We start from the raw sequence: 56,877 nt of genomic DNA on the forward strand, positions 1-56,877 counted from the left end.
CGCGGGGTGGAGCAGCCCGGTAGCTCGTCAGGCTCATAACCTGAAGGTCACAGGTTCAAATCCTGTCCCCGCAACCAGCGTTACTTGCAGCCCGCCGTCACCCACGGCGGGCTGCTTGCGTTCGGCGCCCAGCGCGAGAATCCCCGCTAGATCCCCGACAACCTCGATCTCCAGCCGACCGTTCTCCGGAACCAGACGGATCTCCTCGATCAGCGAGCGGAGGATCTCCGTCGCTTGCGCGCGGACCTCCGGCCGGTTCAGTTCAGCGTGCAGTTGTTCGACCCGCTCCCGGTAGACCTCGGCCATCGCCGGGTGGAGCGCCGGGGCGGTCGCCGGCGCCTCCGACAGCGTCTTCTCCAGACCGGCCTTACGGTTCTCCAGCTCCAGCAGCTCTTCCTTCATGCCGGGAGTCCGGATGCCCTCCTTGATCGCCTCGATGATGGCGCGGACCTGCCGCGTCACCTTGGCGAGGTCGGCCTCTGCCTTCGCCCGGCCTGCATCGCGGTCCCGATTGAGCCGGTTCAGTTCCGCCACGTACTCGCGCGTGAACTCCTCCAGCAGTTCCGGCGCCAGGAGGTGGCTTCGCAGGCCCGACAGCACGCTCTCCTCCAGCACGTCGCGCCGGATGGTCAGCATGTTCTCGCAGGTACCCCGGTTGCGCGCGTTCGAGCACCCGTAGTGGTCGCGGCTGATCTTCGAGAAGCCGCCCCCGCAGCACCCACACCGGACGAGGTGGGAGAGCAGGTAGGTCGGGCGCCGGGCGCGCTCGCTGCGGATGCCGCCCTCAGCGTCCTCCGTGACGGCGCCGCGGATGTGGCCCTGCCGGGCCTTCACCCGTTGCCACAGGTCCTCGTCGATGATCCGCAACTCCGGCACTTCCCTGCGCACCCACTCTTCCGGCGGGTTCAGGCGCGCCTGCCGCTTGCCCGTCGTCGGGTCCTTCACGAAGCGCTGGCGGTTCCACACCAATTGGCCGACGTAGAGTTCGTTGTTCAGGATCCCCGTGCCGCGTCGCCAGTTCCCGTAGATCGTGGAGGGGCCCCATGTCCGGCCATCAGGGCCGGGGACGCCTTCTCGGTTCAGGCCGACGGCGATGTCGCGGGGCGACTTCCCCAGAGCAAACTCGTCGAAGATCCGGCGGACGATGGCGGCTTGCTCCTCGTCGATCTCCCGGCCGCCGCGGATCACCTCGCCGCGGGCGTCGTGCTCCTTGCGGACGCGGTAGCCGTAGCTGATCCCTCCCGCAGCGCGTCCTTCCTCCACGCGGCCGTGCAGTCCGCGATGGGTCTTTGCCGCGAGGTCCTTCAGGAACAGCGCGTTCATCGTGCCCTTCAGGCCGACATGCAGTTCGCTGATCTCGCCCTCCGCGAGCGTCACCAGCCGAACGCCCGCGAAGCGCAGGTGCTTGTACAGCGCGGCCACGTCCTCCTGGTCGCGCGATAACCGATCCAACGCCTCCGCCACCACGACGTCGAAGCGGCGTGCGCGCGCGTCCTCCAGCAGCTTCTGGTACCCCGGCCGCATGCGGATCTGCCCGCTCACCGCGTGATCCGTATACGTCGCCACGAGGTCGGCGCCCTCGCGCTCGACCCACGCCCGGCATGTGCGCACCTGGTCCTCGATCGACGCCTCACGTTGGCGGTCACTGCTGTACCTCGCGTAGATCACGGCGCGCATCGCGGTACTCCTTCCATCGAACAGGATATCGCGTGGACAGCCCTGCTCGGAAGGGGTCCACACCCTTGTGGATGTGGACCGCGGCGCGCACGACCATCGCCGACAAGCCCGGGTAGACGGCGGAATTGGCCGCAGGTCCTCGTCGAGACGCCCGTTCGCGGCTATTCCCCTCAGCACCGGCCGTGCGTCTCAAGCTCGCCCGCGCCCAGCGACAGGGCTCTTCGGCGGCCTAGCGGTGCTATCGCTCGGCCTCGCGCCCTAAGCCGCCCGACGGACAACGTCGGACCTCGTTCCGATGAAGAGCGTGGTCCTCGCGCGGGGGCGGCGGAGGGCGTTAAGGCAAATGGATGATCCTTGCCCACTTCGTCGCTCTGGATGAAGGTGAAGGGAGAGCGCGAGGTGCGCTCCTGCGGATGGTCCCGTTCGCAGGCGGGTTCCCGGCACGAGGGTCGAACCCCGCTACTAGCCCGGCGGCTCGTGAACGAGCGGCTGGGCTTTTCTTTTCCGCCGAGCGAGATCGGAACCAATCCAGTCCTGCGCTGATGCAGGTCGGTGGTCCGCCAGATCACAAGCTCCCCGCTTCGCCCGGCCGCATGCAGCCCCTGCGGTCGGGCTTTCTTGCGGGTCGGCACGTTCTCCATGCAACCAATATGAAATTCGAACGTTTGCATGGTTTGGGGGCGAAGTGCCGGCTTTTCAATTCCTTCCCGTCGAGGAGGCGACTACGGGCGACCTCGTGCGCCTCGTCGATCCCGTGACCAGGCTTGACGTGACGCTTCGCGTGACCCGGCCGGACTCAGGCCACGGCGTGTTCGTTCTGATGCCGAACCCTCACACCAGCTCGGCAACCGAGATCCGTATTCCGTTCGAGAAGATCAAGGCCGCGATGCGCCCGATCATGCCCTGATGTCCGGGGCTAAACGGCCGACAGGAACCGCGCGACCGCGGCCAATGCGAGGGCGCCAACCGTCAGGGATAAGAACCAGATGAACGGAACGGGTTCGTCGGGCACGGTGACAGCCTGCCTCAGGCAAAAGTGCACTCTTCCAACGATAGGCGAACTGTCGTTGCCAATCTGTCAGTAAGCGGAGGCTTGGCCTTTTGAATAGGCAATGCCGAAGCGAGACGATAACAAGCGCGGAAAAACGAACCAAGCGCCCAAAAGGACGGGGTCAACTTCACTCTTCAAGGTGTATCGGGGGATTACGAGCGTTGCGTTCTGCGCCCGGCTATAGATGGCAACCGGGAACTCACGAAAGGGCGGCAAAACATGAGAACCGCTCGCTTAGACGTCACGAAAGCCCCGTTACCTCCGGCTGGCGTCCAGTTCCCCGTTGCGCGGCGAGAATCTACGATCGTCGGGCAGTCGGCCTTAATTTGTGGAACACACGGGCGACACGTCCGAAATGATGACGTTGTTGGCGGTGGCATAGGCGTTCCAAGTCTTCAGAAGACGACGCCGGACGCCGGGCTCCCTTGCGCTGAGGTCGCGCGTTTCGCCTGGGTCGCGAGCGAGATCGAAGAGTTGCCAGTCGCCGGTACCGGCGGGGCGGCACGTCCAGAGCAGCTTCCAGTCCCCCTGCCGGACGAAGCGGTTGCCGAAGAGTTCGCCGGCGATCCATGAGTCCCTGTCCCGGACCGACCTGCGGCTGTCAGCGAGCACGGGGCTCAGGGAGAGGCCCTGGAGCGGCAGAACCGGTTGCCCTTCGAAGGTATTCGGATGCGCGACATTTGCCGCCTGCAGGATGGTCGCCGGCACGTCGGTGACGTGTGCGAGGGCATTCGAGACACGACCGCCCGCAGCCACGCCGTGCCCCGCGACGATCATCGGGACGCGGATCCCGCCCTCCGACTCGTAGCCCTTGAACATGCGGAAGGGACCGGCGCTGACCTGCGCCCAGGCGGCGCCGTACTGGATGAAGGTGCCCTTCTTGCCCCACTCCTCGAAGCGGCTGTTGTCCCACGGTGCGCCGACCTTGAAGGAGGTGCCCTCGGGGCCGTTGTCGGACAGCACGATGAAGAGCGTGTCGTTGTAGAGATTGCGGTCCTGCAGGTAGCGCACGAGTCGGCCGACGTTCCAGTCGAGGTGCTCCAGCATTGCGGCATAAAGCTCCATCCGCCGCGCCGACTGCCTCCTCTCGTCCGGCGAGAGGGCTGTCCATGGCGGGATGGAGGGCAGGCGCGGGAAGACGGTCGCGTCCTTTCCCAAGAGCGACAGCCGCTTCATCCGTTCGATGCGCGCAGCCCTGGTCGCGTCATAGCCGGCGTCATAGCGGCCGCGGTACCTGTCCAGCCAGTCGGGCGGCAACTGTAAGGGATCGTGAGGCGCCTGGAAGGCGAGATAGGCGAAGAACGGCTTCCCGTCGGCGCGCTGCTCCTCGATGTTGGCGATGATGGCGTCGGTGTAGTCGATGCTGGAGTGGAAGCCCGGCCGCAGCTCGGTCAGGACCTTGCCGTTGCGCGTGTAGAGCTGCTTCTCGCCCTTGGCGCCCCACATGTCGTCGAAGTGGCTGCCGCCGCCGGGGATCAGCGTGAGGTCCCGCTCGAACCCTCGCGCTGCCGGAAACTGGTCTGGCTCCTCGCCCATGTGCCACTTGCCGGCCATGTAGGTGTGGTAGCCGGCCTGCCTCAACAGGGCGGCGACCGGTGCCACCCGCCGGTTCAGGTGACCTTCGTAGCCGGGCCGTCCCTTCTGGTTGGGCGCCATGAACTCCGCCATGTTGCCGAGGCCGGCAAGATGGTTGTCGACCCCGGTCAGCAGCATCGACCGCGTCGGCGAGCAGGTCGGCCCGACGTAGAAGTTCGAGAAGCGGACGCCCACCGCAGCGAGCGCATCGATGCTGGGCGTGGCGATCTCGCCGCCGAAGGACCCGAAGTCCGCATAGCCTGCATCGTCGGCGACGATGAGCACGATGTTGGGGGACTTCGCTTGTACCGGCACGGAGAACGCGAGGCAGGCGGCAGCGAGCGTGACGAAGCAGGCGGCGCGTTGAGCAAGTTGCGCGCCAGCACCGAGAGCCCGAAGCCTGTTCACGCCCTCGACCAAGTCTCGCCTCCACCCTGCATGCGACGGTCGGATCCTGGACTTCACAGTCCCGGACATGTGCCGGCCAGTAAATGAGTGGTGGTACGTATGTCGCGCACCGGCTGTCTCCTCGTACACTGCGCTTGGAGCGCACGGCAGGCTCTTCGCACATTCGAACGGTCCTGTTGCGCGGCGAACACAAACAGCGCGGCAAATTCGGCGTAGTTATTAAGGGAGAGGTGCGTCTTGATCAGCCCGACGTCGCAGTGCTTGAGCAGCAACGGGCAAACATTCGGCTTTGGCGTACCGGTGATACCATTTGCCGAGGTTCGGTCTTGACGAATTTTCAGTTCGCGCGCGACTTGATCTCAATCAACCAGCTAGCCGGTAAATTTCGGCGCAGAGTGTCGCGACTCATCGAAGTGCAGCTGGCGGCCCTTTTGTTTGTCTTCATCGTTAGTCCGTTGTCTGCGCAAGAAGCACCAGGAGGCCGTGAAGCCGCTGTCAAAGCTGATGCGCCCCGGCCAGTCAGTTGGGCGGACCGTGATACGCTCACCGGCGATTGGGCCGGCCACCGGATTTGGTTGAAAGAACATGGCATCACACTCGCGCCTCGACTGACACAATTCTATCAGGGGCTGGTGGCCGGCGAGGGTGATCGTAACTTTAGATATGGCGGCAAGGCTGACCTCTTGTTCAACGCCGACCTCAGCAAGCTGGGGCTTTGGAATGGCTTCTCGGTAACCGTCCATGCCGAGTATAATTTTGGCCGGAGTATGAACGGTGTTGGGGGTATTGTGAGCGCGGTGAATACAGCCCTCCTTTTCCCAGGCATGGAGGGCGCCGATGCCTTTGACCTGTCCAGCGTCTATTTTCAGCAGAAGATTGGGGACTCCGCTTTACTGACGTTCGGCAAGATCAACATGATCGATCTTGCTAGCTTGAAGCCGTTCAGTGGCGGTGCCGGCATCGACTCGTTCTGGAACCTTACCTTCGCCGCTCCTCCCAGCGGCGCTATCCCGCCCTATCTCTTCGGTGCGTTGCTGAGTGTGCGAACTGAGCCCGCCACTTTCGGCTTGTGGGTCTATGATCCTGTCAGCGTGGTCAACAAGACAGGTTTCGAAGCGCCTTTCGCCGACGGAGTCACGATCCGTGGGAGCGTTGATTTCCCCGTCACCATCGGTGGTCTCAGCGGGCGTCAAGGATTTGCCGCCCTGTTTAGCACCCAGCCCGGCACCGACCTGAACGACATCGGCGACACCTTCCTTCCACCGTTTCCTCCAGATCGACCTGACATCATCAAGAATGGTCGTTACCACCTCTCCTATTCGTTCGACCAATATCTTTATCGCGTGAGCGAAAGTTCCAAGGAGGGCTTCGGGCTCTTTGGCCAGTTCGGCATCTCGGACGGGAACCCTAACCGGCTATACTGGTCGGCCCTTGTTGGCATAGGCGGCACTGGATTGATTCCGGGCCGGAGCCGGGACAACTGGGGAATCGGTTTTTACTACAATGCCCCGAGCCGGGATTTGCAGAAGGCCCTTTCGCCCCCTCTGACGATCAGAGACGAACAAGGAGTGGAAATCTTTTACAACTACGAAGCAACACGGTGGCTCACCGTGGGCGCCAACCTGCAGATTATCAATCCAACTCTAGAAAAAGACACCGCTGTCCTTTTCGGGCTCCGTTCCGTCACAAGGTTCTGAAGCCACGCGGCGAAGCGCGGTAGCCCGTGCCCTCCGAAGGCAAAGATCATACGTTCGAATCGTGTCTGCCATGGCCGCCTAATGATCCTTCAGGCCCTGCCGAGAACCGGCGCGGTCAATTCAGCAGCCGGGACCTGATCGCCGTCCGCGCATCTCAACAACGGTGAGTAAGCAATATGCAAAGGCCAAGCTTACGCTCGTAGATTCCGGAAGACGCTTCGCACCTGGGATGGAACGCGGTCGATCGTTGTCAGCACCCAGTCCAGCGCCTGCCGCCGGAACTCACCATTGGCGGCCACCGCGTCAAAGCTGATCAGCATCACTGAGCAGAATAGGAGCGCACGCATGCAGCGAATGCTCTCAGTGACTCTTGAACAATTTGTCTACGCTGCATGCAGCTAATGGGCTCCGAGGGTGTAGCGCACTCCCACCGGCCCATCGTGCTAGCTCTCCGCGGAGGTCTCCGTTTCTGCGACGTCCTCGCCCTCGCGAACCCGCGTCAGTTCCTCGTAGTAACGCCGCTGGGCGTCGAGGCCTTGCGCCTGCTGGTAGTGGCGTTCGGTGGTGACGAGGGAGGTGTGGCCGAGCAGGGGGCCTGCGGCGCGGACGTGGCGGGGATCGGCGACGGCGAGCGTGGTGGCGGCGATGTCGCGGGCGAGGTGCGGGTTGATGACCTTGCCGAGATGCTCGCGCGTGATCCGGGTCAGGCGGGTGTAGATCTCTTCCTCGCTCAGGGGCGAGCCGTGAGCGGACACCCACAGGGCGTCGCCGATGGGGGCCGTGCAGCGGCCCGTGAGCGCCATGAGCACGGGACGATGCCGGTCGAGGTAGACGCGCAGGGGCTCGACGAGCAGATCCGGCCACGGGACCTCGATCGGCGTGGCGTTCTTCACCTGCTGGTCGGTGAGCGCGAGCAGCCAGACGCCGTCGGCCTCGACCAGCGACCTCCCCAGCGTCAGGTCGGCGAGATTGCCGCGCCGGAAGGGCTGCAGGGCGAGAAGGGCGATGATGAGGCCGTCGCGGTAGGCGAGAGCCTGCTGGCGGCGCGTGCGGCGGTTCTGGGCGGTCTCCATCAGCCGCAGCCCCAGCCCCAGCAACTCGTCGGCGCTGACCATGCGGTCGCGCTTGGACTTCACGGGGCGGCCGCGGGCGCGAAGACGCCGCAGGAGATGCTTCAGGAACGACCAGTCGTGGTGCGGACCCATCACCATCGCCGCCGAGTGCAACTCGTGGATCCGGTTCAGCACGGTCAGCGACGCGTTGCCGAGGCCGACGAGGCGGTCGAGGTAGGCCTTGACCCGCTCCGGCGTGATCCGGTCGGCCGGCGGGCAGGAGGCGTCCAGCCAGCCCTGCTCCGCGAGGAAGGTCAGCCAGCGGCCATAGCCCTTCGCGACCGTGACGTTGCTCAGGGACCTGCGCCCGGCCCGCGCGCCGCCGTCGCCGAAGAGATCATCGGTCCGCTGAAGGGCCTGCTCCCATAGCCGACGATCCTCGGCGGGCCACGCCACGACCTTCATGCAGGCGCGCTCGGGTGCCTTGCCGCGTCCGTACTTGCCCCCGCTCATGCCCGCTCTCCTGCCCCACGCAGGCCGATCACCACGCCCTGGTAGTGCTTCGTCGCCGCCTTGGTCTCGAAGCCGGCGTAGAAGCGGATCGTCGTCTCGATGGACTTGTGGCCGAGCAGGCGCCGGACGGTCTCGTAGTCGCCGGGGTTGCGGTCGAGGTAGAGCTTGGCCGCGAAGTGGCGGAAGAGGTGCGGGTTCATCTCCAGACCCGTGTGCCTGCGGATCGCCCTCTTGATGATGCCGCGCATCGTCTGCCCGTCCTTGGCGCCATCGACCCCGCCGGGAAAGAGCATCGACGAACCCGCCGGACCCAGCAGCGGACGATGCTCATCGAGGTACCACTGCAGCAGGTCGCGGGTCTGGCGCTCGACCTCGAACTCCAGGTCGACCTCGTTCTTCACCTCTTCGCCCGGGATGACGAGGTGGAGGCCCTTGCCGTGGCGCACGAGGTGGCGGTCGAGGCTGAGGAGCCGAAGGTTCTTGAGCCGCATCGGCGCGATGAGGAGCAGCGCGATCGCGATCGCGGCCTGCGCCTTCTGCGCCGCCTTACGCGGCGTGAGCTTGCCCCTCCCGACCTCCTTGCGGATGGCGAAGGGCAGGGTGAGGAGCGCGAGCGTCGTCCTCGGATTGTCGAAGGGGCGCAGGCGGTCGAGGTTCTTCTGGGTCAGGCCACGCCGCTTCGGCGGCTCGACCCGGCGGGCGGCATCGCGCAGGGCCTTCAACTCGGCCTCCGGCAGCTTCACCCAGTACCGCCCGACCGAGATCAGCACGGCGGCCACCTTCGAGAGAGCGCTCGAGGCCTTGCGGCCGGTCCGCTTCCACTGCCCCAGCAGCGCCGCCTTGTAGACCGGCAGCTTCACCAGATCCGCAAGGCCGGTGAGGGACGCCGCTTCGATTCCCTCCGCCACGGCGGACGAGGCGACCGAGCGCAGCAGGTAGCGGTAGCTCTCGATCGTCGTGGGGCGCAGGGGCTTGGGCGGGCCGTCCTCGTCCATGATGTCATGACCGGCCTGCCGGGAAAGCCACGCCTCCGCGTCGCGCTGCAGGCTTGCCGGGAACGCCGTCCACGGCAGGGTCACCGCCTTGCGGCGATCCACCACGACCGCAGCGACATCCGGCCATCCCTCGGTCGACGCGCGGGCCGCATTCCAGGCGTGCGCGAACCGGGCCCAGACCTCGTGCGGACGGGCCCGCAGGCTCGTCTCCAGCAGCGCCGTCCGCAGCCGCTCCAGATCGTCGCCCGTCACCGCCGCGGGGGCGATCCCCTGTGCCGACAGCCAGCGCAGACCCGCCGAGAGCGCGTAGCGACGCTGCAGCGTTCCCAGTGCACCGAGCAGCGCATCCCATTCCGGCAGGAGCACGGCCCTCTGGCGCGATGGCATGACGGGCTGCACCAGCTCCAGCGCCTTGCCGGCCAGCGACCGCGTGTTGGCCCAGCGGCCGGCGGAGATCCCGTGGGCCAGGTGCGACACGCCGGACGTGAGCTGCGTCAGCGCGCGGGGATCCGCCGGAATGGCATCGAGCGGGCGCCCCAGCACCCGGGCGACCGTGCGCAGGGCCGAGAGCATCTCGCCGCGCCGGCGCGGAGGCATGTCGACGGAGCCGATATGGACGGCCACGTCGGAGAGTGTGTAGCTTCGTGAAGCGTTCGTGAGTGACATCGGGGTCCTCGTGATGACAAGAGCGGACGGGAGGTCCGTTTCGTGAGAGTGTACGCGATGTAAAGGTCGCCTTTACGCTCGACACATCATCACGAAGACGTTCGGCCGCAGGCCAAACGTCATGTCGTGACCGCTCATGACGCTCACCGTCACTTGCCGCTGAGAAGCCGCATCACCTCATCGGCCGGCACGCGAACCGACCGGCCGAAGCGGATCACGCGCACCTCGCCGGCCGCCATCATCCGCCGGACGGTGCGCACGCTGACCTGCAGGGCAGCGGCGAGATCGGCGGCCGTGAGAGCCCGTGCGGGAGTATCGGGGGCCGTGCGGCCCCCGTGGTCAGTCCTGGTCATGAGAGGTCTCCTGCGGGGCCGGCGCCGTGAAGGCGTCGGCGGGTGGGTCCGCGTTAGCGTGGGCGGCGCGGGCGGCGGTCCGGGCGAGCAGTCGCACCAGCGCGACAACGCCCGGACGAAGCGCGGGCGCAGCGTCACGCTCCGGCGTCCGGACAGGCCGGGACTGGCGGGGAGACGGGGATACGGGGCGCCGCGACATGCCCCCGAGATACGGGCGAACGGGGCCACCAAAAATCACGCGGCGACAAACTCGCGCGCCGATTGGATTGAAGGCGTTACGCCGTCTATCGAAGTTCGATGGAAATCAGCGCGGGGTGCTCTGATTGTTCAGGGCGCCGCAGAGCGGGGCCGGCGCAGAGAACCGATTCGGCGTCCCGATCGCTTCCACCACTCAGGTGCCTTCTCGTGCCAGATCCTGTCGAAGGCTCGGGCGGAAAGGCCCTTGAACTTCCGCATCGCGAGCGTGCGGACCTCGGGCTTCGGGCCCGGGTACTCGCCGGCGTCCACCAAGGCCTTGAACCAGGTTCGGCAACGCGTCACGGCTCCGACTGACGTCCGCGAAGCGCCCTTCTCGAACCAGAAGGTTGGGAGAGCGTATCCGGCGATCTCGCAGAACTGCTGCAGCGCGTCGCGCTCGATGGGGAGCGTGCGCAGGATCGGCACCGTCGTCGCCGCGTCGTACGCCTCCATGGTCACGGATGCCAACGTCGAGAAGGCAGCTTCAGCCGTGGCCTTGTCGGGCTCCGCGCCGGCGGCGACCCATGCAATCCGCTTGCACAGGTCGACGAGCGCACCGCCGTCCGGGAGGTCCGTCACGGCGGGAGCAACAGGCTCCCCGGGTCTGACGAACAGTAACCCGGGGTGGGTATCGATGCCGGCCACCGCCTTCAGGAGGCTGTAGCGATAGTCGCCGTCGCGAGGCACGTGCCCGGTCGGCGGCTCGATGATCAGATCGCCTCGCCAGACCGCCTGGACGAGGACGTCGACAATCTTCGCTTCGGTGTAGACGGAGTTCGGCTCCCGCGCCCAGAACTCGGCGACTTCGGCAAAGCAGAGAGTGGTATCCTTGACGTGGTCCATCGCTCCTGCGTGCCGGGGGCTCGGGAGATCGTCAACATCCTGGACACGTCTATCCCCATCACGTCGTGCGGGGGCAGGGCGGCAAGCCCGAAGAAGTGGCCACGGCGGCCCGGGCTCGATCGCATGGGAGCAGCAACCTATCCGCCGAGCAGGAGCGCCACTCCGACGAGGACGAGCCCGATCCCGACCATCGCGGCGCCAGACCACCAGATGCTCGTGCCGGCAAAACGCCCCCACGCGGCACCGGCGGCGAAGAGCATCACGAGCAGCAGCACGTTGGACGCGCGCACCGCCGCGAATGGATCGTCCATGACGAGGTAGAGCAGGACGACCGGGAGCGTCGAGATGAAGACCAACCAGAAGCAGGCCACTGCTCCCTTCACGTCGTCCGACGTGATGCCGGAGCTCACTGGTCGTGCCGCGAGAATGTACTCGCGCAAATCCTCCTCCAGCCGAACCATCACGGGTTCGCTCGCCACGGTCTCGAACTGGGGAAGGACGTGTTCTCGAATGACGGTCCGGGCGGCGTTCTCGTCGGCAGCGTTCTGGACAGCAGCCAGGATCCGCGCCTTACCCGTCCGCTCCGTCACGGCCGCCATGATGTACATGACGCCGTCGATCACGCCCCAGGCGAGATTGCAGCCGAGCGCGGCAAGAATGAGCTGATGCATTCCTTCCGGCCCTTCGGTCACCGTCAGGCGCGCGGTCAGCGTCACGCTCAGGACCATGATCAGGCCGAACAGGACCTCGCCGAGGCGGCTCGCCGGGTCGAGATAACGGGGCATGAGGCGTCTGCTTGCGCTCGCTATCCCGACCGGCCCTGCGGAGGGCGTGACACCGGACGGGTTCGATAGCCGCACCACGAGTTCCTCCCGAGCGCCGAGTGCCTTTGTCGGCGGTGATCGAGGAATGGCACTGCGGCGATGAACCCGCCGAAATGGCCCGATCCCTCAATGCCCCCCGAACACTAGCACCTGGAACGGCAGCAGGAGGGCCTCGATGCGCAGCAGCATGGCGTGCACGAGGCCGACGGCGTCGACGGCGTGCAGGGTGATGCGGCGCAGCGTGCCGAGGTCCTTCTGCTGCAAGAGGTCGTGGTTGCTGGTGTAGGCGTTGGCGATGCAGCTGCTGCCCGGCGTCACGCCGTCGAGCCCGTTCTCGTAGAGCGGCTCGAGCGACACGAGGATCGTGCCCGGCCGCGTCACGTTCGCCGCGTCGACGAGCTGCTCGCCGCCGCGGAACTGGCCCGCCGCGATGTAGTCCTGCACCCGCGTGACCACCATCGGGATGACGGTGAAGGGCTTCGACACGCACACCGCCTCCGCCACCATGCCGACGCGCATCACCTGCGCCTCGATCTGGCCGAAGCCCGCCTGCAGCGCCCCGCGGCCCGAGCCCTCCGGGATGAGGATGCCCGCGGGCCGGGCGAACGGGTTGACGATGTCGCCCACCTGCAGGGCGAACTGCTCGACCCGCCCGGTCACGCCGGCGCGGATCATCGTCTTGTCGAGGTCGACCTGCGCCTGCGACAGCGCCGCCTCGGCGCTCGCCTTCTGCGCGGGAAGCAGCGTCGCGAGCTTGGCCTGCACCGCCTCCTTCGACGCGACGGCCGCGTCCACCGCGCCGCGGCGGCCCTCCACCACGTTCTCCAGCCGCTCGATCTCGCGCCGCGCGACGATGTCGGCGCCGCGCCGGTTCAGCTCCTGCTTCGTCTCCAGCTCGTCGATCGCCTGCTGCAGCGCCGAGCGCGCCTGCACGATCTGGCCCTCGGACGCCGCGAGGTCGGCCCGTGCCACCGTCATCGCCGCGTCGACCTCGGCGATCTGCCGCCGGGCCGTCTCCATCGCCGCCTCCTGCTTGGAGCTGTCCAGCCGGAAGATCGGCGCGCCGCGGGTGATGCTGTCCGTGGTCCGCACGAAGACCTCGGCCACCCGCCCGTTCGTCTCCGGCACGATCGGCACGGTGCGGAAGAACGACGTGACGTTGGTCGTCTTGGGATGGTTGTAGAACACCACCGTGATCAGGCCCACCGTCAGCATCACGCAGCCGACGATGCCGAAGCGCAGCTCGTACCAGACCGAGAAGAGGGTGATCTCCCGGCCGAAGCGCTTGCCCTGCCGGAAGCGCCGGTAGAGGTAGTCGGGCAGGATCGTGACGAGCGAGCAGAGCAGGAGTTCGAGCATCGGTCAGCCTCCGTGCCCCTGCGCGCCGGCGTCCGCATCGGCGCGGCCGCGGTCGTCGACCTCGTGCTTCCGGTCGAGCAGGGCCTCGGCCTCGGCGTTGCCCTTGCCGGGCTCGATGCCCGCCATCTTCTCCAGGGACCCCGCGATGCGCCCCAGCGGCGTGCCGAAGTCCGGCAGGTCGACGAGCGCCAGCAGCAGCGCCGCGACCCAGAAGACGTGCATGTGCGTGAACAGGGCGAGCAGCCCGAGCACCGCCACGATCTCGAACTGCAGCTTCTGCGACTTGTGCGCCATCCGCTCGGGCAGCGTGTGGATGTAGAGGAACGCCACCCCCACCCCGAACACGGCGAGCAGCAGGAAGATGGCCATGCCGGTCAGCAGCGGGTCGCTCCCATCCGGACCGGCGATGAACATCGGAAGAGCGTGGGGGGCAATCGGATGGATGGTCGTGGACACGATTGCCTCGCGGTCGTTGCCTTTGGCATCGCTGCGAAGGGTGCCACCGCGCTTGCTACGGATGCAACACTGGGGGCCGCACTTGCTGTAAGTTACACCGTTGGTCCTGCAATGAGCTGATTAGGATCGCGGCGTCGGGCTAAGGTGAAACGATCTCTCAGTCTGCCCGGCTCTTGGCCGGGCCATCGCGCGAGACGTCGATGGACCAGACCTCGGCAGTCGGAACGAACCTTCGCCCCGACCTCATCGCGGGGCTCACGGCGGCCGCGGTCGTAGTGCCCAAGGCCATGGCCTATGCGACAGTCGCCGGGTTGCCAGTGTCCGTGGGACTCTATACCGCCTTCGTCCCGACGGTGATCTACGCCATCCTGGGCACCTCCCAGGTGCTAAGCGTGAGTTCGACGACCACGCTGGCGATCCTGTCAGCGGCGGCCATCGGAACGGCGGCGCCCGACGGGGAACCCGAACGGCTCGCGGCAGCCGCGGCCACCCTGACGGCCCTCGTCGGGATCCTCCTAATGATCGCCCGGATCCTTCGGCTCGGCTTCGTGGCCAACTTCATCTCCGCTCCGGTTTTGACCGGCTTCAAGGCGGGCATCGGCCTGGTGATCGTGCTGGACCAGCTGCCGAAGCTCCTTGGCCTCCACCTCCCGAAGCACGGCTTCGTCAGCGACCTCCTGGGCATCGCGCAGCATCTGTCGGAGACCTCCGTCCCGACGCTGGCCGTGGGTGCGGCCACGATCGCCTTCCTGATCATCGCGGAGGCACTCCGTCCGCACTCGGCCTCTCCCTTGCTCGCCATCGGTGGGGCCATCGCGGCGTCCTGGCTGTTCGCCCTCGGTCCAGCAGGGGTGGCGATCGTTGGTCACATTCCCCGGGGACTGCCCACGCTGACCCTTCCCGACCCAGCGCTGGTGCAGGTCCTCCTCCCTGCGGCCTTCGGAATTGCCTTGATGAGCTTCACCGAGACCATCGCGGCGGGCCGTGCCTTCGCCGCGGCGGGGGATGCACCGATCAGCCCCAACCGCGAGCTGGTTGCCACGGGCGCCGCAAACGTCTGCGGGGCCTTCTGGGGATCCATGCCGGCAGGGGGCGGCACGTCGCAGACGGGCGTCGTGCGCGCTGCCGGTGGGCGAACCAGGTTCGCCGCGCTGGTAACCGCCCTCGCGTCACTGGCGACGATGATCCTGCTCGCCCCCGTCCTCGAACTCTTGCCTCAAGCGACGTTGGCGGCGGTCGTCATCGTCTACTCGGTCCCGCTGGTCCAGCCGGCCGAGTTCATGGCGATCCGCCGTGCGCGGAATCTAGAACTGCAGTGGGCTCTGGCTGCAACGGTCGGTGTGATCGCGTTCGGCACGCTCCAGGGCATCGTCGCGGCCATTGTTCTATCGTTGATCGGCTTGGGGAGCCAGACGGCACACCCCCGGGTCTCTGTCATCGGGCGCATGCGCGGAGCCGATGTGCTTCGTCCTGTCTCGCCGGACAATCCCGACGACGAGACGTTCGAGGGTCTGCTCATCGTGCGGCCAGAAGGCCGGCTCTTCTTCCTCAACGCCCAGTACGTCTCAGACTGCGTCCAGAAGCTCGTTGAAGAGCACCAACCCCGCGTCCTCGTGCTCGACATGAGCCGCGTGCCCGACCTTGAATACACGGCACTGCAGGTGCTTCAGGAACAGGAGCAGCGAGCGACTGCCGCCGGGATCACCGTATGGCTCGTGGGTCTCAACACGAGCGTCATGGACGTCGTGAGGGGCGTCGGGTTCGACCAACGCCTGGAGCCCGACCGGTTGCTGATGAACGCACGTGTCGCGATCGAGAAATATCAATCGCGAGCGGGATGATCCTCGGGGTCGGCCTTACGCCCCTGCACGAGGCCGTCGGTAGATCAACGCGTCTGGACGTGGTTCGCGAGCGCAGTCGACGAGACGCGCTGGACGATCTCCTTGATGCGCTCCAGGTCGGGTGCAGGGATGTTGCGGATGCCGGTCTGCTTGTTCAGGTCGGTGATGAAGGCGGGTGCCCGCTGCTTGAGGCTGGCCATTGCATCTCGGGCGGCTCGCATGTCGCCTGTCTCCGCGCTCACCAGCATGCGAACGAACAGGACAGATGGGTACGGTTCGAGGTTCATCTTCAGAAGATGAGCCGCGGCCTTGTCGGGCTGCCCCTCCATCAGTGTCGCGAAGGCCGCGTGGCCCCGCAGGAGACCCGCGTTCGGCGGGTTCTGCTCCAGGGCCGCTTCAAGCATCCGTGCACCCCGCGACCAGTCGCCGACCTGCGCCAGGCGTGTCCCGTATTCGCTCAGAACTTCGCTGTCGGACGGGTTGATGTCCAGCGCTCGGTCCCCGGCCGCCCGCCCGCCCTGGATGTCCCCCGCGAAGAACCGCGCCAGCATGGCGGCCTGCAGCGCGCGGATGTTGTCGGGCTCGAGCGCGACGGCTTCCTCGGCGGCGGCGGATGCTTTGCTAACGATCGCGACATAGGGCTCGGAGGCGTTGAGACCGAAGCGGATCTTGTCGAGTTGGACCATAGCGAGCATGGCCCGTGCCGTTGCTTGACCGGGTGACCGGCCGACGACCTCTTCCAGGCAGCCCATCACGGAGCGATGACCGTCGGCAGACATCGCGGTGCGATACTGGTAGTAGCGCAACTGGCAGTTGACGGCCTCCGCGGTCGTCGCTGGCATGCTCCTCGCTCTCGCTGCCTCCATGCGATACAGCGTGCCGTACGGTTGTGCGAGGACGCGGGCGACGGCAGTCGCCACTTGTTCCTGGGCCGTGCCGACGTCCTGGGGCAATGCCAGCGGGATGCGGGCGGACCAGACGACACTTCGTTGGTCGAAGGCGACCAACCTCACGCCTACGGTCGCGCGGCCCTCTTCGGTCATCACGCTGCCTTCGAGGAGATAACGGACGTTCAGGCTCTCTGCGCCTGCCCCGGTCTCGCGGAGCTGATGGACGAGTTGGGACGTCGACCGGCCGAGCACGCGCACCTCGCCCAGCTTTGCCAGTTCGTCGATCAGGTACTCGTCCAATCCGTCGGCAATCTTCTGCCCAAACTCGTCGGAGTTGGCCGAGCGGAAGGTCAGCACGGCCAATGCAGGTGATTGCTGGGCTGCCACGTCCGCCCCGTTGGCCCAGCCAGCGCGAAGGATGACGCCGCCGACCAGCATCACGGCTAGTCCGGCAAGAGCGATTAGTGCAGGGATGCCTGCACGAACCGGCCTGAACCCATGCGAGGAAACGTCTGCGGGACCTCCCCCCACCGCCTGCGGTTGCGGCTTCAAGGGCAGCGGCGCCTCATCTGGTTCATTCTGCCGGGGCGCGATGTGAGGCACGTAGGCCCCTTTGGGCACCGCAATGATCAACGGGTCCGAAGTGCCCTCGGTCAGGTAGTAGTGCTCCAGCGCCCGGCGGAGCCTGGTCGCTTCAATCCGCACGAGGGGATCGGCCTGGGGATCGAAGGAGGCGGGGCGGTCGAACACGGCCAATGCGATCGTGTAAGCCTTCAGTCGGTCCGCGCGACCGGCGAGAGTCTCCTCCACAATGAACCGAAGAAACTTTGAAAGACGCTCTGACCGTCCAAAGTCAGGACTGGCCAAAACACGCCCCAGCTGACTGCGGATGGCAATCTCGGTTGCCTTGTCCTGATCAAGAAACGCCGCCAACGGCCCCTCCCGCCGTGTGACCCGCATTCAATAAAGAACAAGCTAGGGCCAGAAGGTCGTCCCGTAAATCGGGAAATTCGCCTACGGGATCAGACAATTATCAATTCGAGGTTCACAACAAAGGCCAAGCTTCAGGTGCCGGGCTATGTCGGCACATCGATCCACTCGGACAATTCGGCTTCGAGTTCCTCCAAAAGGCGTTCGTACTCGAGTCTCTCTTCATCGGACGTACATGTCGAAAGATGCACTTGTGCGTCATGGAGGTCGCCGCACAGGGCCGAAAACTCGCTGCTCCGCTCGGCAAGTCGAACAATCAGCGACTGCCTTTCGGGGAACAGGTTGAGCGCCACGCGCAGTTTGTCGTAGGGCATCGGGCCACTCCGACGTTGGCTTGCCTCAACGGATCATGCTCCACCAGCGAGATCGGCGCTGGGAAGTAAGTTACCGTTTCCAACACCTCCAAGCCGGTTCCAAAATCACCAAACGGACCCGGCTCGAGGTGGACCCGTCTCATCGAAAGCAGCGCCGGACGAATCACCAAGCCATTGGACGTGCGAGCAAAATCCACCGCCGCAACCGTAACTTACGCCAGCGCTATGGTGGAAAGGGTACCGAGTGGCTAGCGTCTTCGTGATCGAGAGCGACTCCTGCGCAGGAGCGCTGAGTTCAGGGAGGCGGGCATGGCGGACACCGACAGACTGGACCGGTTCTTTCTCCTGCAGGCCGGACGCGCCGACCGCTGGCGGGCTGCTTCCGATGCCGCCCAGGCGTGGGTGGCGGGAACGAAGGCGAGGGCCGATGTCGTCGCCGCGCTGACCGAGATCGGGGTGCTGGAGGAGTACCACGCCTTCCCGGGCCTTGCCGGCATCCAGGCCCTTCGGGAGTGCATGGAGCGCGACGACGCGGCGGCGGCCGCAGCCCTCGTCCGCCGGATCGCAGACGCGATCCTGATCGGCCGGCACGACGCCTCGCTCGAGGCGGGCGACGACGCCGGCGACACCGCCAACTTCCTGCCGAGCGTGGTCCAGCCCCGCGACGGCGAGCGGCCCTACTTCGAGACGCTGTTCGTCACGGCGCAGCCGCCGGCCCGCTGGCCTGCGCTGGTGGCGGACATCCGGCGTCTGCGCCGCCGGGAGGACCAGTTCGTCTACGAGCCCGTCTTCGTCGGCTCATTCGAAGACGCCATCGCCGCGATCATGATGAACCCGCTCATTGCGGCGGTGGTCACTACCGACGACATGCCGTTCCGCTCCCGCCACGACGCGCCAGTGCTTCGGTCGGTGCTCGACCCCATCGTTCCTCGGATCGGGGAACTCGCGTCCGGCATCGACCTTGCCCGCGCCGTGAAGGCGCTTCGGCCCGAACTGGACGTCTACCTGCTGTCCGACCGGGATGTGGAGGCGCTCGCTGGCGATCCAAAGGCGGACTGCCTGCGGCGGGTGTTCTACTCGGTCGAGGAGCCGCTGGAACTGCATCTCTCGCTGCTGGAAGGGATTGCCGCGCGGTACGAGACGCCGTTCTTCGACAACCTGAAGCGTTATGCGCAGCGTCCGATCGGCACCTTCCACGCCTTGCCGATCGCGCGCGGGAAGTCCGTGTTCCGCTCGCCCTGGATCCGCGACATGGGCGAGTTCTACGGCATCAACCTCTTCCTCGCCGAGAGCAGCGCGACCACGGGCGGCCTCGACAGCCTCCTGGAGCCGACCGGCAACATCAAGAAGGCGCAGGAGGCGGCGGCGCGGGCGTTCGGGGCCAAGCACGTCTTCTTCGTCACCAACGGCACGTCCACCAGCAACAAGATGGTGGTGCAGGCGCTGGTGAAGCCCGGCGACGTCGTCGTCGTCGATCGGAACTGCCACAAGTCCCACCACTACGGGATGGTGCTGGGCGGCGGCCAGCCGCTCTACGTCGAAGCTTTCCCGCTGACGCAATACTCGATGTACGGCGCGGTCCCCCTGCGGACCATCAAGAAGGCGCTGCTCGACCTCAGGCGCGAGGGACGCCTCGACCGGGTACGCATGCTGGACCTGACGAACTGCACGTTCGACGGCCACATGTACAACACGCGCCGGGTGATGGAGGAATGCCTCGCCATCAAGCCGGACCTGATCTTCCTGTGGGACGAAGCTTGGTCGGGGTTCGCCCACTGGTCGCCCTTCCTGCGCCCGCGCACCGCCATGGGCGCGGCGGCGGCCATCGAGGCCTCGCTGCGCGATCCGGCCACGCTCGATGCCTACGAGCAGCAGAAGCAAGCGCTGGGCGACGACCCGTCGGACGAAGTTCTGCTCGACACGCGGCTGGTGCCCGATCCGCGCGCGGTGCGGCTGCGTGTGTACCAGACGAACTCGACGCACAAGTCGATGTCGGCCATCCGGCAGGGGTCGATGGTCCTCGTCCACGACGTCGACTTCGCCCACGTCGAGAGCCAGTTCCACGAGGCAGTCTTCACCCACGCGTCGACCAGTCCCAACCAGCAGCTCATCGCAAGTCTGGAGGTCGCGCGACGCCAGATGGAGCTGGAGGGCTACGGGCTGGTGATGAACGCCATAACCATCGCCATCAAGATCCGTGCGGCGATCAACGCGCATCCCCTTATTTCGCGCTACTTCCGCGTGCTTGGCGCGGACGAGATGATCCCCGAGGCGTTCCGCCAGTCGGGCTTCAAGGACTACCTCGCCGACAACGTCTCATGGGCGACGGTGCTCCAGGCCGTCCGCGAGGACGAGTTCCTGCTCGATCCCACCCGGATGACGCTGGTGTGCGGCACCGCCGGTTTCGACGGCACGCAGTTCAAGGGCCTGCTCGCCAGCCAGTACGACATCCAGCTGAACAAGACGTCGCGCAACTCGGTCCTGCTGCAGTCCAACATCAACAACACCCGCAGCGACGCCGCGCACCTCATCCGCGTCCTGGTCGAGATTTGCCGCAAGATCGAGGCAGACCTTGCATCTGGCGGTGAGAGCGCAGTAGCCGCGTTCAAGGCGCGGGTGAAGAGCCTGATGGAGGACGTGCCGGACCTGCCGAACTTCAGCGCCTTCCACGACGCATTCCGCAAGGACGCGGGCGACCTGACGCAGGAAGGAGACATCCGTACCGCCTTCTACGGCGCCTACAGCGAGGACCGCTGCGAGTACGTGAAGCTGAACGGCCAGGAGATGGACGAGCGCCTCGCCAAGGGTCCTGCGCTGGTCTCGGCCAACTTCGTCATCCCCTACCCGCCTGGCTTCCCGATCATGGTGCCGGGACAGGTTCTGACGCCCGAGATCATCGACTTCATGCGCAAGCTCGATGTGAAGGAGATCCATGGCTACGAGGCCGCCAGGGGCCTCAAGCTCCTCAGGCCCGACCGCCTCGAGTCCTGACGGCCGACCGACCTCCCATTCCAGACGAAGGATAGCCACATCATGTCGGCCTTCTTCCAGTTCCTCAGCGCCAATCCCTACATCCTGCTGTTCATGACGGTGGGCCTCGCCGTGTGGCTGGGTCGGCAGAGCATCGGCGGGTATGGGCTGGGCATGGTCGCCGCAGCCATCATCGTCGGGTGCGGCCTTTCCGTCTGGGGATCGGCCTACGGCGTCAAGCTGCAGCTCGATAACTTCACGAAGTCGATGTTCTACTACCTGTTCATGTATGGCGTCGGCCTGCGCGTCGGGCCGTCGTTCGTGAACAGCCTCGGCGGTGATGGCCTTAAGTTCACCGGCCTGGCGTTCGTGAGTTGTCTCGTCGGCCTCTTCCTCGTCGTGGCCGGCGCGAAGATCTTCGCCCTTCCGCCCGGCGCGGCCGGCGGCATGCTTGCCGGATCGCAGACCATGTCGGCGGCGATCGGCTCCGCCGAGGAAGCCGTCAATGCCGGCGTCGTCGCGCTGCCGGCCGGGACCACCGCGACGGATGTGTCCTCCATGATCGCGCTGTCCTACGGGCTCACCTACATCTGGGGCACCGTCGGCATCATCCTGATCACCAAGTACCTGCCGCGCTGGTGGGGCATCGACGCGAAGGCGGCGGCCCGCGCCTACGAGGCGGAGAACGGCGTGGCCAGCGGCGACAGCAAGACGCTGACGGGGTGGCTGCCGGCAGGGATGCGCGCCTACCGGCTCGAGAACGCCACGTGGAACGGCAAGCCGGTGTCCGCGCTGCTGCGGGAGAACCCGGAGTACCGTGTCATGAACGTGGTGCGCGACGGGCAGCGCCTCGGCACGGCTGACGACCTCCAGCTTCGCCTTGGAGACGTCATCGCCCTCGCGGGCCGGCGCGAGACCATGACGGAGAAGATGGGGCTGATCGGCCCGGAGGTCTCGGACAAGCAGGCGCTGGACATCGAGCTCGACCGCGCCGACATCGTCGTCACGAACGCCGAGGCTCTCAAGCTGACTCAGGAGGAGATGCGGGCGCTGCCCAACGTGAACCAGGTGCAGGTCGTCAGCCTCGAGCGCTCCGGCGCGCCGATCCCTCTGGGCCGGGACACGAAGCTGCAACGCATGGATATCATCACCATCGTCGGCCTGAAGGACGCCGTCACGAAGGTGGGCTCGTTCTTCGGAAAGGTGGTGCGGCCGAGCACCGCGACGGACCTGCTGACCCTGTCGGTGGGCATGGTGCTCGGGTTCCTGATCGGGGCGATCCAGTTCCCGGCCTTCGGTGCGTCGGTGGGCCTCGGCAACGCCGGCGGGCTGCTCGTGTCCGGCGTCATCGTGTCGTCTCTCGTCTCGCGGGTCCGCTTCTTCGGCAACACGCCCAACGAGGCGCGCAACATCCTCGAGGACCTCGGGCTCGTCGTCTTCGTCGCCATCGTCGGGATCAACGCCGGCAACTCGCTGCTGACGCAGCTCACGGGAGCACTTGCGGTGAAGATCCTGCTCGTCGGCTTCGTCGCCTGCTCCATCCCACCCGTGATCGTCTGGGCCATCGGCTACCACGTCTTCAAGATGAACCCGGCGGTGCTGATGGGCGGCGTCGCCGGCGCGCGCAGCCACTCCGGCCCGTGCCGGGAGGCCGCGGTGGAGATCCAGAGCAACGTGCCCTGGATCGGCTTCCCCGTCGCCTACGCGGTCTCGGGCGTGCTGCTCACCGTGTTCGGCTACTTCGCCATGGTGCTGGCGCAGTGACCATGGGTTTGGAGGGCAAGATGAAGGGCGATGAAAAGGCGCGACAGTTCGACAAACTCCTCACAGACGTTCTGGACTTGACTGCGCAGCGTGCAGCCATCGGCCTGCCACTGCCGAAGGGCGGAAGCGAGAACGGGGCTGGCGAAGTCCTTCCTTCTTGGTTCGCCTCGAAGGAGGGGCGAGGGAAGGTGAAGAAGGTCTTGGCGGCCATGAAGGCCGAACGACAGGCGCTGAAGGCTCTTGCGAAGTTCAGCCGGAAAAAGCTCGACGGAATGGCGGTTGGAAAACGCAAGGCCGCCGAAGCACAGGCTGTAGAGGTTCCAACCAAATCATTAGAGGCGGCGATGCGGAGGGGGAGTTCAAAGATCAAGAACAAGCCCTCCGCGTCTCCAAAACCGTCGGTGGCGGTTAAGCCAATGGGTACCCGTACGCGGCGCGCCAAAGATCGTCCGGCTTCGGCATAAGGTTGGCCCGTCGTAAATGCACGGTGGTGAAATGTGGCTGGCGCGCAACGTTAGTCCCAAAAATCTTCCTCGCGAGTTATCGTACTGTCAATTTCATATTGCTAACACGTTTAAATAAGGCAGAACTGCTGGAGTATTCGGTGAAGTGGCTATCGTTCTTGGGGTCCGGCACATGAAGATCGTATCCGGTATTTACGGTTTGCTCGCGGGCGTCGCGATCATTGCGGGCCCTGCATGGGCCGCCGATCTTCCGGCGCGCAAGGCGGCTCCCGTCGAGTACGTCCGCGTCTGCAGCCAGTTCGGCGCGGGCTTCTTCTACATTCCGGGCAGCGACACCTGCCTGAAGGTCGCCGGCCGCGTGCGGGCCGAGTACTTCTTCAACCAGCCCTTCAGTCGCAACGATAACACGACCTCGATGCGGGGACGCGGCTACCTGACGCTCGACTCCTACACGGCGACGGACTGGGGGCCACTGCGAGCGACGACACGGGTCTACGTAACCAAGAATAGCGGCAGCAGCGCGAGCACGACGCTGGACTGGGCCTACATCCAATTCGCCGGCGTCACCGCGGGCCGGCTGGAGTACTCGTTCTTCGACTTCTCGCCGATCGGCGACTTCGGCTTTCTCGACGCCACGGTGGTAGGCCGCGGCGCCTACCACCAGTCGATCAATGCGCTCGCCTACACCGCCAGCTTCGGCGGCGGATGGTCGGCCACGGTCTCGCTGGAGGACCGGACGGAGCGGCAGGTCGGCATCGGCACCTACACGCCTTACACCCCCGGCTTCGCGGGGTTTGCACCGACGACTCTCGACTACGCCGGACAGAACCTTCCCGACGTCGTCGCGCGGCTGGAATGGACGCAGGACTGGGGCACGGCCGTGCTCATCGGCGCGCTGCACCAGGTCCGGCCGGGCGGACCCTTTGCGGGCACCTTCAACGGACTCCCGGCGACGCAGGGCTTCGTGATCGACGCCAAGTACGGCTACGCCGTGAACGCCGGCGTCAAGGTGAAGCTGCCGATGCTGGCGGACGGGGACGTCCTCATGGTCTCCGGCGTCTGGGCCTACGGCGCGAGCAACTACTCGGGGTGGACGACGGCGGGAACCGCGGGGTCCCAGTCCCCACTGATCGCAGATGCCGTCATGGTGCCGGGCACGCTGGAGATGAAGCTGTCCACGAGCTACAGCCTCTCGGCGGGCCTGCTGCACTACTGGACGCCGTCGGTCCGGCAGTCGGTCTTCGCGTCCTATGGCGGGATCGACCAGCAGGGCCCGTTTGACGCAAGGGCCGTGACGGTGGGTAGCAACGTCATCTGGTCCCCGGTCAAGGCGCTGAACATCGGCGCCGAGGTCTACTACAGCCGCTACGTCGACGAGCCGCTTTCGGCCTATCCCTACGTCGCCGCCACGAACAGCTTCGACAAGGCCGGCACGTCGCCGGACAACTGGGGCGGGCGCATCCGCTTCCAGCGCGACTTCTGAGGGCGGTCGGCGACTGATCTGCGATCCGGCGTTCATGGAAAGATCGACGCCCGTCGAGGAGAAGCTGGCCATTGCCTTGGCCCTGACGCTGACGGGTGGCTATCTCGACGCGTTCACGTGGATCACGCATGACGGCGTCCTCGCGAACGCGCAGACGGCGAACGTAGTCCTTGCCGGCGTCCACGCCGCAGCTGGGCGGTGGCAGGAGGCCCTGAGGCACCTGCCGCCGATCATCGCGTTCGTCCTCGGCGTCGGCGTCTGCCTTGGTCTGCGTGACCGTTACGGAAGCAGGGTCATCCTGATCAGCCTCTCAGTCGAGATCGCTGTGCTTCTCGTGGTGCTGCTGCTCCATGTCCGGCTGCCGGCCGTTGCGGGAACCCTCGGGATCTCCTTCGCCGCTGCGATGCAGACGACCAGCTTTGCCAAGGTGGAAGGCCGGGCTTTCAGCTCCGTGATGACGACCGGCAATCTCAGCCGGTTTGCGGAGGCGTTGTACGCCCGGAGCTGCGGCGACAGTAGTCGCGCCAACGTCCGTCAGTCCGTCGTGTTCGGGACCATTGTGGCGTGCTTCGCGGCAGGAGCGGCGATCGGCGCGGCGTTGACGGATTTGCACGGCAACGTCAGCTTGGTCGTGCCGATCCTCCTGCTCTCGGTGGTCTTGATCCTGTGTTTCCGCGAGCGATTGGTTCGTCCAGTGGCGCACTGAAAGCGGAGGCAGACGTTGGATCACCAGATCGGCGATGGTCAATACCCTTGCCTGCCTAATGCGAGGGCCTCGCTCACCATGGCCCCACTACAGCACGTCGCGACGATGGACGTTCAAAAACTACCGTAAGTTACATCGAGGCGCGTGCTCAGTAGCGCGCATGTCCGCTACCATGGATGTGATTAATCCCGTGCCAACGACAGCGGCAGCGATCAGAGAGCCCGCGATGGCCAGAACTTGCGGCTCGTTTGACCACCGAGGTGCCCTTCCATGACGGCGGCAGCGTCATTCCTGCAAGACGTCCTCGTGCGGTATCCGGAACTCGCCCTGTTTCTGGTGATCGGCGTCGGCTACTGGATCGGTGGGTTCAAGGTCGCCGGCTTCGGGCTCGGGCCCGTCACGGGATCGCTCTTCGCCGGCATCCTCGTCGGGCAGTTCGCGCATGTCCCTGTCGCGGGGATGACGAAGTCGTTCCTGTTCCTGCTCTTCCTCTTCGGCATCGGCTACTCCGTGGGCCCACAGTTCATGCAGGCCCTCAAGCGCGACGGGCTGAAGCCGATGCTGCTCGCGGTCGTGTGCGCCGTCACCGGCCTGGCATGCGTCGTGGTCGTCGCCCGGGTCCTCGGACTGGATCCCGGCTTCGCGGCCGGGCTCCTGTCGGGTGCCCTGACGGAGAGCCCCGCGATGGGGACGGCGACCGAGGCCATCAACGCTCTCCCGCTCCCGGAGGCGGAACGCGCCCGCCTCGTCGCGCACATCGCTGTCGCGGACGCGGTCTGTTACATCTTCGGAACCGTCGGGGTCATCATCTTCTGCAGCGTCGTGGCGCCTGCGCTGATGCGGATCGACCTTCGCACCGAAGCGCTCAACCTCGAACGCGAACTGGGCATCAAGCGCAGCAAACCGGGCGTTTCGTCCGGGTGGCGCAAGTTTGAGCTGCGCGCCTATCGGGTCCGCGAGGACATGCCGATCGCCGGCACGACGGTCGGCGACGCGGAGGCGCGCGGAAGCGAGCACCGGCTCTTCATCCATCGAATCCGCCGCGGAGCGGACGTGATCGAAGCCGGCCGGGACGAGCGCATCCGTCCCGGTGACGTCGTCGCCGTGTCGGGCCCGCGCGGCGTCATCGTGGAGACGATCGATCCCCGTGCCGAGGAGGTCGAGGACCGCGACCTTCTGGACGTGCCGGTCGCGATGACGGACGTCCTCGTGATCAATCCCGACCTCGCCGGAAAGAGCCTCGCCGCGGTGGGACAGGAGGACTGGACGCGCGGGCTTTACGTGCGGGCCATCCTGCGCGGCGGCGAGGAGATTCCCCTCGCCCCCGGCGTCGCGGCGCAGCGCGGCGACGTCGTGCGGCTCGTCGGGCCTGAGAGCCTCATCGGGGCCGCGGCCAAGCGGATCGGCGTGATCGTGGCGCCCACGACGACGACCGACTTCGTCGTGCTCGGGCTGGCGATCTTCCTCGGAGGCCTGGTGGGCGTTCTCGTGACGTTTCCGATCGGGGACATGCGGATCTCGCTCAGCACGAGCGTCGGCACCCTGCTGGCAGGTTTGCTGGTCGGCCATCTGCGCACCCGGTTCCCCCTCTTCGGCCGCATCCCGGATGGCGCGGTGAGCCTCATGACGTCGCTCGGTCTGGCAGCGTTCGTCGGCATGACGGGGCTTCATGCCGGTCCGGTCTTCCTGTCGTCGATCGCGGAAGCCGGCCTCGGCCTCCTGTTCGGCGGAATGATCGTGACCCTCGTCCCCCTCGTCGTGGGCCTGGCCTTCGGTCGCCTCGTCCTGCGGATGAACCCGGTCCTGGTGCTGGGAGCGCTCGCCGGCGCACAGACCATGACGGCGGCGATGGCGGCGGTGCAGGATCGTTCGGGCAGCCCGGTGGCGGTGCTGGGATACACGCCGGCCGTTCCCATCGGCCACATCCTGCTGACGACCTGGGGATCGGTGATCGTCGGCCTGGTGGCGGGCTAGCGGAATGGCCTCTCGCCGGACCGTGCGCGCCTGCACCCCCCGAGGCGAGGCCGAGCCATGATGGGCCAGTTCCTGTTCGAGTTCGGAACGCTCTTTGCCATCATCAATCCCTACGGCCTTGCGTTCGTGTTCCTGAACAGGACCCTGGATCTCAACGACGACGACCGCCTCGTCATCGCCCGCTCCGTCGCCGTCTACGCGTTCTGCGTCCTCGTCGTGTCCTTCCTAGCGGGGACGGTCATCCTCGGGTTCTTCGGGGTCTCCGTGGCCGCGTTGCGGATCGCCGGCGGCCTCGTCGTCATCTCGGCGGGGTGGACGATGCTTCACGAGGAGCGCCCGAGCGGGGCCAGCGAGGCGCGCTCGACCAAGGGGATGGCGGCCATCCGGCAGGAGACCTTCTTCCCGCTGACGGTCCCGATCACGACGGGCCCGGGCACCATTGCCACCGCCATCACGCTTTCGGCGAGCCACGACGCGTCGGATGGCCTCCTCCTCAGCCACGGCGTGTCGGTCGCGGTCGCTGCCTTGATCGCACTCACGGTCGTACACGCCTATGGGCGCGTCTCCAGGATGGCGCGCCTGGTGGGTCAGGAGGGGACGATGGTGATCATGAGGCTGTCGGCGTTCCTCCTTCTGTGCGTCGGCGTGCAGATCATCCTCACCGGCCTCGGCGAGGTGCTGCCGGGACTGCTCCAGAAATCGTGAGCCACACGCTGCAGCAGCGATGGCCTACAGGCCGAGCGCCTTGGCGGTGGCCTCGTCCACCTCTCCGGTCACGGAAAGCCCGCGAGCAGCCTGGAACTCCCGGAGGGCTCCATCCGATCCCTTGCCGAAGACGCCGTCGACCGCGATTGCATGGCCTTCGCGCGTGAGAGCCTTCTGAACGTCACGGACCCGGTCGCCAGTCATTCGCGGGCTGGTCAACCGGACCGGACCGCTGCGCCCCGCGGCCTCTCCGCGACCCGGAGAGACGATCTCGTAGACCTTCTCGTCCTGGTAGTAGGTCGGCCTGAACAGGGTGTCGCCGCACAGGTAGAGCGTCTCTCCCTCGTAGACGGTCTGCCGGCACTCGTCGTCCGGCAGGCTGTCGATGAAGGCGAGGGTCGTCCCTGCAAGGGCACCGGTGAAGAACCACCCCCAGGCGGGGTTCCAGTAGTAGTCCCCCCAGTGCCAGTGGGGCGGACGCGGATAGGGCGGCGTGTAGGACGGCGGTCGCCAGCCCGGCGGCCGCGAACCCGGCGGGCTCCAGCCCGGAGGCCTGCCGCCCGGCGGCAGCGCGATCGGGTTAGCAGGACGCTCCACGCCCGAATGGCGCGCAATGGGCTGCGCCGGCTTCGGGCGCCCCGTCGCCGGCGGGGCGAGTTCACGAGACGGGGCCCGGTTGATGGGCTGTGACGGCCTTGGAGCCGACGGCCTTGCCCCCGGAGACGGGCCTCCCGGCGGTCCGAAGCCGAGGTCGTAGCCGCCGCCCGGCCTTGCCGCCGACGGAGGCGGCCTGAAGCCCCCGCCATAGCCGCCACCAAATCCTCCACCGCCGCCGGCACCTCCCCTGAGCCCGCCAGCTCCGCCGCCGCCGAATCCACCGCCGCCCCCGCCGCGAAAGCCTCCACCCCCGCCTCCGCCTCGACCGCCGCGGGCGTCCGCCTTCTCGATCCCGACGTGGAGGTCCACAAGCCGTTCGGGCGAAAACCCCCATGCGATGATCGCGGCCGTGGCGAGGAGGATGATCCGGTTCATGGCCCGATTCCCCTCACTTCGCCTGAGGACCATCGGAAGCGCGTTCGGCGACAACGCGAGGCCATGTCACCCGGACATCGTCCGGCCCTGGTTCGAAGCGAAACGACACGGGTTCCCTGGGCGGTTCGAGGGACCATTCGGTCAGGATCGCCCGATACTGCGGAGCCCCCCTGCGCAGCTTCTCGGTCCCCACGATCATCAACGGGAGCGGACGCGCGGGGTCCGCTGCAATCCAGACCTCCCAGTCCTCGTAGGGGGTCACGAAGGCGAGGTGGATGGCGTCCTGCCCGACAACCTTGGTCCGGCCGATCACGGCGCCGCGGGAGATCTCCGCCAGGATTCGGTCCGGCAGCCGCGCGCTCATCAGCGACCAGAGCGGCAGCACCGTTCCGGTGTTCTCGCGGATCCGGTCGATGACGATGTCGAGGCCACCCGTGAGCTTCACGGTCGCGAAGAACTTCTCCGCAGGCGCCGACACGGTGAAGTCGCTGCCGTCGAAGGTGTACCGGCGCAGCGCGCCCTCGCGCTCGGCTTCGATCCGGAAGCCCTGCGAGCGCACCATGACGGTCCGACCGCTGCGGATAAACGTGAGACGTCGGCCGCCCGGCAGGACGTCGTCATGGGTGACGAACCAGCGAAACGACATGTTCGGCAGGCTCGCGAGGAACCGTGCGGAGGTCAGCGCGAGGTCCGATGCGGCAGCATCGACACGACGGGCCTGTGCCTCGGCCGCAAGCCCCGACGTCAGCATCAGCAGGGTGGTAAGGGCTGCACGTAACATCGCTTAACGCTCCACGTCCTCGACGCGCGGGATGCGAGGGGCAAGGCCACCGCCGACACCGGCAGTCTAGCAGTCTTCGGCCGCTTTCGAGGCTGGAGGCGTGGTGCGAGGCCGTAAGTTTCCGTAACCTACCTCCCGGGGAGCCTCGGCCCATGCTTGGCTGTCGCCATGTGCGGCTTCATCGCCGCCTCCAGGTCCAAACCTGGAGCGGAATCTTCAGGGCATCCTGTCAGGTGGGCCCCAGGTCATGCCGAAATAGCCGGCGACGGAGGGAATGATGGACGGTGGCACAAAGGACACTGAAGCGAAGCGCAGCTTGCGAGGCGGCAAGAGTGGCACCAAGTCCAAGAAGACTTCCGGCACCATCTCGGAACGCATGTCCGGCAAGGAGTATGAGAAGGCCCTCGGAAAGCTTCAGGGCGACCTCGTCCAACTTCAGCTCTGGGTGCAGCGAACCGGGGCCAAGGTGTGCATCGTCTTCGAGGGACGTGACGGCGCCGGCAAGGGCGGCACGATCAAGGCTCTCACGGAGCGGACGAGCCCGCGCGTGTTCCGGGTCGTCGCGCTGCCCGCGCCGACGGAGCGGCAGAAGAGCCAGATGTACGCGCAGCGCTACATGGAGCACCTGCCCGCGGGTGGCGAGATCGTGATCTTCGACCGGAGTTGGTACAACCGCGCGGGCGTGGAGCGCGTGATGGGCTTCTGCACGGAAGACCAGGCGAAGGTTTTCCTGAAGATGGTGCCGGCCTTCGAACGCGTCATGGTGGACTCCGGCATCATCCTGATGAAGATTTGGCTGGACGTGACCGAAGAGGAACAGACCCGTCGGTTAAAGGAGCGGATCGACGACCCACGCAAGATCTGGAAGCTGTCGCCGATGGATCTCGAATCCTACAGCCGCTGGTACGACTACTCTCGCGCCCGTGACGAGATGTTCGCGGCCACCGACACGGCGTGGGCGCCATGGTACTTCATCCGTTCCGACGACAAGAAGCGGACGCGGCTGAACATCATCAGCCACATCCTCCACACCATCCCCTACGAGACCACGAAGCGCGAGAAGATCGAACTGCCTAAGCGCCAGAAGGCGAAGGGTTACGTGGAGCCGGCCTATCCCTATCGCGAGGTGCCGCGGGCGTATTGAACAGAATTTCAAGCCAGCGCCGGAGGAGACCTGGACATGACGGAATTCGCGGAGATCGGCAGGCTTGCGCTTCGCAACCGGCTCCTGGGTCGCTGGGCCGCCGCGAGGCTCGGGAAAGCGGGGCCGGATGCGAAGGTCTACGAGGATGCGCTCGTCGCGCTGGCCGCGTCGAACGGGGACATCTTCGCTCGGTTGCGCCACGACCTTGACGCTGCCGGCGTCGTTGTCTCGGACGAAGAGATCGGCGTCGAAATCACCACGTCGACGGTCCGTGCCGGCACCTTGCTGGGCGGGCCGTCATCGGGCGGCGGCGACAGCGCGGCCGTTGCGCTCAAGCGTAACATCATGTCGCGCTAGGGGCCGGTTTGGCACCTCGGCAGCGCGCAGGGAGACAGGAGAAACCCATGGCATCCCACCAGACGCTCGGCGACGAAACCCTCATGAAGGCCGACGAACTCCGGGCCTACATGACCAGTATGGAGATGGCCAAGGCGGAGAAGGCGATCAGCGCGATGGATGCGGCCGACCAGGCTCGCCGCGACCTCGTCAGCAAGCTCGCCGAACCCGTCAAGCTCACACCGGAGTTCATGCAAGACGTTCGCACCCGCCTCGCCGGATCCGTCCGCCGCGCAGCACAGTCCGGCGAGACGGAAGTCATGGTGATGCGTTTCCCGGTGGAGCTGTGCACCGACCGGGGACGCGCCATCAACAACGGCGACAGCGACTGGCCGGACACGCTCACCGGACGCCCCCGGCAGGCCTACGAGCTCTGGCGCGACAGCCTTCGCCCGGGCGGCTACCGTCTCAAGGCCATGATCATCGAATGGCCCGCCGGACTGCCCGGCGACGTCGGCTTCTTCCTCAGCTGGTCCGATGGAAAGGCCGGATGACGTAGCTTAAACGCCAGATCACCCTCTTGAGCATCTGCGGGATACCGGTGGGCTTCAGGCGCTTGGGGGAGCCAACTGAACGCTTGCCTGGATCCGGAGCGCCAGAGGGCCATGACACTTTCCGTTCAGTGGCTTCTCGATCTGGCGACATGGAATTTCGCCGCCTTCGTGGGCGGCCTGTTTCTCGTCCAGATGGCGGCGCGGGAAGGCGGCTACTGGCTGGCCCGCCACCATCGCGCTCGGTCCGAGGCGGAGCCCGAGGGCGTCGGGGTCCTGGTCGGATCCATGCTCGGCCTTCTGGCGTTCGTGCTGGCGCTGACCCTGTCCTTTGCTACGACGCGATACGATGAACGGCAGTCGGGCACGCTAGTCGAAGCCAACGCCATCGGCACCGCGTGGCTGCGTGCCGGGATGGTGGACTCGGAGCGTTCCCGCAACATCGCAGCCCTGCTCGTCGATTACACCAAGCTTCGGCGAGACTTCGTCCAGGCACCCGCCGATCCGAAGATCCTAGAGCCGATCGCCTCGAGGACCGCCGGGCTCCAGAACAAGATCTGGGCCCACGCCTCCGCATTGGCGCGGGAACGCCCCGATCCGGTCGTGGCCCTGCTCGTCTCGTCGCTGAACGAGACGTTCGACGCGAGCACCGCCGAACGGTTTGCCTTCGAAAAGCGCCTCCCCGTTCCCGTCTTCTGGCTACTGATCGCGCTCGCTCTGATCAGCATGTCTGCCCTTGGCTATCAGCTTGGGCTCCGCGGTACGCCGCTGCGGCCCCTGGCCGTTCTCCTGACGGCCATGTGGACGTTGGTCATGGCTGACATCCTCGACCTCGCCGGTGCGCGCCTCGGCAACATTCGACCCGCCACTCATGCTTATGACTGGACCATCCAGGGGTTCGGGCAACCGCCTTCTCTGTATCGGCCGTAAAGGCGGGTGCGAACGGTTATAATATTGTTGAAAGATGATTTGGCTCAAAGAACGAAACATTGATTTATCTCTATCCTACACAAAATACGGGAGAATTGCGATGTCTGAGAGAGCAGTATCACACCAAGAAGCGCAGCGTATGTTTAGGCATGCTCTTGTCATGATGGTGCTTTGTAGCGGTTTCTTTCTTCTTGTTCTCGCAAAATCGTAAGATGGAGGTTCAGTCGTGAAGCGATCTATCACTCTAGCAGCTCTGATCGCCATAGGATTTATTCTGGAGGCGCCGGATCAGGCAAGGGCCGTCGTCTACTGTCAGTACATCGACTATCCTGTCGGATGCATCGTCAGGCCGGGAGTGGTGCTTCGACCCCGGCCTGTGGCGCGAGCGGTGGTGACGCCGGGGGTTGGTGCGCCTGGTGTTGGAGTTCGGCCAGGCACGCCGATGAACCGAGGCGGTCCCGTCAACCGGGCGGGCCGGCGTTAGCTCACGTTCGACATCAAATGCATGGGGAAATCGGCCCGAGCCGGCGGAACTTATCCTCTACTCGGTCCCTCAGCTCCGCGAACACAGGTTCGATGCGCATCTCGGCCAGTTCGTGCACAGGATCGGCGAAGGCGTCGATCGATGTGGCGTCGATGCTCGTCACCGGCTCGGCAGCTGCAACGATTGATCTCACGGGCGACGGTGACGAGCACGGTGGAAGCGGACGCCGACCGTCCCACAAGAACTTGACCACGGCGTCGACGATCGGCAGCGGAGGGGCTGGAAGCAGCAAATGTTGGGCTGACAGCTTCTTAGATGACGTCGTCATATGAGAATAGACATAAAGACCTTATTCGCGAACTGGGCGAGCCGTGGGCGGTTGATCTACGGTCTTGAAATCTGCGGAACCCGGCAGCGAGGCATGTGCAAATAACGCTGGTTGCGTGTCCCCGCAACCACCTTTACCGAACGCCTCATGGCACCATCCAACGCCGCCCCTTCCCGGGCGGCGTTCTTGCGTTCGGACCCCATCGCCACCTCGACCATCGACGCGATCTCGCCCACGAGTTCGACCTCGATGCCCCCGCTCTCGCGCGGGCGCACGATCACCTGCTCGATCAGCGAGCGCATGATCTCCAGGGCTTCCGCCTGCGTGCGCGGGTCCTGCAGGGCCTCGTGCAGCGCCGCGACCTTCTTGCGGTAGAGGTCGGCGAGGTTCGGGTGCAACCGGACCGGCGAGGGGGCAGGTGCTGCCAGCGTGGCCTCGATCTGCCGGCGCTCCGCCTCGAGGGCGTCGAGCCGCTGCTGGAGACCCGGGGACCGCAGGCCCTCCGCGATCGCCGTGATCAGACCATCGAGCTGCCGCTCGATCTCCGCCTTCTTCTTCTCTGCCCGACGGCGCTCCGCCTCGGCCTCGCCGCGGCTCGCGTTCACCTCCGCGTGGAAGGCGGCGATGAACTCGGCGACGAGGTCGGGTGCCATCAGGTTGTGCTGCAGCGCGGAGATCACGATCTCCTCCAGCACGCCTCGCTTGACGCCGGTCGTGTTGGTGCAGAGCCCGTTGCGATGGGCGCGCGAGCAGCGCAGGTAGTCCTTGCCGACGGCGGCCAGCGGATGGCCGCAGCAGCCGCAGACGGCGAGGCCCGTGAGCACGTGCTTCGGCCGACGCTTCTCCCAGAACCGCCCCGCCTTGATAGCCTGCGCCGTCGGCGACGCGGCAATGTTGGCGAGCCGGCTGGAGACCCTCTCCCACAGCGCGTCGTCGATGATCCGCAGTTCCGGCACGTCCTCGACGATCCACTCGCTCAGAGGGTTCGGGCGCGAGACCCGCTTGCCGGTCGACGGGTCCTTGATGAACCGCATGCGGTTCCACACGAGCCGACCGACGTAGAGTTCGTTCCTTAGGATGCCGGTCCCGCGGCCACCGTGGCCGCGGATCGTCGTGTCCTGCCACGGACGGCCCTCGGGCCCCGTGACACCGTCTCGGTTCAACTGCGTCGCGATGGCCCGCGGCGAGGCTCCTGCGGCGAACTCTGAAAAGATCCGCTGCACGACCGCGGCCTCATCGGCGTCGATGACCCGCTTGCCGCGTACCCGATCGCCGTTGGCATCGACCTCCTTCGGAACCCTGTAGCCATACGCTTTGCCGCCCGCCGAACGGCCCTGCTCGACGCGCCCCCGCAGGCCCCGGTGCGTCTTCGCAGCCAGGTCGCGCAGGAACAGCGCGTTCATTGTGCCCTTCAGGCCGACATGCAGCTCGCTGATCTCCCCCTCCGCCAGTGTCAGCAACCGCACGCCCGCGAAGGTCAGCGCCTTGTAGAGTGCGGCCACGTCCTCCTGGTCGCGCGACAGGCGATCGAGCGCCTCGGCAACCACGACGTCGAACTGACCCGTCCGCGCGTCGGCCAGCAGCCGCTGGTACTCCGGCCTGAACTTGCTCGACCCACTCGCGGCGCGGTCGGCGTACTCGCCCGCCACCGTCCAGCCGCGCGCCTCCACCAGCTCGCGGCACAGCCGGATCTGGTCTTCGATCGAGGCCTCACACTGAAGGTCGCTGCTATACCTTGCGTAGATCACGGCGCGCACTGGATGTCTCCAAAGATGCGACTCAGGCTAGGTTGGTGCCAACGGCTTAGGATCCTACGGAGGTTAAGCAGGACGGCAAATTGACGTGGGCGTGTGCGCGGTAATGACCCTTAGCGGACCCCCGGAATGTCTGTTCAGGGCGATCCCGCAATCCTAAGCTGCGCCGTTCAAGTTTGCGCGGGGGCGCAATGTCTGAGACTCAAGAGCAAGCGCCTTCAACGGCTCCGACAATCCTGCGGCTCACCATCGAGCGGTTCCGCGGGATCAAGGGCCTGACGTGGTACCCGTCGGAAGGCGTCAACGTCGTTCTGGGCGGGGGCGACGTCGGCAAGAGTGCGATCCTCGACGCGATCGCCCTGCTGCTCGCTCCGACGAATGGGTCAGTCCTGTCTGACGCCGACTACTGGCAGCGTAAGCCCGAAGACGAGTTCGTCATCGAATCCGTGATTCGGCTCCCCGATGGTCGGGGCATCAATACCCAATCAAAGCCCGCTTGGCCGTGGAACTGGGACGGGAAAGAGCCGGGAGTTCCCGAGCTCACCGAGGACGGGCAGCAGGTCGTCGCTGATCCCGTCTATCGCATCCGTGTCAGAGGGTCGGCGGACTTCGATCTCGTTTATGAGGTCATGCAGCCTAACGGCCAGTTCGACCACCTATCAACCGCTGTACGCCGCATGATCGGTATCGTTCGCCTCGGCGGTGATGATCGGAACGACCGCGATCTTCGCATGGTCCAGGGCTCGGCTCTCGATCGACTTCTCTATGACAAAACGCTGCGCGCACGACTCGGCCACAAAGTGGCGGAAACCGACGTCGAAGCAGTCTTGCAGCCGGAAGCGAAAGCGAAGATCGAGCAACTCGACACGGCCTTCGCTAAGCGCGCCTTGCCTAGGGATCTCGGCCTCGGCATCGCAACAAACCAGACGCAATCCCTGAACGCCCTTATCGGCCTCACCGCGAACAAGGGCGGTGTCGAGCTCCCGCTCGCAAGTTGGGGATCGGGCACGCGCCGGCTGGCGGCGCTTGAAGTGGCCTCTGCCAACCTAAATGCCGATCCGATTGTGGTCGTCGATGAGGTAGAGCGGGGGCTGGAGCCTTACCGGCTGCGGGCCCTTCTCCGCCAACTCCAGGACGGGGCATCACAAGTCTTCCTCACGACCCACAGCGCCACGGCGCTGCGTGCGCTCAGCAAGGCGGGTCTTTGGTTGATGGATAGCGCCGGCAATCTCGGCGAGTTGGCCGAGGTCGTGATCAAGCATGCGACCCAGGAGCCCGAAACGCTCCTCTCGCGGTTGACCATCCTTTGCGAAGGCAAAACCGAGATTGGTTTTGTCCGCGCACTGTTGGATCGCGACCTCGGGATGCCGGCGATGGACCACGGTGTGTGGCTCGCAAATATCGGCGGCAACGAATCGACACTGCTCATGCTCGAAGCGCTCTCGAAGAGCGGTCTCATGTTCGGCGGCTTCGCCGATGAAGAGGGCAAGGCACCGGAGCGCTGGGCGGTTCAGAAGAAGGCCCTAGGTCCGCTTCTGTTTCGCTGGGGGAGTGGCTGCACGGAGGCGAACGTCATCCAGCACGTGGCCGAAGCTGACCTCCCCGAGCTCATTCGGCATCCTGAGCTGGAAGGAGAGCGACTTCGCATACTCGCTGATCGCGCCGGCATCGACGACAAATCGCTCGAGGCGATCAAAGCGGCCTGTCCGGATCTCAGGCAGCTGATCATCGAAGCGGCGACCTGCCACATTCCCGATGACACCTCGAAGCTTCCCCGGTTTGAAAAGGGAACATGGAAGAAACATGGTGAGCGCTGGTTCAAGACGGAGCCTGGCGGCCGCGAGCTTGCCATGAAGGCCGTCCAACTGGGAGTGCTTCCCTCGCTCGGCGATGAGCTCCCACAATTCATTGCAGCTGTTAGGGCAGCGATTGGCCTGCCGCCGCGGGAGCTGCGGCCGGCTTGAGCGATGCGTCTGTCCATTCGGCACTTCGATCGGATGCTCGCCTCGTCGTCGTCGAAGCGCCCGCCGGCTGCGGAAAGACCTATCAAGGCGCCGAATTCGCCGCCGACGCGCTTCCGCAACTTGGGCAAGGCCGCTTGCTCGTTCTCGCCCACACGCATGCTGCGGTTGATGTATTCGCGAGCCGCACCAGCCGACTCGGTAGTCGCATTGATGTTCGCACCATCGACAGCCTGATCGCCGAAGTCGCCGCTGCCTACAACAGCAGCCTCGGCCTTCCTCCCGATCCCGGCGTATGGGTTCGCTCGCGGAAGGACGGCTATCAGCAGCTCGCCGCGCTCGTCGCCCGATTGGTCAAAGGCTCGCCGATGATCGCCGAGGCCTTAGCGCGGAGGTATCCGCTTATCGTATGCGATGAGCATCAGGACTCCAGCGAGGACCAGCACGCGATCGTCCTGGCGCTTCAAAAGGGTGGAGCTGCTCTCCGCATCTTCGGCGATCCTATGCAACACATCTTTGGATCGGCTCGCCAACGGGCGGACGATTCTGACATCGCGCGCTGGGAAGAACTCAAGCGCGGAGGCCGCTTCGAGGAACTCGACTACCCGCATCGCTGGAGTGGCGGGGCGGAAGCGTTGGGCTCGTGGATTCTGGAGTGTCGCCAGGCGCTGAAGGATGGTGGCGTTGTGGACCTTTCGAAGGTGCCGCCGCTGCAGGTCCGCGTAATCTTCGCCGATAACCAGGCACCCAGACGCGGAGCCTTCCAAACAAGCCACGTGGAGGCGCGCGAGTTGCGTAGGCTCATGACGGCCGGCGACTTGCTGGTTCTCTCCCGCCACAACGAAACGGTGACCGGTCTGAGGGCCTTCTACGGTCGGCGCGTGCCGGTGTGGGAGGGGCATACGCGCGACGCCCTAGAGGCCCTCGTGTCGCGCTTATCCGAGGCGAATGGTGACGCGTCCGCCGTTGCGGAAGGGATCGTTGAATTTCTCGGCGGCGTTGGCGTCGGATTTTCCCCCACCGCCTTCGGTGACCGCTTCAAAGCAGAAGTCGCAAACGGCTGCGGTAGATCGGCGCGCGGCATGCCAGCGAAGCTTCAGGACTTGGCCCGTATGGTACTTGCTGAGCCCAATCACAAGGGCGCAAGCAAGGTCCTCGCCCAAGTGCGCAGGCTTGCTCGCGACGACGCAGCGTTCGAGGCCGTCAAAATTGATCACGGTCGCGAATATATGGAGGCTGTCGGGCTCGGCGGCTTTGATGATCTCCTCCAAGGCTTCGGCGAACTCACGCTGAGGCGGACACGCGCGCGACCGCCGCTCCCCGAAAAGGCCATCAGCACCGTTCACAAGGCCAAAGGCTTCGAGCGCGATAACGTCCTTGTCGTCCCATGCGATCGCACTCATTTCGGCGACAGTCGGGCATCCCGTTGCGCTTTCTACGTCGCGATCAGCCGAGCGAAGCGGAACCTTACGCTCGTGGTCTCGCGCAACTCACCGAGTCCACTGTTCCAGCTCTAGATGTGAACGGGTCGCTATCAAAATACGACCTCTCATTCTAGGCGCACGGTGCTTGTTCAACGCCAACGGTCGATATGACAACAAGGCTCAGTGATGGCGGTGGGGACGCCTTCGGCCGTTCGCTTTTCGGCACCGCGCAAGGGTCTGCCCCTGGCGCAAAGCCGACAGCATCGCCGCTGGCGGAGAGGCCCTTCGTGCCCTTCAGGCCAATCCGGATAGGCGTCAGCGGCCCTTCCCGTACTCGCTGATCAACGCCAGCCCATCGGTGTAGTTGCGGTGCGCCTCGATCGCCGTCGCCTGCTGGTAGAACCGTTCAACTGTACTCGGATCTCGATGCCCGAGAAGTGGCGTGGCGAGCCGAATGTGCTGCGGGTCTTCGATAGCAAGGGTCGTGGCGGCAGCGTCTCGGAAGAGATGCGGGTTGACGGCTTTGCCGAGGCCCTCCTGGGCTCGCTGCCGGATTTGATCGTAGAGGGCCATCTGGCTCATGGGCGAGCCATGAGACGAGACCCAGAGGGCGTCCCCGATGGGGCTCGCCCAGCGGCTCTTCAGGGCGGCAAGGACCGAGCGGTGCGTTGTGATGTAAGTCAGGAGATGCGGCACCAGGTCTGCCGGCCATGGCATGTCGATCGGCTGGTGCGACTTGGTCTCCTCCGGCGCAATCCTTAGCATCCACGTGCCGCCGACCTGCACGAGCGTGTCGTCGAGCACGAGGCCGGCGAGATTGCGCCGACGGAGCGGACGCAGCGATAGGAGAGCGATGATGAGGCCGTCGCGGTAGGCGAGGGCGGCCAGCCGTGGGGTCGTTTGGTACTGGGCGCTCTCCATCAGGTCGAGCCCGAGGGCGAGCAGTTCCATCGTGGTGGCAAGCTTCGCGCGCTTGTCGCGCGCGGGCACGGCCCGGGCGCGGACCTTCGACGCGATGCGGTTGATGAACGACCAGTCGTGGTCCGGCGCGACGGCGCGGGCGAAGTCGCCCACCTCCTGCAGTCGGGAAAGGATCGACCGCCCGCCGTTGCCGAGCCCTTCCAGGTGCTCGACATAGGCCTTCACGCGGTCGCGGGTGATGCGGCCGTGGGGGGCCTCGTCGACGTCCAGCTGGCCCGTCGTCGCGAGCCATGTGAGCCAGCGCCCATAGCCCTTCTCCGTCTTCACGTTGGACGCGCGGGAGTGGCCCGCGCGGGTCCCCCCGGTCGGGTCGAACGGGTCGACCGACATGAGCGCCTCCTGCCACAGGCGGCAGTCGACTGCCGGCCAATCAGCGACCTTCATGCAGGAACGCTCGGGCGCCTTGCCGCGACCGTAAGGCCCGCCGCTCATCGCGCCGCCCCCCGGTGGTCGGCAAGCTTCCTCCCGGCGCCTCCGCGCGGCTTCGTCGCCTTGGTCGATCCACGCGTGGAAGCTGCCGCAGCCCCACGCAGGCGGCCGAGCACAACGCCATCGAAGTGCAGGACGGCTGCCGTCGACTCTGCGCCGCTGTAGAAGCCTGTCGTCGTCGACATCTTCTTGTGACCCAGCACCCGGCGCATGACCTCGTACTGGCCGGGGCGCACGTCGAGGTAGAGCTTCGCGGCAATGTGGCGGAAGAGATGCGGGTTGATGGTCAGCCCCGTGTACCGGTGCACCAGCTCCGTGATCTGCCTGCCAAACGTGTTGCCCCGCTTGGCCTGACTTCCACGCCCTGGGAAGAGCACCTTCGTGTCGGTGTCCGCGAGGCCCGGCCGATGCTCGCGCAGGTACCACTCCAGCAGCTCGACCGTCCGCTCCGGCAGGATGAAATTCAGCACCTGCCGGTTCTTGACTTCGTGGTCCTCGAAGATCAGGTGCCACCGCCCGCCGACATGCTTGAGATGAGTCTCCAACTCGATGCCCGCGAGGTTCTGCCGCCGCACGGGTGCGACCAGCAGCAGCTCGATGGCGAGCGCGAGGCCGGCGCGCACCGACGCCCGCTTGCCGGGCAGCAGACCCCGGTCCACCTCGTCGCGCAGGCGCGCCGGCAGACCCAACAGCGCATCTACCGCCTGCGGATCGTCGAACGGACGCAAGCGCTCACGGTTCTTGCGCGTGAGCCCCTGCTGCGGCACGGCAAGCCGCTTCACCACCGTGGCCATCCTGGCGAGGTCCGGCTCCGTCAGGTTCACCCAATGCCGTGCCACGCCCTTGAGCATCGAAGCCATCTCGTGGATCGTCGATGACGTCTGTTTGCCCTTGCGCTCGTAGTAGAAGCGCAGGCCCTCGTTGAAGGCGTCGAGCACGACGAGGTCGGCCAGTGACTGCAGCGTCTGCGGATCACGCCCCCGATGCACGAGAGCCGAGGCGAAGGACCGCAACTGGTACTCGCGCGTGGCCAGCGTGCTCGGCCTCGCGGGACGCGCGGGGCCGTCGTCGGCGAAATCACGGCCGGCGAGCCGATCGAGCCACGCGTCGACGTCCTGCTCCAGGGACGCCGGGAACGACGACCACGGCAGGACATACACGTCGCGCCGCGACGGCCGCTCGATGCCGATTGACGGAAAGCCTGGCGTGAGCTCAACAGCCCGGTTCCACGCGACAATAAGGTTCGCCCAGGTCTTCTCTGGACCCTTCAGCAGGGCGTCTTCGAACAGCTCCGCCTTGAACGCTATCAGGTCGTCGAGCGTCACGGCGTCCGGGCCGATCTGCCTCTCGGACAGCCATCGCATCAGCCGCGACAGCCGGACGCGGTCCGCCTGCTTAGGCAGGGCATCGTGCAGTGACTGCCACGCGGCTGACATCGGCGTCATCGACCGGCCCTTCATCGTCGGCCGCGCCAGCGCCAGAGCCGCCCGCAGCAGCGAGCGGATGTTGTTCCAGCGTCCGGCAGAGAGACCGAGCTGCTCGCCGGTCACCGTGGCAAGGCGGCGGCCGAGCGCCTGATGATCGGCGGGGACCTGGTCGGGCTCGCGCCCCAGGGCGCGCGCGATGGTGCGCACCGCCGACGCCATGTTCTGGCGCCGCTGCGGGGCGAGGTCGGCGGCCTGGACGGTCGCGATGACATCGGCAAGGGTGGCTCGTGAAGCCTCAGACGTGGACATGAGTGACCTCGTGATGACGAGAGGGGAAACGCGGGTCGTTTCGTGAGAACATAACACACCAAAGCAACCCGGTTTGACGGATCATGTAATAACGAGCACCAAGGAAGTGGTTGCGAATGTTCATGATTGTCCACCCCTGTCCATCACTGTCACCGGGGCCGCGTCAACGCCGCGAGATCCTCCGCGCGGACCCGGACGGACCGGCCCACCGTCACGCTGGCCAGCGCCCGGGACTTGATCAGACGCCGGACCGTGCGTGTGCTCACCCTGAGCACCTCCGCGACGTCGGAGACAGTCAGCAGCGTCGGCAGCGTCGGCAGCGAAGAACTCGTGTTGCCCGGGGTGGCGTTGGACTGGCGGGTGCCAGCATCGGCGTTACGCATCGTCGGTCTCCGTCTTCGGTTCGACCGCGACGGGCTTCGTCTCACGATCCTCGTCCCGCAACTCACGCGCCGCCGCCCGCGCCACGAGGCGCGCGAGGCCGACGAGGGCCGTCTGGCCGGGAGTGCTCGGGGAGGGGACCGGCGTGTCCTGCCGGTGATGAGGCCGTCGCTTCATGACGGCCAAGGTGGGCCTTCAGGCGCCAGGCTTGGACGGCAAAACCCCGACGACGATCAGCGGGGGTTTTGCCGCGCTCGTGCCTGTTCGCCGCGCCGTCGGCGCATGGTCCTGCGGATGCAGTCCGCAAGGCCGTCGGTGTTCAGGTCCAGTTCGACGAGCACCTGATGGCACTGCTCGTAGAAGGGTCCCGTCTTGCCGCTTGGCGCCGGGGTCCCGTGCTGCGTCTCCCACGCGCCGGCCAGCGTGTCGACGACGTAGTTCCGCTCGACATCTTGCGGGCGGCCGCCCTTGTGCCGCTTCTCCATCCGCAGCGCCTGCTCCAGGGGGTCACACAGTGTCTCGATCAGCTTTGCGAGGAGGAGCGGTCCCGCCTGCACCGCGACCGACTGGCGTGTCACGTGCGTGAGGCAGTCAAACGTCACCATGTCGCCGCGACCGAGCCTGGCCATGGCATCCTCGATGGCGCGCTCATCGACGCTCCAGCCGATCGAGCCCAGCAGCCGCTCCATCCCGTAAGGCGAGAGCAGCAGCCCCAGCAGGGGCAGGAAGCCGTCGGAGAGGGCCGCCTTCGCAGACGAGGGGTTCTTCCGCAGCCAAGCCGACAGCACGTCGAACTGCTTCAGGAAGAACTCCAACGCGGCGACGCGCTGGGCGCGGTCGGGCTGCATCCCCACCCGCCGGCGGTAGGCGGCGAGGTCGGCTCGGATCTTGTCGACCAAGGCTGGGTGCGGCTCGGACATGCCAGTCATATTGGGCACGTCGTTTGCCGGAGCAAACGCGTCTCCTTGCAGATGCGCAAAGAAAGACGCTTGACCTTCCCATCATGGGAGGCCTGCAGGTGGCTCCAGAGACACTCTGAGGAGCCACGGACCATGTCCCGTTTCATCCCCCTCGCCCTCGCCGCGGCTACGGCGCTGGGCGGAACGCTCGCCTGGCAGGTCAGCCACCATCAGGCTCATGCCGATGGACCAACTGCCGGACCGCCGCCCATGCCGGTCGCAGTCGCGCCCGTCGTCACGCGCGACTTGGCCGAGACGGTCGAGTTCACCGGACATCTGCATGCCGCCCGCGCCGTCGATCTTCGACCTCGGGTGAGCGGATCGATCGAGGTCGTCGACGTTCCGGAAGGTGGGCTCGTCGAGCCCGGCCAGACGCTGTTCCGCCTCGACGCCCGGCCCTTCCGTGCGGCACTGGCGCGCGCCGAAGCAGCGCTTGCCGAGGCCCATGAACGGCACACGCTGGCGGGCCGGCAGCATGCGCGCACGCTTAGCCTCGCCTCCGAAGGGCATGCCTCTCGCGATCGGCTGGAGCAGCAGGCCGCCGACCGTGAGGCGCTCGCCGCGCAAGTCAAGGCTGCCGAGGCAGCGGTCGCCGCGGCGCAGCTCGATTTGGAGTTCGCCACCATCACGGCGCCCATCGGCGGCAGGATCGGCCGGGCACTGGTGACGGAAGGGAATCTCGTCGCGGCCGGTCAAACGCCTCTGGCCGCCATCGTCTCCACCGATCCCATCCATGTCTTGTTCGACGTGGACGAGCCGACCTTCATCCGTCTCCTGTCGGCGCGCGCCCGCAACGCCGTTGGTGTGGACGTCGAGATCGGGCTGCTCGGAGATGAGGGCTTCCCGCGGCGAGCGCGGCTCGACTTCGTCGACAATCAGGCCGACCGCGCGAGCGGCACCGCCAGGCTTCGAGCCGTCCTTCCGAATCCTGACGGCCGGCTCGCGCCGGGCCTCTTCGCCCGGGTCAGGGTCCCCCTATCCCCGCCGCGTCCAACCCTTCTGGTGACAGAGGCCGCCATCGGGTCCGCCCAGGGCGGCCGCTACGTCCTCATCTCCGCCCCCAACGGCACCGCTGAACTGCGCCCCGTCCGCGTCGGCCCAGCCGTCGGCGAGGGTCTGCGTGTCGTGCACGACGGCCTTGCTCCGGGCGATGTCGTCGTCGCGCGCGGAATGGTTCGTCCGGGCACCCGCATCGTCCCTCTGTCCGAGTCCGTCGCGACCGGAGCTAAGGAACCCCAGTCATGAACGCGATTCCGCGGTTCTTCATCGAGCGGCCCATCTTTGCGGTCGTTCTCTCCGTCCTGACGCTCGTCGCTGGAGGCCTGGCGCTTCTGAAGCTGCCCCTGTCCGAGTATCCAGCCGTCACCCCACCGACCGTTCAAGTCGTGGCGCAGTTCCCGGGCGCGTCCCCGCGCGAACTGGCAGAGACAGTTGCCGCGCCGATCGAGCAGGAGATCAATGGCGTGGAAGGGATGCTCTACATGACGTCCCAGTCGGTGGACGGTCAGGTCACCCTAGCCGTCACCTTCGCACATGGCATCGATCCCGACCTCGCGCAGATCCGGGTCCAGAACCGGGTTCAGCGTGCGCTCCCGCGACTTCCCGAGGAGGTCCAGCGGCAGGGCGTCGTCGCGCGCAAGGTCTCGCCAGACATGCTCATGGTGGTGCACCTCGTGTCGCCTGATCGGCGCTTCGACGCGCTCCATCTGGCGAACTTTGCCACCTTGCAGGTGCGCGACACGCTCCAGCGAATCTCGGGCGTAGGCGAGGTGAACGTCTGGGGAGCTGGCGACTACGCCATGCGGATCTGGCTGGATCCCCAGAGAATGGCAGCAAGAGGCATCACCGCCACCGAGATCGTACGGGCGGTGCGGGCGCAGAACGTCCAGGTGGCCGCGGGAGCCGTCGGGCGGCAACCGGGTGCAGGAGAGGCGCCTCAACTGGCCCTCAATCTGAGGGGTCGCCTCGGAGAGCCAGAGCAGTTCGCCGCCATCGTCATCAAGACGGATGGAGAAGGACGCATCGTTCGCCTCGGCGACGTCGCGCGTGTCGAACTCGGTGCCGAGGGATATGCCTTGCGCTCGCTCCTCGATGGCGAACCCGCGGCAGCTCTCCAGATCATCCAAGCCCCGGACGCGAACGCGCTCGACGTCGCCGCTGCGGTTCGCCAATCGATGGCCGAGATGAGCGCCACGTTCCCGCAGGGCGTGGAGCACAGGATCGCCTACGATCCCACGATCTTCGTGCGCGCCTCCATTTCCGCGGTCCTCTTCACTCTGCTGGAGGCCGTCGCTCTCGTCGTCCTGGTGGTCGTATTGTTCCTGCAGGACTGGCGTTCCTCGCTGATCCCGCTCGTGGCCGTTCCGGTGTCGCTCGTGGGGACGCTCGCCGTGATGCTGCTGCTCGGCCACACGTTGAACACGCTGTCGCTGTTCGGCCTCGTGCTCGCCATCGGGATCGTGGTGGACGACGCCATCGTGGTGGTCGAGAACGTCGAGCGGCACATGGCTGCCGGGCTGTCGCCTCGGCTCGCTGCTCGCAAGGCCATGGAGGAGGTGACCGGCCCAATCGTCGCGATCACCTCTGTGCTCGCCGCCGTCTTCGTCCCGGCCGCCTTCCTGTCGGGACTGCAGGGCGAGTTCTATCGGCAGTTCGCGGTGACGATCGCGGTGTCGACCGTCTTGTCGGCGGTCAACTCGCTCACCCTGAGCCCGGCGCTCGCAGCGGTCCTTCTGAAGCCCCATGGTGCGAAGCGGCGCGGCCCGCTCGCATGGTTCTTCGGGCGGTTCAACGACGGCTTCGAGGCCACGGCGCGGGGATACGCCAGTTTCGTGCGGAGGCTTTCGCGGATCGGCGCCGTGGCGCTACTGGCCTACGGCGCAATCCTCGTCGCCGGATGGCAAGGGTTGCAGCGGATCCCCACGGGGTTCGTCCCGCAGCAGGACAAGTACTATCTGGTCGGTATCGCGATGCTGCCGGCCGGCACATCAATCGAGCGCTCCGAGGCCGTGGCCCGGCAGATGTCGCGCCTGATGCTTGAAGAGCCCGGCGTCGAGAGTGTCGTCGCCTTCCCGGGCCTTTCGATCGACGGCTTCGTCACGTTGCCGAACGCGGCTGTCGTGTTCACGATGCTGGATCCGTTCGAGCAGCGGCGCACGCCGGACCTTTCTGCGAACGCCATCGCCCAGCGGTTGCAGGCCAAGCTGGCCGGGATCCAGGAGGGACTGGCCCTCGTGTTCCCGCCGCCGCCGGTGCCGGGGATCGGAGCCGTCGGCGGCTTCAAGCTCCAGGTTCAGGATCGGGCGGGCCTTGGTCTGGAGGCTCTTGCCGAGGCGACCCAACGGCTCGTGGCCGCCGCCGCCAAGCGGCCTGAGCTGGCAGGTGTCATGGCGAGCTTCCATGTCTCGGCCCCGCAACTGCGGGTGGAGCTGAACCGTGACCGTGCGCTGGCGCTGGGGGTTGCGCCGGCCGATGTCGCGCAGGCCCTGCAACTCGCCATGGGGTCGCTCTACCTGAACGACTTCCAGCGGCACGGCCGGACCTATCGGGTGATCGCGCAGGCGGATTCCGCCTTCAGGCTGCGGGAAGAGGATCTCGCCAAGTTGCGGGTTCGCAGCGCAGCCGGAGCCATGGTGCCCCTGACTTCCCTCGTAACCGTTCACGCCGCGACAGGACCGGACCGGGTGGTGCGCCATAACGGCTACCCCTCGGCGGAGGTCGGCGGGGCTCCCGCGCCGGGCTTCGGCTCCCGGGACGCTCAGCGTACCATGGAGGCGCTGGCGCGTGAGGTTCTTCCGCCGGGGCTGTCGGTCGAGTGGACGGAACTGGCCCTGCAGGAAAGACTGGCAGGGAATGCCGCCGTGTACATTTTCCCAGTGGCGGTGCTGCTCGCGTTCCTGATCCTTGCCGCTCAGTACGGGAGCTGGTCGCTGCCGCTTGCCGTGCTGCCCATCGCTCCGCTGGCCGTCCTGAGTGCGGCTGGTGGCGTGCTGGCGACGGCAGGGGACGCGAACGTCTTCACGCAGATCGCGTGGTTGGTGCTGGTCGGACTGGCGGCCAAGAACGCGATTCTCGTGGTGGAGTTCGCCCACGAGCGTGAGCGGGCCGGGCTCGATCCCGTCGCGGCCATCGTCGAGGCAGCTCGGCTGCGGCTGCGGCCGATCCTGATGACCTCGATCGCTTTCGTGGCGGGGGCCCTGCCGCTTGCGCTCGCCACGGGAGCGGGATCGGAGATGCGTCGGGCGATGGGAATCGCGGTCGCCTTCGGAATGACGGGCGTCACCCTCCTGGGGCTCCTCTTCACGCCGCTCTTCTACCTGCTCGTGCGTCGCCTGGCGCGCGAGCGGGCCGGGGCGGCGCCCCTTCCCTCGGAGGCCTGACGATGCGCACCGATACCCGCCGTCTCGACCTTCTGCTGACGGCCGCTGCCCCGACGATCTGGGGCAGCACCTACATCGTCACGACGGCGAAGCCACACGATGCCGGTGAGCGGCGTGCCGCCTTGAATGATCCAGTGCGCCGAACCTGAAGGGAGCTGCGGTCATTGCGTCGGGACGATCACGAAGGCGATCCAGGCACGGTGGCAGTCCGCGCAGGTGAAGGCCAATCTGGGAACCAAGCTGGTCACTGTCATTGGCGCGGGAAACAGTCCGGACCTGAGCGGGGTCATCTGTGACGCCGGATACAACTCTGTGCCGTGAGAGACGGGGGCCCGCTTGGCGAGCCCCCGCAAATATGAGAGAACCGTCGCGTCCATCGATGAGGTCCCTCGTTCGATCCATGAGAAGCATTGCCGCGCTCCTGCTGACGCTCGCGCTCGCGCTGTTCCCGCTCGCCGGTAGCCGTGCGGTTGCGGCCGTTCCCGCGCATGCTTCGACGATCGCGCAGGCGCATGATAACGGCGCGCCCGGGGTCGGGCACCATCAGGAGGCAGATCTCCAGGGCCAGGAATGGTCCTCCCAGACCGGCATTGGACAGTCCGATGTTGATCAAAACGCTCACCCACAGAGCCCGTGTGGCGGAGATCCCTCGCCTTCCGCTTGTTGCAAGCTGACTTGCCATGCAATGGGGCCGGCCGTCAGCCAGCCGGAAAAGGTCCGCGTCATGGCGGTCTCACGGGTCGAGCTGCTCGCTTTGCCGCTGCCGACCGGGAGCCGCTTTGACGGGCTGTTGAGGCCGCCGCGAGCGTCCTGAGGTGTTGCGGGCCAAGCCCGTTCGCCCGAGCCATCCATAGGCTCTTGTCACACACCGGCGTCTTTGATCTCCAGCGCGAGACGCGCTTCTGAGCGGACGCCGTTCATCGGAACACAACATGCCGAAACTGTCGCCTCTCGTGCTGGCGGCGATCGGGCTTGCGGGCTGCGCGCCTGCGGCGCCGATCTATCTTGCCGCGCCTGCCGATCCCACTCGAGCCGTCCGGCCATTGTCGGCGGCACCCGTTTCTGCCGGCTCCCGGAGCTTCGCCATCGTCGAGCCCAAGGGCTGGGACGAACTCAACCGGAACGTTGCGCCGAAAGGAGCCACCCATGCGCCGTGATCGTCACGCGATGATCCGTATGGCGAGTGCATGTGGCGTCGCCCTGGCACTTGCTGGCTGCGTCAGCACGGGTCCTGACGGAGCGCTCGGCCCCGTTGACGCTGTCGCGAGGGCTGAACTCGGCCGGGGCATTGTGAAGGTGTCCACCGACGCGGAGGCAGCTGCCGCCGACGAAGGCGTCCGCGCTGCGCTTAAGCGGCCGCTCACGTCGGATACGGCGGTCAGCATTGCGCTGGCGAGCAACCGTGGCCTGCAGGCCGCATACAACGAACTCGGCATCTCCGAGGCGGCCTATGTGCAGGCGAGCCTGCCTCCCAACCCCAAGATCGGCTTATCGAAACTGGGTGGCGGCCTTGAGCTCGAGCTCGAGCGGGCGATCCTGGTGAATCTCTTCCAGCTTGCCACCCTGCCGACTCGGCGCGAGATCGCCCGGGATGCGCTGCGGGCCGCCCAGATGCGTGCCGCAGAGGCGACGCTAAAACTCGCGACGGATGTGCGGCGTCAGTTCTACCGGACCGTCGCTGCGAACCAACAGGTCGCGACGCTGCAGCAGGCCAAGGTGACGACTGATGCTGCGGCGGATCTCGCTCGCAAGCTTGGTGAGAGCGGTGGCATGAACAAGCTCGACCAGGCCCGGGAATACGCGCTCGCTGCCGAGCTCGATTCGCAGCTGGCTCGGGCGAGGGTCCAGCAGCGGCTGGAACGGGAGAGGCTTGTGCGCCTTCTGGGCCTGTGGGGACCTGCAGTCGATTTTCGCTTGCCCTCGGTCCTCCCGTCACTGCCTAAGGCGCTCAACTCGCCGCGCGACATTGAGGCTCAGGCTCTGGCCCGAAGGGTCGACCTGCAGGCTGCCAAGCTCGATCTTGAGGCGCTTGGAAAGTCGCTTGGTCTCACACACGTGACCCGCTTCACCACTGACATCGAGCTCGCCGGCACGAGCAAGTACGACCGAAAGATCACCGTTTCCGATGACGGTGCAGTCGGAAAAGAATCGCTGACACGGCGTGGCCTCGCCATCGACTTCGAAATTCCGATCTTCGATTTCGGGCAGGCCCGCACAATGGATGCCGAGCAGCGCTACATGCAGGCCGCGAACCGACTGGCCGAGAAGGCGGTCAACGTCCGGTCCGAGGCTCGAGAGGCCGCGTTTGCCTACAAGGGGACCTGGGACGTGGCGCGTCACTTCGAGGCCACGATCCTGCCGCTTCGGAAGCAGATCCAGGACGAGGCGCTGCTTCAGTACAGCGGGATGCTGGTGGACGTGACGAGCCTCATCGCGGACGTGCGCGCCCGGATCATGGCGCAGGCGCAAGCCATAGACGCGCGCCGCGACTTCTGGATCGCTGAGGCCGAGCTCAAAGCCGCTCTGGCGGGAGGGGGAGCCGGGGCCGCATCCGGTGGATCGACCCCCGCTGCCGGCGGGGCTGAGCAGGCCGCACCCCATTAACTCGAGAGATGAAAACCATGGATATCTCCCGCAGGACACTGATCCACGCAGGCAGCGGCCTCGTCCTCACCGGGGCAGGCTTGGTGAGCGGCCGCGCGCAGGCAGCCGCCATCCCCGAGGCGCCAACTACGGCAAGCCCGGCAACACAGCCACCCGTCATCCCGACGTCGGGCCCCGACTATCAGCCCGTCGTGACGCTGAACGGATGGACGTTGCCGTGGCGCATGAACGGCGAATGGAAGGAGTTCCACCTCGTGGCCGAACCCGTCGTGCGCGAGATCGCGCCCGGCATGAAGGCGCACCTGTGGGGCTACAACGGCCAGTCGCCGGGACCCACCATCGAGGCCGTCGAGGGCGACAAGGTCCGCATCTTCGTCACCAACCGGCTCCCGGAGAACACCGCGGTGCATTGGCACGGGCAGCGCCTGCCCAACGGCATGGATGGGGTCGGCGGCCTCACCCAGCCGCACATCCCTTCCGGCAAGACCTTCGTCTACGAGTTCCAACTGCGCCGCAGCGGCACGTTCATGTACCACCCGCACTCCGATGAGATGGTGCAGATGGCGATGGGCATGATGGGCCTGTTCATCGTGCACCCGCGCGACCCGGCCTTCCGTCGCGTCGACCGTGACTTCGCGTTCCTGCTCAACGCCTTCGACATCGAGGCGGGGAGTTACGTGCCGAAGGTGAACACCATGCTGGAGTTCAACCTCTGGTGCTGGAACAGCAGGGCCTTCCCCGGCATCGACCCGCTGGTGGTCGGCAAGGGGGACAAGGTGAGGATCCGGTTCGGCAATCTCACCATGACCAACCACCCGATCCATATGCACGGCTACGAGTTTAAGGTCTCGGGGACAGACGGAGGCTGGGTCCCCGAGGAGACCGCTTGGCCAGAAGTGTCGATCGACTGTGCAGTCGGGCAGATGCGATCGTTCGACTTCGTCGCCGACGAACCGGGCGACTGGGCCATCCACTGTCACAAGTCCCACCACACGATGAACGCCATGGGTCACGCCGTGAAGAATTACATCGGCGTCGACAAGAAGGACCTGGCCCAGCGGCTCAAGAAGCTCGTGCCAGGCTACATGCCGATGGGCTCCAACGGCATGGGCGAGATGGGATCGATGGAGATGCCCCTGCCTGACAACACGCTGCCCATGATGACGGGCTTCGCGCAGTTCGGACCGGTCGAGATGGGCGGTATGTTCTCAGTCGTGAAGGTTCGCGAGGGTCTATCCAAGGGCGACTACAAGGATCCCGGCTGGTTCAAGAACCCGCCCGGCACGGTGGCCTATGAGTTCAAGGGAACGCTGCCCGATGCAAAGCGCCCCGACAAGCAGGCCCGGGCCGACGGTGCAGTTGAGTTCACTGCAGTGGATCCGCGCAGGCGGCCCGTCCACGGCGGACACGAACAACATTGACCCCCCCCAACGGAGATTGACAGTGAAGACACACATCCTTGCCAGCGTGGTCGTCGTCAGCGCCGCACTCATCGGGACTGCCGCATGGGCCGGCGCAGGCCCTCCCGGTCATGCCCACATGATGGGGGCATTCGGCCAGCCTGGCGATCCCAAGAAGCCTGCCCGCACCGTCGAGGTGGTGATGCAGGAGGGCAGCGGCACCATGGTGTTCGTCCCCAATCGCATCGAGGTCAAGAAAGGCGAGCAGATCCGGTTCAAGCTCAAGAACGACGGCGAACTGGACCACGAACTGGTCCTCGCCACCCTGGAGATGAACCTCAAGCACGCCGAGGAAATGAAGAAGAATCCTGACATGGAGCATGACGACCCGAACGCCAAGCGCGTCGCTCCGAAGAAGACGTCGGAGATTCTTTGGCGCTTCGACAAGGCCGGGACGTTCGACTTCTCATGTCTCATCCCCGGTCATCGCGAAGCGGGAATGACCGGTACCGTTATCGTCAAGTGAAGAGGAACTCCCCCATGATCCGCATCCTTGCTGCCGCCGCACTCACGTTGGCTCTGGCCACCGCGCCGGCTCTTTCGCAGGACCTGCCCAAAGTGAAGGGGACCGTCGAGAAGATCGACGAAAGCGCCCAGAAGATCACGATCGACCATGCACCCATTCCGAACCTGGACATGGGCGACATGAAGATGGTGTTCCGGGCCGCCGACGCGGCCATGCTCAAGCAGGTGAAGAAGGGCGACAAGGTGCTGTTCACGGCCGACCGCGTGAACGGGCAACTCACCGTCACCTCCGTCACGAAGACGAAGTAAAGCTGTCACGGTGAAGCCGTCGGCCGTCCCTTCAATGTGACGGCCGACCCGTCTGTCGACCGCATGACCTGGTCAAGCTTCGAGGCATGTGGCGTTCGGCCCATACTCACAGATCGCCCGGGGACAATCCCATGAGAGTTGCAATTGCAGGTCTGGCGATGATCTGCTCGTTGCCGGCGCTCGCCGCTCATGAGCCGACGCACGGCGCTGGACTTGGTCCTGTGACCAAGCTCCCGTTGCCGCGCTTCGCATTGCTGAAGACAGACAACGTGAACTTGAGAGGTGGCCCGGGACGCGACTATGAGATCAAGTGGATCTACAAGCGCCCTGGACTTCCGGTCGAGATCACAGCCGAATTCGAGACTTGGCGGCGGGTCCGTGATGCTTCCGGCGACGAGGGCTGGATTCTCGCCGGTTTGATCACCGGAAAGAGGACGGTTCTATCGGCCCCCTGGAGCCATGAGCCGATTCCCCTTCACGCACGCCCCGATGCTGCATCGGACACCGTTGCCCTCATGGAGCCCGGAGTGCAGGCCAGCGTCTTGGTCTGCAAAACGGGATGGTGCCGGATCCGCGGAACCGGGTTAGATGGCTACGTCGCATCGACCACGTTGTGGGGGGTCTATCCCGACGAGGACTTGCCATGATGAACTCGGGCAAGATCGAGCCGCGCGGCCCACGAATGTACTCGAACCTGCAGATCATCCTGCACTGGCTCATCGCGGTCCTGGTCGTCTCGCAGTATCTGTCTAGCTTCGCCATCGTGCGAACACACCAGCCGAGGCTGATCGGCCAGAAGCCCGACCCGATGGACATGCTGCTGCATGCGGCACACAACCGTGTCGGGCTTCTCATCCTGGCCCTGATGTTTCTTCGCCTCGTGATCCGGTTGGCGTGGGCTCGAGGGAAAGCCAAGTTGGCTGATCCCCGGCGTTCAATCCTGGCCGCTGATATCCTCCACTTGGGCTTCTATGCCGTGCTGATCGCCCAGGCTGTCACGGGCGCCGTGGCCAGTTACCTCTGGTGGCCAGCCAGCACCGTGCACGTCTTGCTGTTCAAATTCCTGCTCCTCATGCTCGTCGGACACGTCTTTGCAGCAGCTTGGCATCATGTCGTGCTCCGCGACGCGACGTTGCTGACAATGGTCCCAAGGTTGAACAAGGCGTCACGGAAATGACGCCGGAGGGTCGTTGCGTTCGCTTGGAAGTCCTTGAACTTCCCACGATGGGAAGCCTTAAGACGCTTGCTCACAACCCTCCGATCCTGCGAGGACACCATGAGCCACGACCATTCCGCACACTCTCATGTCCATCCCTCCGGCCATGCCCACCATCCCGCCGGATCGGGCGGGGACGCTCAAACGGGAACGATGGTCAAGGACCCCGTTTGCGGAATGGCCGTCGATCCGCACGTGACCAAGTTCAGGTCCGACTACGAGGGAACGCCCTACCACTTCTGCTCCTCGGGGTGCCAAACCAAGTTCAAGGCGGAGCCGGGCAGGTATGCGTCCTCACAGCGGAAGGCGGCTGCACCCGTCCCGGACGGCGCGATCTACACATGTCCGATGCATCCGCAAATCCGCCAGGCCGGGCCGGGCTCCTGTCCGATCTGCGGAATGGCGCTCGAGCCTTTGGTTGCCAGCGCGGACGATCAGGGAGGTGCAGAGCTCACCGACATGACCCGGCGCTTCTGGATCGGGCTCGTGCTCAGCCTTCCGGTCCTTGCGCTGGAGATGGGCGGGCATCTCACCGGTCTCGACCACTACGTGCCCCGCGGGACCTCGAACTGGGTCCAGATGGCCCTGGCGACGCCGGTCGTGCTGTGGGCCGGCTGGCCGTTCTTCGTGCGCGCCTGGGCGTCGCTGGTGAACCGCAGCCTGAACATGTTCACCCTCATCGCCATGGGGACCGGCGTCGCCTGGGCCTACAGCATGGTAGCCGTGCTCTTGCCCGACGTCTTCCCGCCGGCCTTCCGCGGCCATGACGGCTCCGTCGCGGTCTATTTCGAGGCCGCCGCGGTCATCACCGTGTTGGTGCTGCTCGGGCAGGTGCTCGAGTTGAGGGCGCGTGAAAGCACGGGCGGTGCGATCCGCGCTCTGCTCGACCTCGCGCCGAAGACGGCGAGGCTCATCCGGCCTAACGGAACGGAAGAAGAAGTCCAGCTCGACGCGGTCGACGTTGGCGCTCGGCTTCGGGTGCGCCCCGGGGAGAAGGTGCCGGTCGACGGATCCGTGGTCGAGGGCCGGAGCTCGGTGGACGAGTCGATGGTCACCGGCGAGTCGATGCCGGTGACGAAAGGCACTGGCGACGCGGTGATCGGCGGAACGATGAACCAGTCCGGAGCCCTTGTCATCGAAGCCCGGAAAGTCGGACGCGATACGATGCTTTCGCAGATCGTGCAGCTGGTGGCCCAGGCTCAGCGCAGCCGTGCTCCGATCCAGCGGCTCGCGGACCAGGTATCCGGATGGTTCGTTCCCGTCGTGATCGGAGTCGCGGTGCTCGCGTTCATCGGTTGGGCCATCTGGGGACCCGAACCGCGGCTCACCTTCGGCCTGGTCGCGGCCGTATCAGTCCTGATCATCGCCTGTCCCTGCGCCCTCGGCCTTGCCACACCCATGTCCATCATGGTCGGCGTGGGGCGCGGCGCGCAGGCCGGCGTGCTGATCAAGAACGCCGAGGCCCTGGAACGAATGGAGAAGATCGACACTCTCGTCGTCGACAAGACCGGGACCTTGACCGAGGGCAAGCCCGCCGTGACCGCCATCGTGCCGGCGGAGGGCTTCTCGCAGGATGAGATCCTGATGCTCGCCTCGACGGTCGAGCGCGCCAGCGAGCATCCCCTCGCGATCGCCATCGTCTCGGCGGCCGACACCAAGGGGATCGCGCCGGGACAGCTCGCCGATTTCGATTCGCCGACCGGGAAGGGCGCCCAGGGAACGGTCGGCGGACGGGCCGTCGTCTTGGGTAACGCGCGTTTCCTGGCCGAGAAGGGTGTCGATGCCGCCACGCTCGCCGCTCAAGCCGACGAACTTCGGAAGGACGGCGCGACCGCCATCTTCGTGGGCGTGGACGGCAAGCCCGCTGGCATCTTGGCCATTGCGGACCCGGTGAAGGCGACCACGCCCGAAGCCCTCAAGGCCTTGCGGGACGAAGGCGTGCGCGTTGTGATGTTGACCGGCGACAACCGGACGACGGCGGAAGCGGTCGCCCGCAGGCTCGGAATCCCGGAGGTGGAGGCCGAGGTTCTGCCCGAGCAGAAGAGCGCGGTCGTCGATAAGCTCAAGCGCGAGGGGCGCGTGGTGGCGATGGCCGGCGACGGCGTCAACGACGCACCGGCTCTGGCCGCGGCCGAGGTCGGCATCGCAATGGGGACGGGCACGGACGTGGCGATCGAGAGCGCGGGCGTCACGTTGCTGAAGGGTGATCTCACCGGCATCGTCCGGGCCCGCCGCCTCTCTGAAGCGGTAATGAGCAACATCCGGCAGAACCTGTTCTTCGCGTTCGTCTACAACGCTTTGGGCGTTCCTGTCGCGGCCGGCGTGCTCTACCCGTTCTTCGGCGTCCTGCTGTCGCCGATCATCGCCGCCGCCGCCATGGCGCTCTCGTCCGTCAGCGTCATCGGCAATGCAGTCAGGTTGCGATCCGTGAAGCTCTGAGTGTCCGTTCCTTGTCCGGGCACAACGTTGAGCCGGTATGCGCGGGCTAGGGTGGCCTCGAAACCGGAGGCCTTACCATGCTCTCGCGCTTGCTCTCCTCGACGATGATCCTCGCCACCCTGCTTGCTGCACCCGCGGTGGCAGGGTCCGTGTTCGTGGCGGACGAAACCGGCCAGACCATCACCACCCTGGACCCCGACACGGGGAAGACGCAGCAGATCTCGCTGGCCTTCGCCCCTCACAACGTCGATGCAGGGCCGGGTGGCCTGGTGCTGGCCGTCGGCGTGCCGGACCACGCAGGAGGCCATGCGGGGATGCCCGCGGGGCGCTTGGTCGTGGCCGGCGCGAAGGACGGCGTCCTTGCGGTGACGGCGGATTATGAGGTGGGCGGACATCCGGCTCATGTCGTGCCAGACCGAGAAGGCAAGTTCGCCTACATCACCGACGCTGCTGCCGACGCGGTGGCGGTCGTCGATCTTGGCGCCAGGCGGGTCACCACCCGCATTGCGGTGGGGCGATATCCGCATGGCCTGCGTCTCTCGCCTGACGGGGCGACCCTAGCCATCGCCAACATGAAGTCGGGAACCGTGTCGCTGGTCGATGTCGCCTCTCGCAAGCAGGTCACCACCGTAAGCGTCGGCGCCGCGCCGGTTCAGGTCGCTTTCGCGCCGGACGGAGGCCGGCTCTACGTCTCCCTCAACGGAGAGAACAAGGTAGTCGCCATCGACCTTGCCTCGAAGAAGTTGGCTTGGAAGGCCGCAGTCGGCCGCGGCCCCGTGCAACTCGCCGTGGCCGGCCCACGTGTCATTGTCGCCAATCAGGGCAACGCGAAATCACCGGACAACACCGTGAGCGTGCTCGACGCGGCTACGGGCGCGGCGGTGGAGACCGTGCTGGTCGGAAAAGGCGCGCATGGGGTGGCCCTGGCGCCCGGCGCCACGCGCGCCTACGTGACCGATACATACGAGAACACGGTTTCCGTCGTCG

At 66.1% G+C, this 56,877-nt stretch carries 51 protein-coding genes and 1 tRNA gene (1 of these 52 only partly in view); 32 read left to right on the forward strand and 20 right to left on the reverse strand.

The features are described from left to right. Positions 1-77, forward strand: a tRNA-Met gene (locus ACX9GQ_RS18325). Here the strand turns inward: ACX9GQ_RS18325 and ACX9GQ_RS18330 are convergent. Further along, positions 34-1,677: a recombinase family protein gene (locus ACX9GQ_RS18330; RefSeq protein WP_459631195.1), complete on the reverse strand. Its 1,644-nt coding sequence runs from the start codon at positions 1,675-1,677 to the stop codon at positions 34-36. The genes ACX9GQ_RS18325 and ACX9GQ_RS18330 overlap by 44 nt on opposite strands. A gap of 736 nt (positions 1,678-2,413) precedes the next feature. On the opposite strand from ACX9GQ_RS18330, the gene ACX9GQ_RS18335 reads away from it, so the two are divergent. Further along, a complete protein-coding gene (locus ACX9GQ_RS18335) occupies positions 2,414-2,584 on the forward strand; it encodes a hypothetical protein (RefSeq protein WP_459631024.1) in 171 nt (56 codons plus the stop codon). A gap of 465 nt (positions 2,585-3,049) precedes the next feature. Here ACX9GQ_RS18335 and ACX9GQ_RS18340 read toward each other — a convergent pair whose 3' ends face one another. Beyond that, positions 3,050-4,723 (reverse strand): arylsulfatase, encoded by a 1,674-nt coding sequence (locus tag ACX9GQ_RS18340; RefSeq protein WP_459631025.1) that lies wholly within the window; start codon positions 4,721-4,723, stop codon positions 3,050-3,052. A 164-nt stretch (positions 4,724-4,887) separates the two neighbouring features. On the opposite strand from ACX9GQ_RS18340, the gene ACX9GQ_RS18345 reads away from it, so the two are divergent. Then, positions 4,888-6,408 (forward strand): carbohydrate porin, encoded by a 1,521-nt coding sequence (locus tag ACX9GQ_RS18345; RefSeq protein ID WP_459631026.1) that lies wholly within the window; start codon positions 4,888-4,890, stop codon positions 6,406-6,408. Positions 6,409-6,851: 443 nt separating this feature from the next. Here ACX9GQ_RS18345 and ACX9GQ_RS18350 read toward each other — a convergent pair whose 3' ends face one another. The 7 genes from ACX9GQ_RS18350 to ACX9GQ_RS18380 form a co-directional block, all read right to left on the reverse strand. Next, positions 6,852-7,973 (reverse strand): tyrosine-type recombinase/integrase, encoded by a 1,122-nt coding sequence (locus tag ACX9GQ_RS18350; RefSeq protein WP_459631027.1) that lies wholly within the window; start codon positions 7,971-7,973, stop codon positions 6,852-6,854. Next, positions 7,970-9,634, reverse strand: a complete 1,665-nt coding sequence (locus ACX9GQ_RS18355; protein ID WP_459631028.1) for a tyrosine-type recombinase/integrase — start codon at positions 9,632-9,634, stop codon at positions 7,970-7,972. The genes ACX9GQ_RS18350 and ACX9GQ_RS18355 overlap by 4 nt, the downstream gene beginning before the upstream one ends. A 149-nt stretch (positions 9,635-9,783) precedes the next feature. Further along, positions 9,784-9,987, reverse strand: a complete 204-nt coding sequence (locus tag ACX9GQ_RS18360; RefSeq protein ID WP_459631029.1) for a helix-turn-helix domain-containing protein — start codon at positions 9,985-9,987, stop codon at positions 9,784-9,786. 327 nt (positions 9,988-10,314) lie between these two features. Next, a complete protein-coding gene (locus ACX9GQ_RS18365) occupies positions 10,315-11,067 on the reverse strand; it encodes a hypothetical protein (protein WP_459631030.1) in 753 nt (250 codons plus the stop codon). A gap of 137 nt (positions 11,068-11,204) precedes the next feature. Next, a complete protein-coding gene (locus ACX9GQ_RS18370; protein ID WP_459631031.1) occupies positions 11,205-11,852 on the reverse strand; it encodes a VIT1/CCC1 transporter family protein in 648 nt (215 codons plus the stop codon). Between the two features lie 165 nt (positions 11,853-12,017). Continuing rightward, positions 12,018-13,250: an HlyD family secretion protein gene (locus ACX9GQ_RS18375; RefSeq protein WP_459631032.1), complete on the reverse strand. Its 1,233-nt coding sequence runs from the start codon at positions 13,248-13,250 to the stop codon at positions 12,018-12,020. Between the two features lie 3 nt (positions 13,251-13,253). After that, the gene (locus ACX9GQ_RS18380; protein WP_459631033.1) at positions 13,254-13,706 is read right to left on the reverse strand and encodes a hypothetical protein; all 453 of its coding nucleotides are present in this window, start codon (positions 13,704-13,706) and stop codon (positions 13,254-13,256) included. 200 nt (positions 13,707-13,906) lie between these two features. Between ACX9GQ_RS18380 and ACX9GQ_RS18385 the strand changes: the two genes are divergently transcribed. Further along, positions 13,907-15,547, forward strand: a complete 1,641-nt coding sequence (locus ACX9GQ_RS18385) for a SulP family inorganic anion transporter (RefSeq protein ID WP_459631034.1) — start codon at positions 13,907-13,909, stop codon at positions 15,545-15,547. A gap of 44 nt (positions 15,548-15,591) precedes the next feature. Here ACX9GQ_RS18385 and ACX9GQ_RS18390 read toward each other — a convergent pair whose 3' ends face one another. Both ACX9GQ_RS18390 and ACX9GQ_RS18395 read right to left on the reverse strand, forming a co-directional pair. Continuing rightward, a complete protein-coding gene (locus tag ACX9GQ_RS18390) occupies positions 15,592-17,370 on the reverse strand; it encodes a hypothetical protein (RefSeq protein ID WP_459631035.1) in 1,779 nt (592 codons plus the stop codon). 143 nt (positions 17,371-17,513) lie between these two features. Then, a complete protein-coding gene (locus ACX9GQ_RS18395; protein ID WP_459631036.1) occupies positions 17,514-17,741 on the reverse strand; it encodes a hypothetical protein in 228 nt (75 codons plus the stop codon). Between the two features lie 309 nt (positions 17,742-18,050). Between ACX9GQ_RS18395 and ACX9GQ_RS18400 the strand changes: the two genes are divergently transcribed. From ACX9GQ_RS18400 to ACX9GQ_RS18430, 7 genes are all read left to right on the forward strand, one after another. Continuing rightward, a complete protein-coding gene (locus ACX9GQ_RS18400; protein WP_459631037.1) occupies positions 18,051-20,732 on the forward strand; it encodes a decarboxylase in 2,682 nt (893 codons plus the stop codon). 42 nt (positions 20,733-20,774) lie between these two features. After that, positions 20,775-22,475 (forward strand): aspartate:alanine exchanger family transporter, encoded by a 1,701-nt coding sequence (locus tag ACX9GQ_RS18405; protein ID WP_459631038.1) that lies wholly within the window; start codon positions 20,775-20,777, stop codon positions 22,473-22,475. 20 nt (positions 22,476-22,495) lie between these two features. Then, positions 22,496-22,939: a hypothetical protein gene (locus ACX9GQ_RS18410; RefSeq protein ID WP_459631039.1), complete on the forward strand. Its 444-nt coding sequence runs from the start codon at positions 22,496-22,498 to the stop codon at positions 22,937-22,939. 172 nt (positions 22,940-23,111) lie between these two features. Next, positions 23,112-24,422 (forward strand): porin, encoded by a 1,311-nt coding sequence (locus tag ACX9GQ_RS18415; protein ID WP_459631040.1) that lies wholly within the window; start codon positions 23,112-23,114, stop codon positions 24,420-24,422. Positions 24,423-24,456: 34 nt separating this feature from the next. Next, positions 24,457-25,128, forward strand: coding sequence for a YoaK family protein (locus ACX9GQ_RS18420; RefSeq protein WP_459631041.1), 672 nt, complete (start codon positions 24,457-24,459; stop codon positions 25,126-25,128). A 270-nt stretch (positions 25,129-25,398) separates the two neighbouring features. Beyond that, positions 25,399-27,102 (forward strand): aspartate-alanine antiporter, encoded by a 1,704-nt coding sequence (gene aspT, locus ACX9GQ_RS18425; protein WP_459631042.1) that lies wholly within the window; start codon positions 25,399-25,401, stop codon positions 27,100-27,102. A 57-nt stretch (positions 27,103-27,159) separates the two neighbouring features. Next, positions 27,160-27,807 carry a MarC family protein gene (locus ACX9GQ_RS18430; protein WP_459631043.1) on the forward strand — a complete coding sequence of 216 codons (648 nt, stop codon included), beginning with the start codon at positions 27,160-27,162 and terminating at the stop codon, positions 27,805-27,807. Between the two features lie 24 nt (positions 27,808-27,831). Here ACX9GQ_RS18430 and ACX9GQ_RS18435 read toward each other — a convergent pair whose 3' ends face one another. Together ACX9GQ_RS18435 and ACX9GQ_RS18440 are read right to left on the reverse strand one after the other, a co-directional pair. Beyond that, complete coding sequence (locus tag ACX9GQ_RS18435; RefSeq protein ID WP_459631044.1) at positions 27,832-28,404, reverse strand: peptidoglycan-binding domain-containing protein; 573 nt, start codon at positions 28,402-28,404, stop codon at positions 27,832-27,834. A 448-nt stretch (positions 28,405-28,852) separates the two neighbouring features. Next, entirely contained in the window at positions 28,853-29,620 is a 768-nt protein-coding gene (locus ACX9GQ_RS18440; RefSeq protein WP_459631045.1) for a DUF2092 domain-containing protein, read from the reverse strand. A 274-nt stretch (positions 29,621-29,894) separates the two neighbouring features. On the opposite strand from ACX9GQ_RS18440, the gene ppk2 reads away from it, so the two are divergent. The 5 genes from ppk2 to ACX9GQ_RS18465 all read left to right on the forward strand — a co-directional run bounded on the left by ppk2 (position 29,895) and on the right by ACX9GQ_RS18465 (position 33,065). Beyond that, complete coding sequence (gene ppk2, locus ACX9GQ_RS18445) at positions 29,895-30,764, forward strand: polyphosphate kinase 2 (protein WP_459631046.1); 870 nt, start codon at positions 29,895-29,897, stop codon at positions 30,762-30,764. Positions 30,765-30,800: 36 nt separating this feature from the next. After that, on the forward strand, positions 30,801-31,121 hold the full coding sequence (locus tag ACX9GQ_RS18450; RefSeq protein ID WP_459631047.1) for an ATPase inhibitor subunit zeta: 321 nt from the start codon (positions 30,801-30,803) through the stop codon (positions 31,119-31,121). Positions 31,122-31,168: 47 nt separating this feature from the next. Next, entirely contained in the window at positions 31,169-31,654 is a 486-nt protein-coding gene (locus tag ACX9GQ_RS18455) for a hypothetical protein (protein WP_459631048.1), read from the forward strand. 111 nt (positions 31,655-31,765) lie between these two features. Then, the gene (locus tag ACX9GQ_RS18460; protein WP_459631049.1) at positions 31,766-32,581 is read left to right on the forward strand and encodes a bestrophin-like domain; all 816 of its coding nucleotides are present in this window, start codon (positions 31,766-31,768) and stop codon (positions 32,579-32,581) included. Between the two features lie 238 nt (positions 32,582-32,819). Beyond that, on the forward strand, positions 32,820-33,065 hold the full coding sequence (locus ACX9GQ_RS18465) for a hypothetical protein (RefSeq protein ID WP_459631196.1): 246 nt from the start codon (positions 32,820-32,822) through the stop codon (positions 33,063-33,065). A 13-nt stretch (positions 33,066-33,078) separates the two neighbouring features. Here the strand turns inward: ACX9GQ_RS18465 and ACX9GQ_RS18470 are convergent, their stop codons facing one another. Together ACX9GQ_RS18470 and ACX9GQ_RS18475 are read right to left on the reverse strand one after the other, a co-directional pair. Further along, positions 33,079-33,228: an STAS domain-containing protein gene (locus ACX9GQ_RS18470; protein ID WP_459631050.1), complete on the reverse strand. Its 150-nt coding sequence runs from the start codon at positions 33,226-33,228 to the stop codon at positions 33,079-33,081. A 221-nt stretch (positions 33,229-33,449) separates the two neighbouring features. Next, positions 33,450-35,150 carry a recombinase family protein gene (locus tag ACX9GQ_RS18475; RefSeq protein WP_459631051.1) on the reverse strand — a complete coding sequence of 567 codons (1,701 nt, stop codon included), beginning with the start codon at positions 35,148-35,150 and terminating at the stop codon, positions 33,450-33,452. Positions 35,151-35,338: 188 nt separating this feature from the next. On the opposite strand from ACX9GQ_RS18475, the gene ACX9GQ_RS18480 reads away from it, so the two are divergent. Together ACX9GQ_RS18480 and ACX9GQ_RS18485 are read left to right on the forward strand one after the other, a co-directional pair. After that, positions 35,339-37,111 carry an ATP-dependent nuclease gene (locus ACX9GQ_RS18480; protein ID WP_459631052.1) on the forward strand — a complete coding sequence of 591 codons (1,773 nt, stop codon included), beginning with the start codon at positions 35,339-35,341 and terminating at the stop codon, positions 37,109-37,111. Further along, on the forward strand, positions 37,108-38,625 hold the full coding sequence (locus ACX9GQ_RS18485) for a UvrD-helicase domain-containing protein (RefSeq protein ID WP_459631053.1): 1,518 nt from the start codon (positions 37,108-37,110) through the stop codon (positions 38,623-38,625). The genes ACX9GQ_RS18480 and ACX9GQ_RS18485 overlap by 4 nt, the downstream gene beginning before the upstream one ends. Before the next feature lie 222 nt (positions 38,626-38,847). Here ACX9GQ_RS18485 and ACX9GQ_RS18490 read toward each other — a convergent pair whose 3' ends face one another. The 5 genes from ACX9GQ_RS18490 to ACX9GQ_RS18510 form a co-directional block, all read right to left on the reverse strand. Continuing rightward, complete coding sequence (locus ACX9GQ_RS18490; RefSeq protein ID WP_459631054.1) at positions 38,848-39,897, reverse strand: tyrosine-type recombinase/integrase; 1,050 nt, start codon at positions 39,895-39,897, stop codon at positions 38,848-38,850. 44 nt (positions 39,898-39,941) lie between these two features. Continuing rightward, complete coding sequence (locus ACX9GQ_RS18495) at positions 39,942-41,678, reverse strand: tyrosine-type recombinase/integrase (protein ID WP_459631055.1); 1,737 nt, start codon at positions 41,676-41,678, stop codon at positions 39,942-39,944. A 149-nt stretch (positions 41,679-41,827) separates the two neighbouring features. After that, on the reverse strand, positions 41,828-42,061 hold the full coding sequence (locus ACX9GQ_RS18500; protein WP_459631056.1) for a helix-turn-helix domain-containing protein: 234 nt from the start codon (positions 42,059-42,061) through the stop codon (positions 41,828-41,830). Next, complete coding sequence (locus ACX9GQ_RS18505) at positions 42,054-42,245, reverse strand: hypothetical protein (protein WP_459631057.1); 192 nt, start codon at positions 42,243-42,245, stop codon at positions 42,054-42,056. Before ACX9GQ_RS18505 ends, ACX9GQ_RS18500 begins: the two co-directional genes overlap by 8 nt. Before the next feature lie 47 nt (positions 42,246-42,292). Then, the gene (locus tag ACX9GQ_RS18510) at positions 42,293-42,988 is read right to left on the reverse strand and encodes a hypothetical protein (RefSeq protein WP_459631058.1); all 696 of its coding nucleotides are present in this window, start codon (positions 42,986-42,988) and stop codon (positions 42,293-42,295) included. A 240-nt stretch (positions 42,989-43,228) separates the two neighbouring features. Between ACX9GQ_RS18510 and ACX9GQ_RS18515 the strand changes: the two genes are divergently transcribed. The 14 genes from ACX9GQ_RS18515 to ACX9GQ_RS18580 all read left to right on the forward strand — a co-directional run. Then, positions 43,229-44,263, forward strand: a complete 1,035-nt coding sequence (locus ACX9GQ_RS18515) for an efflux RND transporter periplasmic adaptor subunit (RefSeq protein WP_459631059.1) — start codon at positions 43,229-43,231, stop codon at positions 44,261-44,263. Beyond that, the gene (locus ACX9GQ_RS18520; protein ID WP_459631060.1) at positions 44,260-47,397 is read left to right on the forward strand and encodes an efflux RND transporter permease subunit; all 3,138 of its coding nucleotides are present in this window, start codon (positions 44,260-44,262) and stop codon (positions 47,395-47,397) included. The genes ACX9GQ_RS18515 and ACX9GQ_RS18520 overlap by 4 nt, the downstream gene beginning before the upstream one ends. Before the next feature lie 2 nt (positions 47,398-47,399). After that, positions 47,400-47,546, forward strand: coding sequence for a hypothetical protein (locus ACX9GQ_RS18525; RefSeq protein WP_459631061.1), 147 nt, complete (start codon positions 47,400-47,402; stop codon positions 47,544-47,546). Beyond that, positions 47,524-47,718 (forward strand): heavy-metal-associated domain-containing protein, encoded by a 195-nt coding sequence (locus ACX9GQ_RS18530; RefSeq protein ID WP_459631062.1) that lies wholly within the window; start codon positions 47,524-47,526, stop codon positions 47,716-47,718. Before ACX9GQ_RS18525 ends, ACX9GQ_RS18530 begins: the two co-directional genes overlap by 23 nt. 79 nt (positions 47,719-47,797) lie before the next feature. Next, positions 47,798-48,211, forward strand: coding sequence for a hypothetical protein (locus tag ACX9GQ_RS18535; RefSeq protein ID WP_459631063.1), 414 nt, complete (start codon positions 47,798-47,800; stop codon positions 48,209-48,211). 118 nt (positions 48,212-48,329) lie between these two features. Further along, the gene (locus tag ACX9GQ_RS18540; RefSeq protein ID WP_459631064.1) at positions 48,330-48,554 is read left to right on the forward strand and encodes a hypothetical protein; all 225 of its coding nucleotides are present in this window, start codon (positions 48,330-48,332) and stop codon (positions 48,552-48,554) included. Then, positions 48,544-50,001, forward strand: coding sequence for a TolC family protein (locus ACX9GQ_RS18545; RefSeq protein WP_459631065.1), 1,458 nt, complete (start codon positions 48,544-48,546; stop codon positions 49,999-50,001). Before ACX9GQ_RS18540 ends, ACX9GQ_RS18545 begins: the two co-directional genes overlap by 11 nt. A gap of 17 nt (positions 50,002-50,018) precedes the next feature. Further along, positions 50,019-51,422, forward strand: coding sequence for a multicopper oxidase family protein (locus ACX9GQ_RS18550; protein ID WP_459631066.1), 1,404 nt, complete (start codon positions 50,019-50,021; stop codon positions 51,420-51,422). Between the two features lie 22 nt (positions 51,423-51,444). Continuing rightward, positions 51,445-51,927: a cupredoxin domain-containing protein gene (locus tag ACX9GQ_RS18555; RefSeq protein WP_459631067.1), complete on the forward strand. Its 483-nt coding sequence runs from the start codon at positions 51,445-51,447 to the stop codon at positions 51,925-51,927. A 14-nt stretch (positions 51,928-51,941) separates the two neighbouring features. Then, positions 51,942-52,235, forward strand: a complete 294-nt coding sequence (locus ACX9GQ_RS18560; protein ID WP_459631068.1) for a copper-binding protein — start codon at positions 51,942-51,944, stop codon at positions 52,233-52,235. Between the two features lie 131 nt (positions 52,236-52,366). Next, complete coding sequence (locus ACX9GQ_RS18565; RefSeq protein ID WP_459631069.1) at positions 52,367-52,882, forward strand: SH3 domain-containing protein; 516 nt, start codon at positions 52,367-52,369, stop codon at positions 52,880-52,882. After that, positions 52,879-53,412, forward strand: coding sequence for a cytochrome b (locus ACX9GQ_RS18570; RefSeq protein WP_459631070.1), 534 nt, complete (start codon positions 52,879-52,881; stop codon positions 53,410-53,412). Before ACX9GQ_RS18565 ends, ACX9GQ_RS18570 begins: the two co-directional genes overlap by 4 nt. A gap of 99 nt (positions 53,413-53,511) precedes the next feature. After that, entirely contained in the window at positions 53,512-55,890 is a 2,379-nt protein-coding gene (locus tag ACX9GQ_RS18575; protein ID WP_459631071.1) for a heavy metal translocating P-type ATPase, read from the forward strand. A 77-nt stretch (positions 55,891-55,967) separates the two neighbouring features. After that, positions 55,968-56,877, forward strand: the 5' portion of a protein-coding gene (locus tag ACX9GQ_RS18580; protein ID WP_459631072.1) for a YncE family protein. The gene runs 71 nt beyond the window's last position; the window shows 910 of its 981 coding nt (coding positions 1-910); it begins with the start codon at positions 55,968-55,970; the stop codon falls past the right edge of the window.

This window comes from Alsobacter sp. R-9, assembly GCF_054612375.1.

Coding starts and splice junctions, on each gene's coding strand:
- ACX9GQ_RS18330 (WP_459631195.1), bottom strand. CDS start 1,677: ATGCGCGCCGTGATCTACGCGAGGTACAGCAGTGACCGCCAACGTGAG.
- ACX9GQ_RS18350 (WP_459631027.1), bottom strand. CDS start 7,973: ATGAGCGGGGGCAAGTACGGACGCGGCAAGGCACCCGAGCGCGCCTGC.
- ACX9GQ_RS18355 (WP_459631028.1), bottom strand. CDS start 9,634: ATGTCACTCACGAACGCTTCACGAAGCTACACACTCTCCGACGTGGCC.
- ACX9GQ_RS18360 (WP_459631029.1), bottom strand. CDS start 9,987: ATGACCAGGACTGACCACGGGGGCCGCACGGCCCCCGATACTCCCGCA.
- ACX9GQ_RS18365 (WP_459631030.1), bottom strand. CDS start 11,067: ATGGACCACGTCAAGGATACCACTCTCTGCTTTGCCGAAGTCGCCGAG.
- ACX9GQ_RS18370 (WP_459631031.1), bottom strand. CDS start 11,852: ATGCCCCGTTATCTCGACCCGGCGAGCCGCCTCGGCGAGGTCCTGTTC.
- ACX9GQ_RS18375 (WP_459631032.1), bottom strand. CDS start 13,250: ATGCTCGAACTCCTGCTCTGCTCGCTCGTCACGATCCTGCCCGACTAC.
- ACX9GQ_RS18385 (WP_459631034.1), top strand. CDS start 13,907: ATGGACCAGACCTCGGCAGTCGGAACGAACCTTCGCCCCGACCTCATC.
- ACX9GQ_RS18395 (WP_459631036.1), bottom strand. CDS start 17,741: ATGCCCTACGACAAACTGCGCGTGGCGCTCAACCTGTTCCCCGAAAGG.
- ACX9GQ_RS18400 (WP_459631037.1), top strand. CDS start 18,051: ATGGCGGACACCGACAGACTGGACCGGTTCTTTCTCCTGCAGGCCGGA.
- ACX9GQ_RS18405 (WP_459631038.1), top strand. CDS start 20,775: ATGTCGGCCTTCTTCCAGTTCCTCAGCGCCAATCCCTACATCCTGCTG.
- ACX9GQ_RS18410 (WP_459631039.1), top strand. CDS start 22,496: ATGAAGGGCGATGAAAAGGCGCGACAGTTCGACAAACTCCTCACAGAC.
- ACX9GQ_RS18415 (WP_459631040.1), top strand. CDS start 23,112: ATGAAGATCGTATCCGGTATTTACGGTTTGCTCGCGGGCGTCGCGATC.
- ACX9GQ_RS18420 (WP_459631041.1), top strand. CDS start 24,457: ATGGAAAGATCGACGCCCGTCGAGGAGAAGCTGGCCATTGCCTTGGCC.
- aspT (WP_459631042.1), top strand. CDS start 25,399: ATGACGGCGGCAGCGTCATTCCTGCAAGACGTCCTCGTGCGGTATCCG.
- ACX9GQ_RS18430 (WP_459631043.1), top strand. CDS start 27,160: ATGATGGGCCAGTTCCTGTTCGAGTTCGGAACGCTCTTTGCCATCATC.
- ACX9GQ_RS18440 (WP_459631045.1), bottom strand. CDS start 29,620: ATGTTACGTGCAGCCCTTACCACCCTGCTGATGCTGACGTCGGGGCTT.
- ppk2 (WP_459631046.1), top strand. CDS start 29,895: ATGATGGACGGTGGCACAAAGGACACTGAAGCGAAGCGCAGCTTGCGA.
- ACX9GQ_RS18450 (WP_459631047.1), top strand. CDS start 30,801: ATGACGGAATTCGCGGAGATCGGCAGGCTTGCGCTTCGCAACCGGCTC.
- ACX9GQ_RS18455 (WP_459631048.1), top strand. CDS start 31,169: ATGGCATCCCACCAGACGCTCGGCGACGAAACCCTCATGAAGGCCGAC.
- ACX9GQ_RS18460 (WP_459631049.1), top strand. CDS start 31,766: ATGACACTTTCCGTTCAGTGGCTTCTCGATCTGGCGACATGGAATTTC.
- ACX9GQ_RS18480 (WP_459631052.1), top strand. CDS start 35,339: ATGTCTGAGACTCAAGAGCAAGCGCCTTCAACGGCTCCGACAATCCTG.
- ACX9GQ_RS18490 (WP_459631054.1), bottom strand. CDS start 39,897: ATGAAGGTCGCTGATTGGCCGGCAGTCGACTGCCGCCTGTGGCAGGAG.
- ACX9GQ_RS18495 (WP_459631055.1), bottom strand. CDS start 41,678: ATGTCCACGTCTGAGGCTTCACGAGCCACCCTTGCCGATGTCATCGCG.
- ACX9GQ_RS18500 (WP_459631056.1), bottom strand. CDS start 42,061: ATGCGTAACGCCGATGCTGGCACCCGCCAGTCCAACGCCACCCCGGGC.
- ACX9GQ_RS18510 (WP_459631058.1), bottom strand. CDS start 42,988: ATGACTGGCATGTCCGAGCCGCACCCAGCCTTGGTCGACAAGATCCGA.
- ACX9GQ_RS18515 (WP_459631059.1), top strand. CDS start 43,229: ATGCCGGTCGCAGTCGCGCCCGTCGTCACGCGCGACTTGGCCGAGACG.
- ACX9GQ_RS18520 (WP_459631060.1), top strand. CDS start 44,260: ATGAACGCGATTCCGCGGTTCTTCATCGAGCGGCCCATCTTTGCGGTC.
- ACX9GQ_RS18525 (WP_459631061.1), top strand. CDS start 47,400: ATGCGCACCGATACCCGCCGTCTCGACCTTCTGCTGACGGCCGCTGCC.
- ACX9GQ_RS18530 (WP_459631062.1), top strand. CDS start 47,524: ATGATCCAGTGCGCCGAACCTGAAGGGAGCTGCGGTCATTGCGTCGGG.
- ACX9GQ_RS18535 (WP_459631063.1), top strand. CDS start 47,798: ATGAGAAGCATTGCCGCGCTCCTGCTGACGCTCGCGCTCGCGCTGTTC.
- ACX9GQ_RS18540 (WP_459631064.1), top strand. CDS start 48,330: ATGCCGAAACTGTCGCCTCTCGTGCTGGCGGCGATCGGGCTTGCGGGC.
- ACX9GQ_RS18545 (WP_459631065.1), top strand. CDS start 48,544: ATGCGCCGTGATCGTCACGCGATGATCCGTATGGCGAGTGCATGTGGC.
- ACX9GQ_RS18550 (WP_459631066.1), top strand. CDS start 50,019: ATGGATATCTCCCGCAGGACACTGATCCACGCAGGCAGCGGCCTCGTC.
- ACX9GQ_RS18560 (WP_459631068.1), top strand. CDS start 51,942: ATGATCCGCATCCTTGCTGCCGCCGCACTCACGTTGGCTCTGGCCACC.
- ACX9GQ_RS18565 (WP_459631069.1), top strand. CDS start 52,367: ATGAGAGTTGCAATTGCAGGTCTGGCGATGATCTGCTCGTTGCCGGCG.
- ACX9GQ_RS18570 (WP_459631070.1), top strand. CDS start 52,879: ATGATGAACTCGGGCAAGATCGAGCCGCGCGGCCCACGAATGTACTCG.
- ACX9GQ_RS18575 (WP_459631071.1), top strand. CDS start 53,512: ATGAGCCACGACCATTCCGCACACTCTCATGTCCATCCCTCCGGCCAT.